Below are 57,671 nucleotides of genomic sequence, written 5' to 3'. Positions count from 1 at the left end.
AATCTGACTTCACATACTGCTTGATAAGTTCCAATTCATCTTTGGTCATATCTTTAACAGCATCAAGCATTCCTTTAGAGGTATCGACTGCTTTATCAGCTTCTGCTGGCGTTTTATTTACGTTATCGATCAAGTGGTCTAAAACCTGTTTGTAATCGTGTTTACGCTTTGGCATCGGAGACTCCTGTCTATTATTTTTCATTGCATCGCCATTTATTGCTCTGGCTATTGTTGAGCATCACCGCTTTAAGGTATTCTATGCTGATCAAGTATGACCTGATCTAACCGATCTCACAAATTTACGAAACCGGATACCCTCCCAGATGCAAAAACCAGTAGCTAAATTAAATGAGCAATACAACCCACAAGATATTGAGCAAAAAGTTCAACAATATTGGGATGATAATAAAATCTTCGAAGTCACCGAAGATGCCGATAAAGAGAAATTCTACTGCCTATCTATGTTCCCTTACCCAAGTGGACGTCTGCATATGGGCCACGTTCGTAATTACACCATCGGTGATGTAATTTCTCGTTTCCAACGTCTGCAAGGCAAGAATGTTATGCAACCAATTGGTTGGGATGCGTTTGGCCTTCCTGCGGAAAATGCGGCAGTAAAAAACAAAACAGCTCCAGCACCTTGGACTTACGAAAACATCGAATACATGAAAAACCAGCTTAAATTATTAGGTTTTGGTTATGACTGGACTCGTGAATTCGCCACTTGTACGCCGGAATACTATCGATGGGAACAAGAATTCTTCACTAAGCTGTATGAAAAAGGCCTAGTGTATAAAAAAACATCTTCTGTAAACTGGTGTCCGAATGACATGACAGTTTTAGCTAACGAACAAGTTGAAGATGGTTGTTGCTGGCGTTGTGATACTCCAGTTGAACAAAAAGAAATTCCACAGTGGTTCATTAAAATCACTGAGTACGCACAAGAATTACTGGATGATTTAGACAACCTTGATGGCTGGCCTGAAATGGTGAAAACCATGCAGCGCAACTGGATTGGCCGCTCTGAAGGCGTAGAGTTATCATTTAAAGTAATAAATCAAACCGATCTAGAAGTCTACACCACGCGTCCTGATACCCTCATGGGCGTAACCTACGTGGCTATCGCTGCGGGCCATCCTTTGGCAACTCAAGCATCTAAGAATAATCCCTCATTAGCGACATTCATTGACGAATGTAAAAACACTAAGGTCGCTGAAGCTGAACTGGCTACGATGGAAAAGAAAGGCATGGATACCGGCCTTAAAGCTACTCACCCATTAAATGGTCGTGAAGTACCAATCTTCGTTGCTAACTTTGTGTTAATGGATTACGGCACAGGCGCCGTGATGGCGGTTCCTGCTCACGATCAACGTGACTTTGAGTTTGCCACTAAATACGGTTTAGATATTGACGCGGTTATTTTAGATAGCGAAGGCAATCAGCCAGATGTTTCAGAAGTCGCTTATACTGAAAAAGGCGTACTATTTAACTCTGGCGAGTTTGATGGTCTTGAATTCCAAGCTGGATTTGATGCCGTTGCTGCAAAACTTGAAAGCGAAAATAAAGGCAAGAAAACCGTTAATTTCCGTCTGCGTGACTGGGGTGTTTCTCGTCAACGTTACTGGGGCGCACCAATTCCAATGGTGACAACCGATGATGGTGTTGTTCACCCTGTTCCTGCAGACCAACTTCCTGTTATTTTACCGGAGGATGTTGTAATGGATGGCGTAACAAGCCCAATTAAAGCTGACAAAGCATGGGCAGAAACGACCTTTAATGGTGAACATGCGCTACGTGAAACCGATACATTTGATACCTTTATGGAGTCATCTTGGTATTACGCGCGTTACTGCAGCCCACAAGCAGACGATGTTCTCGATCCTGAAAAAGCCAACTACTGGCTACCCGTTGATCAATATGTTGGTGGTATTGAGCATGCGTGTATGCACCTATTATACTCTCGCTTCTTCCACAAACTACTTCGTGATGCGGGCTATGTCACGTCAAATGAACCATTCAAACAATTACTTTGCCAAGGCATGGTACTAGCAGATGCTTTCTACCACACCAATGAAAAAGGTACCAAAGAATGGGTTGCACCAAACGATGTAATAGTTGAGCGTGATAGTAAAGGCCGCATAGAGAAAGCTGTAGATGATCAAGGTCGTAACGTTGAACACTCAGGCATGATCAAAATGTCTAAGTCGAAAAATAACGGTATTGATCCACAAGAAATGGTCGACAAATACGGCGCCGATACTGTTCGCTTATTTATGATGTTTGCCTCACCTGCTGATATGACATTGGAATGGCAAGAATCTGGCGTTGAAGGGGCTAATCGCTTCCTGAAACGTGTTTGGAAACTGGTCGGTGAACACACCTCTCAAGGTGAGACAGTTGTCGTTGATACCGCATCATTAAGTGGCGATCAAAAAGCCCTTCGTCGTGATGTACATAAAACGATTGTAAAAGTAACCGATGATATTGATCGTCGCCAAACATTTAATACCGCCATTGCCGCTATCATGGAATTAATGAACAAACTAGGTAAAGCGCCTCAAGCCAGTGAACAAGATCGCGCGATTTTAGATGAAGCATTAAAAGCCGTGGTTCGTATGCTGTACCCAATCACACCGCATATTTGTTTTGAAATGTGGGCTGCGTTAGGCGGCGAAAAAGTCGATACTTGTGATTGGCCAACGTTCGATGAAAAAGCCTTAGTGGAAGATGAAAAACTGATCATTGTTCAAGTCAATGGCAAATTACGAGCCAAGCTCACCGTATCAGCTGACGCAAGTAAAGAGGAAGTTGAAACATTAGGACTGGCCAACGAGCATGTCATTAAGTTCACTGATGGTTTAACGGTACGTAAAGTGATTTATGTTCCGGGTAAACTGCTGAATATTGTGGCTAATTAATTACTGAGGATGTATTTACAACCTATTAAATAGCCCAACTGAAGCGTAAGTAGTGGTATACCAACTTCTGCTTACGCTTATCTTATTCATTTTTCTTGCTTCTTAATTATATTTATACTCAAAATAATTGAAATTTCAGCTTCAAGTAGAGTGAATAAGATAAGTTTTTCAATCCTGCTCTATAGCCACAGAGGTATAACTTGGTGACTCGTTTGTTTTCTAATACACATTTCCGTATTTTCATGATTGCTGCTTTAGCCATGATGACCACTGCATGTGGTTTCCATTTCCGTGGCAACTATTTACTCCCAGATGAAGTGGATACTTTATCGGTTACCAGTTTTGATGACTATGCGATGATCACTCGTGAAGTCAAAAAACAATTAGCAAGAAATGGCGTCAACGTTGTTTCTCCGGGGGTTAATGTTCCAAATCTTCATATCATTAATGATAGTGATGGAGATCGAACCCTTTCGCTTTACCAGAATGCTCGCGCCGCAGAGTACGAGTTATTTTATAACACCAGCTATAAAGTCACTGTGCCAGGCTACAATACAAAAATGTATAGTATTCATATCACTCGTAGTTACCTTGATAACCCAATGGCGGCATTAGCAAAATCGGTCGAAAGAGATGTCATTTTAGAAGAAATGAAAGTTCAAGCGTCTCAGCAAATGCTACGCCAAATGGCAACTTTAAAAACCCAGCTCATTGCTGTAGGTAGCCCAGATCCTAGCCAACAGAAAGACTTTCCAACTGAAGTGAAAGATACCAATACCACCATAACTCAAGATCTTGATAATGGTGTTCAGCAAACCAGTACAACGAAAGAAGTAACCTCAGAAGGTACGCAGACAGGTTCAGCATCAGATGACTCAAATACTGGTCACTTGAAAACTGACAACGAAAAAACAAGTGATGCAAAAACCAATGATGAACTAACAAATAATCAAGACCAATAATCACGATGCGTATTTTTGCAGATAAACTGGCTGATCATTTAAAACATAAGCACCACAATGTTTATCTAGTTATGGGTAACGAACCGTTATTACTTCAAGAAAGTCGAGATTTAATCAATCGCGATGCAAAACAAAAAGGCTTTTTAGAAAAGCAGCGATTTAGCTTAGATAAACAAGTAGATTGGAATAATGTTTACGATTGCTGCCAAACTTTAAGCTTATTCTCAAACTTGAAAATCATCGAACTAGAAATCCCAGAAGCTGGGGTTAGTGCCTCGAACGCGAAAGAATTAGCCAACTTATCAACCATGCTAAACCCTGATATTTTGCTAATTATCATTGGTAACAAACTCACTCGAGCGCAAGAAAGTGCCAAGTGGTTTAAAGCGATGCACAATCAAGGCATTCTTATATCATGCAATGGCCCCGAATTACGCTATTTACCGCAATTTGTTCAACAACGATGCCAAAAATTAAAACTCACTCCCGATGCTGAAGCGACACAAATGCTCGCACAGTGGCATGAAGGTAATTTACTCGCTCTAGCTCAAAGTTTAGAAAAATTAGCATTACTCTATCCGGACGGTAAGCTTACGTTATTACGAGTAGAATCAGCGCTCGTCCGCCACAATCATTTCACCCCATTCCAGTGGACCGATGCACTACTTTCAGGCCAAGCAAAACGAGCTCAACGAATTTTACGACAACTTGAAGCTGAAGGTGAAGAAGCCATTATTTTATTAAGAACGATTCAGAAAGAACTGTTTTTATTATATGACATGCAGCAAAGCTTACTGGCACGGCAGTCCATTGCCCATATTTTTGACCAACATCGTATCTGGCAAAATAAACGCCCATTTTATTCTGCTGCATTACAACGTTTAAATATGCAGCATCTGCAAATGCTCATCCAGCAGTTAACCAAATTAGAGCTCGATGTAAAAACAACCTTTAGTCAAGATTATTGGCCTCAACTTGCGCAGCTCTCATTGATGTTTTGTCAGCCTACCAACACCTTTAAATTGTAGTCTTCGCAGGATGTATGCTTTTCACTACAATTATCCATGTTATTCTTAGCGACTTTTTATTATTATTGCCCCGCAGCTCACGTCAGCTTGCATTATTATTTTATAAATGAGGTTTCACTTTGCAAATAAACGAATTAAAAGACTTTTTAGCCGATAAAGCTGATGACATGAAAGCAGAAAACATTATCACTCTAGATGTCACTGAAAAATCAAGCGTGACCGATTTTATGGTTATCTGTACTGGTACCTCTAAGCGCCATGTTATTTCTATCGCTGAGAACGTTGCAAGTGAAGCCAAAAACGCGGGCCTTGATCTACTTGGTATGGATGGTGAAAGCGAAGGTGAATGGGTTGTGGTCGATATGGGTTCAGTTATGGTTCATGTCATGCAGCAACAACACCGTGAACTCTATCAGCTAGAGAAGTTGTGGAGCTAGCAACCCATCCAATGCTCATCCTTTAATCCTCTATCAATTTAAATCTTTATTTTTAAATTGATAGAGGGTAAGCAATAAGACCATGGAGTATTCCACATGAAGATCCAACTCATTGCAGTCGGAACCAAAATGCCCAAATGGGTTGAAGCTGGTTTTCATGAGTACCAACGCCGCTTCCCTAGTGATATGCCACTTTATCTCGTTGAAATACCGGCAGGGAAACGAGGTAAAAATGCAGATATTGTTAGGATTTTGCAAAAAGAAGGTGAAGCCATGCTGTCGGCTGTACCTAAAGGTAGTCGCATTATAACATTAGATATTCCGGGTAAACGTTGGGATACCATAGAACTTGCAACGCAATTAGATTCATGGAAACTCGATGGGCGTGATGTTTCGATATTGATTGGAGGTCCGGAAGGGTTATCTCCTGCATGTAAATCCGCAGCCGATCAAAGTTGGTCATTATCACCATTAACACTACCACACCCAATTGTGCGAGTGATTATGGCAGAAAGCTTATATCGCGCTTGGAGCGTCACAACTAATCACCCTTATCACCGAGAATAATCGATAATGAGACGCAGACGTAGCCAAATACGCGATTACACCGCAGAAGCTAAACTTTTTACTCGCCGCGCGATTGTGGCATTTATTAGTATTTTAGCTTTGGTCGGCGTTTTATTGGGTAATTTGTACTATATCCAAATCGAACAATATCAAGATTATAAAACTCGCTCTAACGATAACCGTATTAAAATTGTTCCGATCGCTCCTAACCGTGGCCTAATTTACGATCGTAATGGAAAATTACTCGCCTCTAACCGCCCTGTTTTTAACTTAGAAATCACGCCAGAGAAAGTCGTAGATATAGATCAAACTATCGCGGGTTTACGTAAAATAATTCCGATCAGCGATGAACAAGTTGAAACCTTTAAAAAAGAACGCCTACAAACACGGCGATTCAGATCTGTTCCTCTCTTAACTCAATTAAGTGAACAAGACGTCGCAAAAATTTCAGTACGCCAATATCAATTCCCTGGCGTCGAAGTCACGGCAGTATTGAAACGTTACTATCCTTATGGTTCAGCACTCACCCACGTTTTAGGTTATGTCTCCCGAATTAACGACCGAGATATCCGCCGTTTAACTGAAGAAGACAAAATATCTAATTATCAAGCCACTCATGATATTGGGAAAATAGGGATTGAACGTTTTTACGAAAATACTCTGCATGGCACTTCTGGTTATCAAGAAGTTGAAGTGAATAGTCGTGGGCGGGTCATTCGGACATTACAATATGTCCCCCCTATTCCGGGAAAAGATTTGGTTTTAAATCTTGATATTGATTTACAGCAATATGCCTTTAAGTTAATGGATAAACGTCGTGGCTCTATCATCATTCTCGACCCTAAAGACAATGGTGTATTGGCAATGATATCAAGTCCAAGCTATGACCCTAATGCCTTTGTCCATGGTATTAGCAGCAAAGCCTACAACAAGTTACTCAATAATCCCGATCGGCCACTAGTCAATCGGGCCACATTAGGCATTTATCCACCCGCGTCAACGGTTAAGCCTCTTATCGCTGTCGCCGCCTTGACTGAGGGTGTGATCACACCTGAAACGACACGTAATGATCCGGGCATTTGGTATATCCCTAATGCTCGTAGCCATAAAGGTTATCGAGATTGGAGCCGCTGGGGACACGGCGTCGTTGATGTCAAAAAGGCGCTTGAAGAGTCGGTTGATACTTTCTTTTACCAAGTGGCCTTTGATCTTGGGATTGATCGTCTATCGAAATGGATGAATAAATTTGGCTATGGTGAGCTAACTGGTATCGATTTGCATGAAGAAAGCAGTGCCAACATGCCGACTCGCGAATGGAAACGTGCTCGTCATCGTACGCAATGGTATCAAGGAGACACTATCCCCGTCGGTATTGGCCAAGGTTACTGGACAGCTACCCCTATGCAAATCGCAAAAGCTCTGTCTGTATTAGTGTCGCACGGTAAGGTTCGTGCGCCTCATTTATTACGTGCCACGATAGATAAAACAGCACCTTCGGCCAAGCCTGTACTCAGTCCAATTAAAACTTATCCATCAATTACAGGGGTAAAAGAATCTTACTGGAACCTTGCCGAAGAAGGTATGCATTTAGTAGCAACCGGTAGTCGAGGAACAGCAAGACGTTCTTTTTACGGGGCACAATATGAAGCGGCGGTTAAATCGGGTACCGCTCAGGTGTATGGGTTGAAAGAAGGCGAAAAATATAATGCCGATGAAATTGTCGAACGTCTTAGAGATCATGCATTATTAATGGGATTTGCCCCACTTGATGATCCTAAAGTAATCGTCTCAATGGTGCTTGAGAATGCAGGTGGCGGCTCTAGTGTCGGTGGTCCAATCGCTCGCCAAATATTCGATCATGTCATTTTAAATAACGATGAAACCGATTCCTCACAGGATAACAAATAATATGAGTATGGATTTATCCAACGGCAAAAACCGTGCATTCTTTGAAAGGCTACATATCGACCTACCATTATTACTTGGTATTTTATTGTTGATGGGGATCGGTCTTGTCATCATGTACAGTGCTAGCGGCCAGAATCTAGAAATGATGGATCGCCAAGCTATGCGTATGTTGATCTCACTGGGCGTGATGATATTTCTGGCTCAACTTACCCCTAGAACATTTGAATCATTAGCACCAGTATTATATGCACTAGGTGTTCTTCTTCTACTGGGTGTGCTCTTCTTTGGTGAGACTTCAAAAGGTGCTCAACGTTGGTTAGATTTAGGCTTTGTTCGCTTCCAACCGTCAGAGTTACTTAAGCTTGCAGTTCCGTTAATGGTGGCTCGCTATATTGGCAAACAATCTTTGCCGCCTACTTTTAAAGCTTTAGTTGTCTCTTTGGTTTTAGTCTGCCTACCCACTATTCTTATTGCAAGGCAACCAGACTTAGGCACATCAATTCTTATTGCAGCCTCTGGTATTTTCGTTATTTTCCTTGCAGGAATAAGCTGGCGAATTATTACTGCAGCCGCTTTAACCATTGGTGGATTTATCCCTATCCTCTGGTTCTTCTTGATGCATGAATATCAAAAAGTACGAGTTCGAACTTTATTTAATCCAGAATCAGATCCGCTGGGCGCAGGCTATCACATCATACAAAGTAAAATAGCTATTGGTTCTGGCGGTTTGACAGGTAAAGGTTGGTTACATGGCACTCAATCACAATTAGAGTTCGTCCCTGAACGTCATACCGATTTTATTTTCTCTGTTATTTCCGAAGAATGGGGAATGATTGGGGTTTGCTTCCTACTTAGCGTTTACCTATTTATTATCGTACGCGGATTATATCTTGCCACACAGGCTCAAACAGCCTTTGGTAAAATGATGAGTGGAAGTGTTGTATTAAGCTTTTTTGTTTATGTCTTTGTCAATATTGGTATGGTGAGTGGCATTCTTCCAGTGGTCGGTGTACCGTTACCGCTGATCAGTTATGGTGGTACCTCAATGGTTACCCTATTAGCGGGTTTTGGTATTCTGATGTCTATTCACACACACCGTAAAATGCTTTCTAAGGCGAACTAAATTGATTAAACGCATTTCAACCTATTTACTTTTCACCTTACTATTGGTTTTAGTCGGGTGTTCATCTTCTACCAATAGATACTCACTTAATGATGACGTAGCGCCTGAAAAGCCATTATCGGTTGCACATGTTGAAGATGCTCACCCAAGATATGAACCTTTCAGCCGCAGCGGAAATCGTGATTACACCTTACGTGGAAAAGATTATAAAATCGTTAAAGAGACTAAAGACTTTACTCAAACTGGTTATGCATCATGGTATGGGAAGAAATTTCATGGCCACTTAACTTCTAATGGTGAAGTATATGATATGTATTCTATGTCCGCGGCACATAAAACATTGCCAATACCTAGTTATGTCAAAGTTACTAATACCGCGAATGGTAAAACCGTTATTGTAAGAGTGAATGATCGTGGCCCTTTCCATGATGGGAGAATTATTGATTTAAGCTATGCAGCTGCCTATAAATTAGGAGTTTACCAAGCAGGTACAGCGCCCGTTAAAGTTGAATACATTACCACAGCAAAAACGAAAGTAGACCAAGCCTACTCCAAGGAAGAATACCTAATTCAAGTCGCCGCGATCTCGGATAAAAATAAAGCGGAAACTTTAGCGAAACAATTAGGTCAAAGCTATTCGATTAACTACAGCGTACAAACAACAAACAAAATAAACCGCATTATGCTTGGACCATGGAAAGACCAAAATTCAGCTAATGTCGTATTGATTAAATTACAAAGCTCAGGCTATAGAACGGCTTTTATGAAACACCAGACTCGGAAATAAACGGTAAAACATATACCTTTAATTTTCATTTTCGGAAAACACAATCCATATCTGATTTACAAAAGTGAATCTGGTAAGATGCGGATAGTTTACGTTCACCTACAACCTTGATGTATATATCTCATGAAAAATACTGTTAAATATTTAAAGTCTTTGCTAATTCCGTCATTAGCATTATCAGCATCGTTAGCTTCACTGAATGCCTCTGCTGATCCAATCGTTGTACCTAATGCACCAGATATCGCTGCAGAAAGCTACATCTTAATGGATTATCATTCAGGTAAAATCCTTGCTGAAAAAAACATGGATGACCGACGCCACCCGGCTAGTTTAACAAAAATGTTAACCAGTTATGTTATCGGCCAAGAAATCAAATCTGGCAGCATTTCGCGTGAAGATGAAGTTGTGATCAGCCAAGCAGCTTGGGCTAAAAACTTCCCTGACTCATCAAAAATGTTTATTGAGGTGGGTAAAACCGTCACAGTTGATTTATTAAACCAAGGAATCATCGTTGATTCTGGTAATGATGCTTGTGTTGCTATGGCTGAACATATCGCTGGATCACAAGATTCCTTCGTTGATTTAATGAATCAATGGGCTCAGAAACTTGGTATGAAAAACTCACATTTTGTGAATGTTCATGGTTTAGATAACGATGACCATTATTCGACCGCTCACGATTTGGCTATTTTAGGTGCCGCGTTAATTCGCGATGTTCCTGAAGAATATAAAATCTACGCTCAGCAATCCTTTACTTACAACGGTATAACCCAATACAACCGTAATGGTCTACTTTGGGATAAAAGCATGCATGTAGATGGTATTAAAACCGGACACACAAGCGGAGCTGGTTACAACTTAGTCACCTCAGCAACTGAAGGTGATATGCGTCTTGTTTCTGTTGTGATGGGAACAAAAAGTGAAAATGCCCGTAAAGCGGAAAGTAAAAAATTATTGAACTTTGGCTTCCGTTTCTTTGAAACTGTTTCTCCTCATAAATCAGGTGAAGAGTTTGTAAAAGAAAAAATCTGGATGGGTGATAAGAGTGAGATTTCTTTAGGTGTCAACGAAGATACTTACGTTACCCTGCCGCGTGGACAAGCTAAAAATCTAGCGGCAAGTTTTGTTTTGGATAAAGAATTAAAAGCTCCCATCAAAAAAGGCCAAGTTGTAGGTAAGCTTTTTTATCAATTGAATGACAGCGATGTCGCTCAATACCCATTAGTTGCTCAGGAAGATGTTAATGAAGGTGGTATTTTCAGCCGCTTAATTGATTACCTTGTCTTACTGTTCAAAAGCTGGTTTTAATTAATCCAGCCCTAATAAAGCAATAAAACAAAAAGTCACTTCGGTGGCTTTTTTTGCCCCCTAGATAAAAATATTTCCCCTCTTATTTTATCTATAAAATATCAAATAAGTTTTTATTCTATATAACAAAATTTTAATAATTATGTGTACTTTTTAATAGTTTAATCACCAAAACCAGCCTTACACCCCACTATCTAGGTTGAGATTTCAGCTTAATAGCTTTATTATTCGACCTTTCATGCTCAATGTTTCTTTGGAGCCACTATGCAAGAGCAAGCAAAACTAAAAGATTTACTCGAGTTTCCATGTAAGTTCTCCTATAAAGTGATGGGCTATGCGAAACCAGAATTACCTGATCTTATTCTTGCTGTTATTCAAAAGCATGCTCCAGGTGATTATGTTCCAAGTGTAAAGCCGAGCGCTAAAGGAACTTATAATGCCGTTTCTGTCACCATCACCGCAACATCAATTGAACAAGTCGAGATTCTTTACAAAGAACTAGGCGAAATCGATATTGTCCGAATGGTTCTTTAAGGTGTCACAAACCAGATTGAGTGATACCTGTATCAATTAAACTATACCCCTAACGCTTACCCGTAGTGAGTCTAGCTAAAGGGGTTTATACTGTGTTTCTAACATCATTAGTCAGTAAAATTATTAGATTCCGGCTCTATTCAATCAATTTAATTTGAAGAAAATCAGCTTAATACTATTAAGTCGGATTAAGGATAAACGATTTATGTGCAACGAATCGGATTCACCCCTCACTCTAAATCCGTGTAATTCTTTACTTGAAAAAAAATTGACCATCCGCCGATTAGGTAAGCAAGACTATGCTCCTGTTTGGCAAGATATGCATCAATTTACCGATCAGCGTAATGATTTAACCCCTGATGAAGTTTGGTTAGTCGAGCACAATCCAGTATTTACCCAGGGTCAAGCTGGTAAGCAAGAACACCTACTCAATACTGGTGATATCCCTGTGGTACAAAGTGACCGTGGTGGCCAAGTGACATACCATGGTCCAGGTCAGATAGTCGCTTATTTCTTAATAAATTTACGCCGTAAAAAACTTGGTGTCCGTGAACTTGTTACTCATATTGAAAATATCATCATTGAAACTCTCGCTACTTTTGATATTGATTCAACTGCCCGCGCTGATGCTCCTGGCGTATATGTAGGAGCAAAGAAAATATGCTCTCTAGGGTTACGTATTCGAAAAGGATGTTCATTTCACGGCCTTGCCCTCAATGTTAATATGGATCTTACCCCCTTCCTTCGCATTAACCCATGCGGATATGCTGGTATGGAAATGGTACAAGTAAAAGATGTGAATGGACCAAATAACATCAATGAAGTTGAAATTGTTTTAATGAAAAAAATCACAGAGCTACTTGGTTACGACCAAGTTGAATACACCACCGAAAGCAAAAGCTTTGATAAGTAGGTAGCATGAGCAAACCAATTCAAATGGAACAAGGCGTTAAATATCGTGACGCTGATAAAATGGCACTCATCCCAACCAAAACAGTAACGGTAGAAAAAACCGACGTTTTGCGTAAACCTGAATGGATGAAGATAAAACTGCCAGCCGATAGCACTCGTATTCAAGAAATTAAAGCTGCAATGCGTAAAAATGATCTTCATTCTGTTTGTGAAGAAGCATCGTGCCCTAACTTAGCGGAATGCTTTAACCATGGCACCGCTACCTTTATGATTTTAGGCGCAATTTGTACACGTCGCTGTCCTTTCTGTGATGTTGCCCATGGTCGTCCAAACGCACCAGAAGCCAATGAGCCTCAAAAGCTAGCGCAAACCATTAAAGATATGAAGCTAAAGTATGTAGTAATCACTTCTGTTGATCGTGATGATCTACGTGATGGTGGTGCAAAGCACTTTGCTGATTGTAATAAAGCCATTCGTGAACATAGTCCACATATCAAAATTGAAACCTTAGTGCCTGACTTTCGTGGGCGTATGGATGTGGCATTAGATTTAATGAAAGATAATCCGCCGGATGTATTCAATCACAACCTTGAAACTGCACCGCGTTTGTATCGCCGCGCACGACCTGGTGCAAATTACAAATGGTCATTACAATTACTTCAAAAATTCAAACAGCAACACCCAAACATTCCAACTAAGTCTGGCTTAATGATGGGGCTGGGTGAGACTAAAGAAGAGATTGTTGAAGTTTTAAAAGATCTACGAGCTCATGGCGTGACGATGCTGACTCTTGGGCAATATCTAGCCCCTAGTCGTCATCATTTACCAGTTGAACGCTATGTTCCACCATCTGAATTTGATGAATTGAAAGATATCGCTCTTGAACTTGGATTCACTCACGCAGCATGTGGACCGTTTGTACGTTCGAGTTATCATGCAGATATGCAAGCGCAAGGCATTGAAATTAAATAACTATCAATAACTTAAACGCTAAAAGGCGAATGATTCATAATGAAGCATTCGCCTTTTTTAATTTTTTGAATTTAATTTTGAACTTATCCGTAAAAGGTCAGTCATATAATATGTAGCAAGCAAGATTCTGATTTTTGGTTACGGCCGTCAAGTTAACCAAAATATATCCTACTTCTGCTTTTTCATATTAATTCCTAAAATTGTTTTATGCCCAAATCACTTTGATCTGGGCTTTTTTTTGCTTATGGCTAATTAACTAACATCCATCGTATATAAACAATCTACTTACGAACTAAGTAATCTGCCTTTCCAACCCACTTATAACTTGTTAGCTCTTCTAAGCCCATAGGACCACGCGCATGCAACTTTTGAGTAGAGACTGCAACCTCTGCACCCAAACCAAACTGTGCACCGTCGGTGAAGCGTGTAGAGGCATTAACGTATACAGCAGCAGAACCTGCAGAGTTTATGAATAGTTCAGCATTGCGTAGTGACTCAGTCATAATAGCATCTGAATGGCTGGCATTATGAACTTGCATATGATCAATGGCTTCATCGATAGTTTTCACCACTTTAATACCTAATGTATAACCTAACCACTCGGTATCAAAATCGCCTTCTGTCGCATCACGCTGATTATCTGCATTGATAAAAGATTTAGCACTTTTATCTAACACAAATGTGACTTGCTGATTAATTTTAGCGACTAACATTGGAAGAAATTCTTTCGCCACTTTTTCGTGTACTAATAGAGTATCCAGAGAATTACACGCCGATGGTCGTTGTACTTTAGCATTTTCAACTACCGCAACCGATTTGACTAAATCTGCACTTTCATCCACAAAAATATGACTTATACCAAAACCACCAATGATAACTGGAATAGTGCTGTTTTCTTTACACATTTTATGCAGACCAGCACCACCGCGTGGAATGATCATATCAACATAATCATCAAGCTTAAGCAGTTGAGAAACTAACTCACGGTCTGGTTTTTCAATATATTGTACAGAAGACGTCGGTAACCCCGCTTTTTCTAATGCGATTTGAATAACCTTGACCAATTCCATGTTAGAAAAAAATGTCTCTTTTCCGCCACGTAAAATACTCGCATTGCCCGTTTTAAGGCATAAAGCAGCAATATCAATGGTTACATTAGGACGAGCTTCATAAATAACGCCCACTACACCAAGTGGTACTCGGCGACGCGCTAAAGACATGCCATTTTCAAGTATTTTACTATCAATTTCTGAACCAACAGGATCATTCAAATGAATAACATTTCTCACATCGGCGGCAATATCAGACAATCGTTGTTGATTAAGCAATAAACGATCAAGCAATGCGTCTGTTAAGCCAGCAGCCCGCCCTAACTCGATATCTTTAATATTCGCAGCTAAAATTGCAGCGGCGTTCGCTTCTAGTTCATCAGCAATAATAGCCAATGCTTTATTTTTTTGAGCGGTCGGCGCAGTTGCCAATTGAAATGAAGCTTTTTTGGCCGCTTGGCCCATTTTAATTAAGTCCACAATCTGCCCTTAATAACATTAATATAAGTGAATGAGCGTTTACTCTTGGATCACAACAAGATCATCCCGATGGATGATCGTCGAGCCATATTCATAACCAAGAATGGCTTCTATATCTTTACTATGTTTTCCAATAACTTGTTCTAGTTCGCTGTTCGAATAACTCACAATCCCCTTTGCAAGTAATTGCCCGGACTGATCACGTAAGCGGACCACGTCACCACGAGAGAAGCTTCCCTGAACCATGACAATACCTTTGGCTAATAAACTACTTCCTCGCTCAACCACCGCTTTAGAAGCACCATCATCAATGATTAGATCCCCCACCGAAGCCGGCCCCGCTAAAATCCAACGCTTACGATTTTCTAATGACTCTGCTAATGGAAGAAAACGAGTTCCTTGAGGGTGCTCGCCTACTGCATCCAAAATCACATTAGGACTACTTCCTGCTGCAATAACCACTTCGATACCAGAACGGCGCGCAATGTCTGCCGCTTGCAATTTTGTGGCCATACCGCCGGTTCCTAGTGTAGTGCCGCTCCCACCTGCGATTCGTCTCAACGTTTCATCAATAGTTTTGACTTCACGGATCAACTCTGCCTTTGGGTCTTTGCGTGGGTCAGCCGTAAATAAACCAGATTGATCGGTGAGTAATAACAATTTATCAGCGCCACATAAAATACCGACCAATGCGGATAGATTATCATTGTCTCCGACTTTAATTTCTGAAGTGGCGACTGCATCATTTTCATTCACGATTGGAATAATATTGTAGTCAATTAGCGCATTGATAGTATCGCGTGCATTTAAAAATCGCTCCCTGTCTTTCAGATCAGCCCGAGTCAGTAGCATTTGACCTATTTTAATACCATACAAGGCGAATAATGATTCCCATACCTGAATCAATCGACTTTGCCCAACGGCGGCTAATAGCTGTTTACTTGCCATTGAATTCGGCAATGCAGGATACCCTAAATGCTCACGCCCAGCGGCAATCGCGCCAGAAGAAACCACCACAATTTTATGACCTTTCTCTTTTAAATCTGCGCATTGACGGACCAAATCCACCATTCGAGCTTTATTAATTTCTGATGTCCCACCAGTCAGCACACTTGTACCAAGTTTAATGACGACCGTATAAGATTCGTGATGTATTTGAGTTGACATGTGTTTCCTGTCAAAGAGACGTTTAAGTAATGGAATTATTACCTTTGTTTTATCAATACGGAGCGAATTAAACAAGCAGAAAAGGCGCAACAATGCGCCTTTAATTGAGAATATTTTTTAATTATGAATAAAAATCTATTTATCTGGATAAATTTACTATTCAACCTTTCATCATATTATTACGCCATATCGACCGAATCTTGATGCAAACTAAGTGTAAATGAATACTGACCGGATAAAGCATTGGTTAACTTTTGATGAAAAGCTTCCAATGTTCTTTCTACTTCTGATTGAGCTTTCAATGGGATAGCAACTTCTATCCATTGACCTTTTTCATCGTATTGACCATAAGAATAATTAGCAACAAAGTTCTGTTCGCTCTTTTCAAGTTTCAGCCACCATCCCCAAAATTCACGCAATTCTGGAGATTTCGTCTCATCCGTACAGACGGACAGACAATCAAACAAGTATATACCTGGTTGACACTCTGCCTCTCTCAAATAAGGTCCAATAGCCTTTAAGGCGGTCAATAAACGAAAATGTGTCGGTTCAGCAGCAATATTGGTCATAGAATTCCCCATGTTATTATATAAATGCAATCATTTGTTGCATAAATGTTATTTGACCATGGTTAACCATTTACCAGCTTTTGTCACTCTTTAAGAGCATCATTTAACCAATCAACTGCAATTTTGAGCGCTTGCTCATACCCTTGATGAATTGATTTACTCGTCAATTGCATCGCTTTCCCTCCCTGACTAAATCGAGCCACACTTTGATTATCTTCCTTACAGCCAACAGGATCGCCTTCTAAGCCTAATGCTAAGATAGGAACGGGGGTTTTCCGGCTGGCTAATAGACCTTGCGACTTTAACGACCAAGCACTCATTTGCTTAGCCAAGCTCGCAATATCCACTGACTTACGGCCTAAACGAGATGCAATGGCATCAATATGCATTTTTGGCATGTTTGTAAATTTATCAGGGGTCGACAACAAGCCATGAATGGGCGCTCCTAATGTGACACAAGCATGTACTTTTTCTGGCTCTAAAAATGCCATGCGAGTCATTAAATTGCCGCCAAATCGCAATCCGATCAAACCGACCTTAAAATGATCAACCCATGGGATATTACGTAAATCATTAAGTACAGCATGATGTAAACGGCAGGAGTCCTCAGTAAGTTTCCAATAGGTATTCGTTCCAATACCAGGCATATCGATAGTTAACATAGCGATTTCATGTTGAGCGAGATAGTCATTAAAAATACGCCACATATCGGTTTGTAATGTGTCAACTCCCGCACAAACTATCACCACAGGCAACGGTCTTTCCGTATGTGGAAGATGTAAATTTGCATCAATGGTTTTATTATCAAACGGGATTTTGAGTTTTTTAATAATATACGGGCTGTGCTCCATCACTTGAGAATACGCTTTATTGACTAGAATTTGAGCTTGGAGAGATAGCGTATCGGAATTCAAATGTGGGTAGCTTGCAATACTAAAACATAAGCTTGCGATATACCATTCATTAGAAGCCGCCTCACCTTTGAGAGAGGTCGCTTTATTTTGATGCAACATGCCTTGTTGCGTCCATTCATATGACCAGTTACCCGGGCGATAACCAGCAATAGTATCAAGCCATATTGGATGCTGACATTGATTAGAAGAGCTAGCAATTCTAGCTAATACTGATTCAGTTTCAATGGGATCTAACCCCTGCCAACTCCACTCCACACGTCGTAATGTTCGATACCACGCACTTTTTGTTCGCTCTTGGGTTAAGTCCAACTGGATTTGACTATCTTTTAAATACTGAACCAAGCTCGAGGTTTCGCTCGCATGCTGATGTTTTTTAAATAGCGATTCGGATATATTCTTGCTTTGCGCTTCCAAGTTGTATTCCTTAAAAGTCAACAGACTTCAATCTGACAGGGTTAAAGCATTTTAACTGATATTTAAAGATACATCTGCGTTAATCCGTTAATAGATGTTGCCATTGAGGGTATCGTTGCAAGTAGACTTTAACATAGCTGCATACTGGTAAAATTTTTTTACCTAACGAATCAATATCGTTCAATACCGTTTCCATTAAAATTTTACCACACCCTTTACCTCTTAATTCATCAGGCACAAAAGTGTGAGTAATAACCAAAACATCGTCATTTAAATAATAATCTAGATGTGCCCAATAATTAGGCTCGACTTCAACTTGATAACGCCCTAATAGTGGATCATGAGTAAATATGGCCATCTTTATTCCCCTATTTATTTTATCCATAAACACAAAAACCCCATACATCCTCTCAAATGAGAATCTTGTATGAGGTTTCAATATAGAGCAAAGAAGTTATTTTTGCTTGCGGTTTACTGGCTCTTCAAATTGCAGAGTCATATCCCAAGGCTGTTCAATCCAAGTATCTTGCGCAATATCGACAATATAGTCATCAACTAATTCTTGACCAGCAGGTTTTGCGCACACGCAAATTAGCTTCGCTTTTGGGTACATTTTACGAATATGACGAGCTGTATCACCGCTATCCACTAAGTCGTCTACGATTAAGAATCCCTCACCATCACCTTCAATGGTTTTAAGAACTTTCATATCACGTTGATGATCGTGGTCGTAGCTTGAAATACAAATCGTATCAACATAACGTATTCCTAACTCACGCGCTAGAATTGCAGCTGGGACTAAACCACCGCGGCTTACACCAACAATACCTTTCCATTGCTCTGCTGGCATTTGTTTAGCAGCAAGTTGACGACAATACATCTGCATATTGTCCCAAGTAACGATAAATTTATTACTCATAGTAGAAACCTGTTTTATGCCCTGTTAATTAAAAACTACCGCCTTTTCGATGATAGCTTTTAATGGTTGGTACATTTGTTTTATAGTTCTAATCCGTATCAAAAATGATTACGCACCAGTAAGAATGAATTTCAATAAGAAAATAGCCGCTAGAATCCACACGCCCATATTCACTTCTCGTGCTTTACCACTTAATAGCTTAATCGCTGCATAAGTCACAAAACCCATTGCAATGCCTTCTGCAATTGAAAATGTTAAAGGCATTAATAAGCAGACAACCGCAACTGGAGCTGCTTCACTTAAGTCATCCCATTGGATGTTAACTAAGCCTGACATCATTAATATAGCAACATAAAACAATGCGCCAGTCGTTGCATAGGCAGGGATCATACCAGCTAATGGCGAGAAGAATAATGCAAATAAGAATAAAACGCCAACGGTAACCGCAGTTAAACCTGTACGTCCACCAACGGCCACACCCGCAGTACTTTCAACGAACGAAGTGGTATTAGATGTCCCTAACAAAGCACCAATCGCGGTTGCGGTTGAATCAGAAAGTAAGGCTTTATTTAAACGAGGGATCTTACCATCTTTACCAATGAAGCCGGCCTTATTGGCTACACCAACAAGAGTGCCAGCCGTATCGAATAGATCAACAAATAAGAAAGCAAAAATAACTGAGATCATACCAACATCGGTAATCGTAGAAAAATCCAACTCTAAGAGAGTAGGTTCAATACTTGGCGGCATAGAAACAATGCCGTGATATTCAACATTACCGACAAGAATACCTAAGGCCGTAGTAGCCAAAATAGCAATCATAACCGCTGCACGATAACCACGCTGAACAAGCACAATAGTCAATACAAAACCTAGTGCACCAAGCATCGCTGGGATAGAGGTTAAATCACCCACCCCAACTAAAGTCGCTTGATTGCCCACGACAATGCCAGCATTCTTCAAAGCAATTAATGCTAGGAATAAACCAATACCTGCAGAAATACCTAAACGTAGAGAGACTGGAATCGAATTAATAATCAATTCACGGATTTTAAATAAGCTTAAGAGAATAAATAACACACCAGAACAAAATACTGCGGCTAATGCCATTTGCCATGTGTGCCCCATGCCTAATACAACGGTATAAGTAAAGAAAGCATTCAATCCCATACCCGGAGCTTGGGCAATGGGATAATTAGCATAAAGTCCCATGATGAAACAACCAATTGCAGCGGCAAGACAAGTCGCTACAAAGACAGAGCCATGGTCCATACCAGTACTTGATAAAATAGCAGGATTGACGAAAATGATATAAGCCATCGTCAAAAAGGTAGTCATCCCTGCCAAAATCTCGGTTTTAACGTTGGTACCATATTCAGATAGCTTAAAGTACTTTTCTAACATGTTTTTATTCCTAAAAAGTGAACGATCCGTCGACTCCAATCGATTGCGCAATCGATTGTAAAAATGATGCGTATTTTTCCAAAAAAAAGGGAACAAAGCAAACTGTATCTGAATTTATTGAGGGATTTATTAACAGATAAAAAAATACCACCTAAGGCAGGTGGCAGGAGAATTTAACAAAGCCAAACGGCTAAAGTAATTCCTAATCATAAGGGGTATTTAGTACACAGTTAAAGTGAGTATTACGTTTATTGAAATACTGTTCAGATCGAACAATATATTTCAAGATTGAAGCACCAACTCACTTTATACTCATCAATCATTAGCCGCACGAGCTACTAACATCAAAAAAGTTGTGTAAATATACCAGATGAGTTATTTAATTACAACTACAGCATAAATTTAAATTTAGATCATAGATATTTTAGACTTTAATCACATTATTTCGTAATTTAAATCCCTACCGGTTATAATTTTTCATTTGGGTAGCTCTTATCCCTCATAGAAAATAGTATTTAGCAAGACTAACACCTCTGTACATCCTCTCATTCAAAGTGCATTATTCTAGAATATTCGAATTCATCCCGTTCATTTCCACTGCTTTTACTGCATTAGGAGTTATTTGTGTCTAAACCTCATTCTGAAATAAGCCAATTATCCCCACAGCCTGTTTGGCAATTTTTTGACAAAATCTGTTCTTTTCCCCATCCATCTAAACATGAAGAAGCATTAGCTCAATACATCATATCGTGGGCACAAGAACAAAACTTAGAAGTACGTCGCGATCAAACTGGTAACGTATTCATAAAAAAACCAGCAACAATAGGTATGGAGAACAAAAAATCCGTTGCCCTACAAGCCCACATCGATATGGTCCCTCAAAAAAATGAAGAAACGGATCATGATTTTGCACTTGATCCTATTCAACCTTATATTGATGGAGAATGGGTAACGGCTAAAGGAACCACTCTAGGTGCTGATAATGGCATGGGCATGGCATCTTGCTTAGCCGTATTGGCATCAAATGATATAAAGCATGGACCACTAGAAGTATTACTCACTATCGATGAAGAAGCGGGAATGACTGGCGCTTTTGGTTTAGAAAAAAACTGGCTTAGCGCTGATATTTTGCTTAATACCGATTCAGAGCAAGAAGGCGAGATCTACATGGGCTGCGCTGGCGGCGTGAATGCTTCGTTAATCTTTGATGTTAAGCGCACGGCCATTAAAAGTGATGCTATACAACAGAAACTATCAATAAAAGGTCTTAAAGGAGGTCACTCTGGTTGTGATATCCATACTGGTCGTGGTAATGCTAATAAAATCCTTGGTCGCTTTCTTGCTGAATCGGCTGAAATACTGGGGCTTGAAGTCATTGAGTTCCAAGGTGGTAGCTTACGAAATGCCATTCCACGTGAAGCATCTGTGATTGTTGCATTACCTGCAAAAAACAAAGTTGAATTAGCGTCAGTTTTTGAGAAATATACACAAACTGTCAAACAAGAATTAGGCAAGGTTGAAACCACGCTTCAATCTCAACTAACCAATGACTCAAGTCCGTTAGCACCATTAAACCAGCAAGATCAAAATCGCTTTATTGCAAGTTTAAATGCTTGTCCAAATGGTGTGATCCGGATGGATGACAATATCGAAGGTGTTGTTGAAACCTCTCTAAATGTTGGCGTTATCACCACAGAAGAAAATAAGATCACTATTTTATGCTTGGTTCGCTCACTTATTGATTCGGGTCGTGAGATGGTTGAAAGCATGCTAGGCTCACTCGCACAACTGGCTGGCGCAACATTAAAACTCGATGGTACTTATCCGGGCTGGAAACCAGACGCAGACTCTGAAATCATGCATATATTCCGTGATGTTTATGAAGGGATCTACGGGCGAAAACCAAACATCATGGTTATTCATGCCGGCTTAGAGTGCGGTTTATTTAAAAAACCCTACCCAGAGATGGATATGATTTCATTTGGTCCTACGATTAAATTTCCACACTCACCTGATGAGAAAGTAGAGATCGCGAGTGTAGCGCTTTATTGGGAACAGATGATTGCCATTTTAGAAAACATCCCAGAAAAAGCATAAAATATAAACTGAGTCCCTAGTAGTTCGGAGGCATTGCATTGCTTAGCTTGTTCTATATTATCAAGCTCATTTGCATTGTTAGCCGCTAGGGACTATCGAATTTCCCTCTACAATAAACATAACTGCTGATTCAATTCATCAGGCTTTAGCATCACATTCAAACCGAGTAGACGGATTTCCCGGCCATCGCTACGTTTTAAAATATCCTCTAATAACGATTTAAAATCACCCAAGTTTAATAGCTTATAATTATGTTCAATTGTGGTTTGTTGAAAGTCTGCAAACTTCATCTTTATACCTTGCTTCAATATTTGCTTATCCGGACTCACTTTTAATAAGCGCTTTTCGAGTTCAGGGTATAACTTATCTTCAATCACCTGCCAACATTGTGTATATGACTGGATATTAACGCTAAAAGTTCGCTCAACACCGACCGACTTTCTTTGCCGCTCAATCACCACCTCTCTCTTATCAATAGCATGGCTGCGCTGCCACAAAGAGGCCCCCATTCGTCCAAATTGGCGTAACAAATCGCTATAATTAGCTTGCTTCACATCAAGGCAAGTATATAAATTGGCCCGATGTAATTTAGCGATACTCACCTTCCCAACACCTGGAATCTTTTCTAATGGCAACTCATCGATTGTTGATTGGACTTTATTTGGAGGGATGACGGCGACACCATTAGGCTTATTAAGATCAGAGGCTATTTTGGCTAAAAACTTTAATGGCGCAACCCCTGCTGAAGCCGTTAAATTGAGCTCTCGTTCAATATCCTGCCGTATAGCCTCTGCGATTAAGGTTGCTGAACCGTGATACATTGAGCAATGACTGACATCTAAGTAAGCTTCATCTAAAGATAAAGGCTCGATTAAATGTGTATAACGCTCAAAAATAGCACGAATTTGCTTTGAAACGGCTTGGTATACAGACATTCTGCCAGGAACTAAAACAAGATTAGGACAAAGTTGAAACGCTTTTACCGTCGGCATAGCAGAACGTACGCCATATTCTCTCGCTTTATAATTACAAGTGCTAATCACTCCACGCTGCTTTTCATTACCACCTACCGCTAAAGCAACCTCTTTATATTGCGGGAAATCTCGCATTTCGACCGCAGCATAAAAGCAATCCATATCGATATGAATAATTTTCCTAGCATCCATAAACAGCACCACACAAATACTGTACAAATAAACAGCATCAATAATAGCTGAGTTAAGCAATAAAACCTAATAAATCTATGAAATAGAATAAGGGACACACAAAAAAGCCCTTATTCTATTAAAAGTAAGGGCCATAGTGATGGCACAGAGTCAGAGCAACGATCAAGATTATTGAATACGATTACTTTCCCACTCTGCTAGTTTTTGCGCTCGAATGGCGGCTTTAGCTTCACGTTTTTTGCGAGCATCACAAGGCTCTGGGCAGTTACAAACCTTATCGACACCAACCGAACCTAAACCACCACAACTGCCTTTAACTACTTTCTTCTGAAAGATATAGCCGACAGACATCGCGGTAATTACTAATAAAAACATTAAAAAAGTGATCAAATACGTTGTCATAATAAAACCCTCATTTGTTACTGCTTATCGTTCAGATAAGGCTTAAATGCTTCTGATGCATATTCTTTAAAGCCGTCGTCGGTTTTAACAATATACAACACTGGAATATTTTCTTTATTCGCAATACGGATCCCTTCCGCTTCACCCAACACCATCAATCCTGTTGAGAGGCCATCTGCTGTCATACATGATGCATCTAATACCGTGACTGACACAACCTTATTATTAATTGGTTTGCCTGTTTTAGGGTTAATAATATGAGAATAACGGACACTATTTTCTTCAAAGTAATTACGATAATCACCTGAAGTTGCTATCGCCATATCACCAGGCTCAATAATATTTTCGACTGAACGCTCATTAGATACAGGTTTCTCAACGGCGATACGCCACGCAACACCCTCACGATTATGTCCTTTAACACGAATTTCTCCACCCACTTCAACCATATAATTCAGTATACCAATGGATTCTAAATAATTCGCTACTTCATCCGTGCCACGACCTTTAGCAATACTTGATAAATCAACATACAGCTCAGGAATATCTTTAATTAAAGCATTTCCCATTTCAGATAAATGTTGAATACCAGTAATCGCACGACGCTGCTCAAGTTTTTCTGCAGTTGGTGTGTGATCAGGTCGATCTTCAGGACCAAACCCCCACAAGTTAACAATTGGGCCAACTGTCACATCCATCGCCCCTTCCGTTATCTTATTGATGCGTAAAGCTTCGCGGACAACGGTCGCGGTATCTTCAGACACGATAAAAGGTTCACTACTACGATGCTGGTTAAAACGACTTAACTCTGAATCTGGTCGATAAGTCGACATTTCATCATTCACTTTTTCCAGTACTTTATCGACTTCTTTTTGAATATCTTCAGGAGCTGGAGAATTACTGTCAGTTAGGTACTTAACATTGTATCCAGTCCCCATTGTTGGACCTGAGATATGCATTTGCTGAGATGGCTTAGAACAGCCAACTAAGACAAATATCGACAAAACCAGTGCAAGCGAGTATTTCGCTCGATTAGCAAGGTGAATAACACTTAATTTCATTTGCTTACTCCTTAGTGTGATAAAAATCAGAAATAACCATTAAACCCATTCAGTAAAAACGTTATTTCTCATTATTTCAATTTCAAAAAATAATGGCTGACTTAATTAAGTCAGCCATTATTATCAATCAGTTAGCTAAAATTAGCCACCGAAGTCATCTAATAGAATGTTTTCGTCTTCTACGCCCAAATCTTTCAACATACCGATAACGGCAGCATTCATCATTGGCGGACCACACATGTAATACTCACAGTCTTCAGGCGCTTCATGATCTTTCAAGTAGTTTTCATAAAGTACATTGTGGATGAAACCAGTGTAGCCATCCCAATTATCTTCAGCCATCGGATCAGACAGAGCACAATGCCATACGAAGTTATCATTCTCAGCAGCTAGCTTATCAAAATCTTCAATGTAGAACATTTCACGCTTAGAACGTGCACCATACCAGTAAGACATCTTACGATTCGATTGCAAACGCAATAGCTGATCGAAGATATGAGAACGCATAGGTGCCATACCTGCACCGCCACCGATGAAGACCATTTCTGCATCAGTATCTTTAGCGAAGAACTCACCAAATGGACCTGAAATGGTACATTTATCGCCTGGTTTCAGTGACCAAATATAAGAAGACATAATACCAGGTGTTACGTCTGGATTATTTGGTGGTGGCGTCGCAATACGTACATTAAGCTTAATCAAGCCACGCTCTTCTGGGTATGACGCCATAGAGTATGCACGGATAGAATGCTCTTTAACCACTGACTCATAACGGAACAAGTTAAACTTATCCCAATCGCCACGATACTCTTCCGGAATATCGAAGTCAGAGTATTTAATATGATGCGGTTCAGCTTCAATCTGAATATAACCACCAGCTCGGAACGGTACTTCCTCTCCATCAGGAATATGAAGTACTAATTCTTTGATAAAGGTTGCTTCGTTATTATTAGAAAGAACTTCACATTCCCACTTTTTAACACCGAAAATTTCTTCAGGAAGTTCGATTTCCATGTCGTTTTTCACTGCCACTTGACAGGCTAAACGTTCACCATCACGAGCTTCACCTTTGCTGATGTGATCTAGCTCTGTTGGTAGAATATCACCACCACCAGATTTAATTTTCACGCGGCATTGCCCACATGAACCACCACCACCACACGCAGACGATACAAAGATGCCTTTACTCGACATTGCGCTTAGTAACTTATCACCAGGAGAAGTAATTATACTTTTCGTTGGATCGCCATTAATGGAAATCGTAATGTCACCTGTTGGTACTAATTTCGATTTAGCAAACAAAATCACTAAAACTAAAACTAGAACAATCAGAGTAAACAATCCGACACCAAGAAGAATAATGTCCATTGACTATTTTCCTTATTTATTGGGTGCTTACCCTACAGTTGAATACCAGAGAAAGACATAAAGCCTAGCGCCATTAAACCAGCCGTGATAAAGGTGATACCTAAACCACGAAGTCCTGGTGGTACATCTGAATATTTCATTTTTTCACGAATACCAGCCAAAGCAACAATTGCCAGCATCCAACCTAAACCAGAACCGAAACCATATACGATAGATTCAGTAAAGTTGTAATCACGCTGAACCATGAAAGATACACCACCAAAAATAGCGCAGTTCACAGTAATTAACGGTAAGAAGATACCTAATGCGTTGTACAAAGGTGGGAAAAAGCGATCAAGCACCATTTCCAAAATTTGTACTAACGCCGCGATCACACCGATAAAAGTAATGAAATTAAGGAAGCTAAGATCAACGCCTTCAATTAATGCGCCATCTTTAAGTACATAAGTATAAACAAGGTTATTCAACGGTACCGATAACGTTAGAACCACAACAACCGCTACACCAAGACCAATAGACGTCTTAACTTTTTTTGATACAGCTAAGAACGTACACATGCCTAAGAAGAAAGACAGTGCCATGTTCTCAATAAAAATAGAGCGAACTAGTAAGCTAATATAATGTTCCACGACAACTACTCCTTCGCTTCAATTTGTTCAGGTTTCACAGTTCGGATAACCCAAATCAAGAAACCAATCAAGAAGAATGCCGAAGGTGCAAGTAACATCAAACCATTAGGTTGATACCAGCCACCATCTTTAATTAATGGCAATACTTCCATACCAAATATTCTTCCTGAACCAAGTAATTCGCGGAAAAAGCCAACCACGATCAAGACAAAACCGTAACCCAAGCCATTAACAATACCATCAACAAAAGAAGGAATTGGAGGTGACTTCATTGCAAACGCTTCAGCACGTCCCATTACGATACAGTTGGTAATAATCAACCCAACAAAAACAGATAGCTGTTTTGAAATATCGTAAAAGTAAGCCCGTAGAACCTGATCAACCACGATTACCAAAGATGCAATAATGGCCATTTGGACAATAATACGCACACTGTTTGGAATATGATTACGCATCAGGGACACAAAGAAGTTAGAGAATGCTGTTACTAGCATTACTGCAATCGTCATAACGAATGCGGTTTCTAATTTCGTTGTTACTGCTAACGCTGAACACACACCCAGCACTTGAAGTGCAATCGGGTTATTATCAATAATCGGAGCAATAACGACTTTTCTAAATTCTTTAATACTCGCCATTAGTTAAGTTCTCCCGCTTGTACTTTTGCAAGGAATGGACCATAACCCATATCGCCTAACCAGAAATCAAAAGTATGTTGAACGCCATTACTGGTTAATGTTGCACCAGAAAGCGCATCAACACCATGTTCTGAACCTTGTGGCGCGCCACCTTTAATAACTTTAATGGCAGGCTTATTATTGTCATCAAACAATTTCTTGCCAATAAATTGATCTCGCCATTTAGGGTTCTCAACCTCACCACCAAGCCCAGGAGTTTCACCTTGTTGGTAGTAAGTAATACCTTTCACAGTATTACCATCAGTATCAACCGCGACAAAAGCGTACATCATCGACCACAAACCAGTGCCGTTCATCGGTAAAATAACTTCCGTCACTTTATCGTCGTTTTTCACAAGATAAACAATGCCATGATTCGCACGACGAATAATGTTTGCCTTATCTTGTGCTGGCGTTAATTTGATAGATTCATCTACATTTTTAGCTGCAGCGCGCTCATCAAATTTAGTTGCATCACCTTCAACAAACTCACCAGTATTAAAATCGATTAAACGTGGTTCAATGTGTTGACTGTAAATAGCTTGTATATCATTCGCGTCTTTAGCTTTAAAGCCAGCAACAGCAACGATATTACTTTGCACATCCAGTTTAGCATTTGCGACTTGTTTTGGTTTTAACACGACCGCTGCTGTTGATACTACGATTGAACACACTAAGCTCAATGCAATAACAATAATCAGAGTTCTTTTAATGCTATCGTTACTATTTGCCATAGCGAGCTAATCTCCTTTTGACGTTTTTCTCAACGACAAAGTAATCAAACAATGGTGCGAATAAGTTTGCAAATAGAATTGCCAACATCATCCCTTCAGGGTAAGCAGGGTTGACCACTCGAATTAACACACACATTACGCCAATCAAAATACCGTACCACCACTTACCTTTATTGGTAAATGAGGCCGAGACAGGATCGGTTGCCATGAAAATCATACCGAAAGCAAAACCACCTAAGACAAGGTGCCAATACCAAGGCATTGCAAACATTGGATTAGTCGATGAGCCAATAACATTAAATATTGTGGCTACTGCTGCCATTCCGATCAATACACCAGCAATGATACGCCATGATGCGATACGCATATAAACGATCATCAAGCCGCCAAGGATCAACGCCAAAGTAGATACTTCACCAATAGAGCCTGGAAGATTTCCAATAAAGGCATCCATCCAAGTAATAGACTGACCACTTACCGTATTAACTAACGCACCATGACCGCCTTGAGCCCATTGACTTAAAGCAGTTGCGCCTGAAAAACCATCAGCCGCAGTCCAGACTACATCACCTGAAATTTGTGCAGGATAAGCAAAGAATAGGAATGCACGACCAGCAAGAGCAGGGTTTAAGAAGTTGCGACCTGTACCACCAAAAATTTCTTTAGCAACAACAACACCAAAGGTAATACCTAAAGCGGCCTGCCAAAGAGGAAGCGTTGGTGGAACAATTAACGCAAACAAAATAGAAGTAACAAAGAAACCTTCATTCACTTCATGCTTACGTACCATACAGAACAAGACTTCCCAGAAGCCGCCTACAAGGAATACTGTCGCGTAAATAGGTAAGAAGTAAGTCGCGCCTAGCATCATCATGCTACCCCAACCCGCTTCTGCACCTAATGTGCCACCCAGCATTTCAGTAAACCAATAATGCCAATCACCCGCAACAATAGAAGCAAATTGCTCACCTGAATACATGTGATTCAAAGCATCAATAGCTTGATGACCTGTGTTGTACATCCCCCAGAACATGGCAGGAAAAACAGCAAGCCATACCATGATCATGATGCGCTTCAAATCAACACTATCACGAACATGAGAACTGCGTTTTGTTACTGTACCTGGCGTATAAGCTAAAGTTGCAGCTGCTTCATACAAAGCAAACCAACGCTCATGTTTACCGCCTGGTTCAAAATGCGGTTCAATATCTTCAATAAATTTCTTAAGGCCCATGAATTACCCTTCCTTCTCGATCTTATCTAGGCAATCGCGAAGTAATTCGCCATATTCATATTTGCCTGGACATACAAAGGTACACAATGCCAAATCTTCTTCTGCAAGCTCCAACACACCTAGGCGTTGTGCACTATCAGAATCACCTGCACATAAGTCACGAAGCAACAATGTTGGTTCGATATCCAAAGGCATAACACGCTCATAGTTACCGATTGGTACCATTGAACGGTCACTACCGTTAGTCGTTGTCGTCATATTGAAGACTCGACTTGGAAATAAGTGACTTAAGAATGAACGAGTAATTGAAAACTTATCTTTGCCTGGCATTGCCCAGCCCAAGAACTCTTTTTCACGGCCTTCATGCAAAACCGAAACTTGCATGTGATAACGACCTAAATACGCGTGCGGACCTGAAGCCTGAGTACCAGACAATACAGAACCTGAAATAACACGAACTTCACCCGGCAATACTTCGCCTTCAATAACATCATCTAGACTTGCACCAATTTGAGTACGGATAAGGCGAGGATTTTTAGTTGCAGGTCCCGCAAGAGAAATAACACGATCAGTATTAATCTCCCCCGTTAGGAATAACTTACCGAATGCAATAACATCCTGATAATTTAGACTCCATGCAACGTTAGTTAGGCTGACTGGGTATAAATAATGCATATGCGTTCCCACTAAGCCAGCAGGGTGCACACCAGAGAACTCATGCTCTTCAACATTTGATTGAGAAGAGTTTGACAAGGTTTGATTGCCTTTACAGACATAAACTTTACCTTCAGTTAAAACAGAAAGTATATCTAGGCCTGCTTTAAATGCTTCTGGTTGTTCATTAATTATCACCGCAGCATCCGCAGCCAATGGACTCGTATCCATTGCCGTGACGAAAATTGCCTGAGTGTTGGATTCAATGAGAGGAACCTTGCTGAACGGACGAGTTCGCAGAGCAGTCCACATACCAGACTCAACTAATTGCGACACAATAACCTTACGGTCAAGTTTTGCTAGTTGATCGATAGGGAAGCTTTCGAAAGTCACTTGGTCATCACCTGACACTTCAATCACAACAGATTGAAGCACACGCTTTGCACCACGATTGACTTCGATAACTTTACCGCTTGCAGGTGAAGTGTACTGAACACCAGGATTCTTTTTATCAACAAAAAGAACTTGGCCTTTTTTCACTTCATCATCTACGCGAGCATGCATTGTTGGACGCATGCCTACGTACTCTTCGCCGAGCAAGGCGACAGTTTTGATGGTAGGACCATCACTAATCACTTGGGCTGGAGTTCCAGAAATTGGAAGGTCCATACCCTTTTTTATTGTAATCATACGCAGTTGCACTACTTTATTTTAGGAAATAGGATTCTTTGTATTGTGCGACTTGAGACACGACATTTTATTTTATTGTGTCCAGTTCTGACTCTATGTGATCAGAATCGCAACATCCGCATAGAAAGGTCTACTTGAGGCCTTTTGGATAAGTTTTTGAGATAAACAAACCCACAGGGGTCATATTCTAACACTTTTTTAGAATGGCATGCCATGATGATTCACATTATTCCTACACTTTTTTGACTCAAACCAGACATAAACAATGCGCTAAAATTCATATTTTTGAGGCGCTGCACAAATATAATAAATGATTTAAGTTGGGACAAAAAAACGAAAACAAACCGGACATCAAGGCTAAACGGACTGTTTAACTATATAACGGTGTACATAAATCAAACATTACGCTTATCTTACCAACAATGAACAACATAATAGCCAGATAAACTTTTCAGCATATTGATATCGTTTCATTTATTCTAAAAATACCTCTTTATTTCCCACCACCAGCACATTTAGGAGATGCTGGAATCCCACTAGTTAGCACTTCCCATTCGGTTTTGGTATAGGTATGGATCGATAAAGCATGTATATGGTTGCTTAATTCTTCCGCAAGTACGGTATTGACAGCCCGATGACGCATAATCAATCGTTTGCCGTCAAACTCATCACTTACGATAACGACTTTAAAATGACTTTCGGATCCTGGTGGGACATTATGCATATTGCTTTCATTCAGTACTTCAAGGTACTGAGGGCTAAAAGAAGCTTGCAGTTTTTTCTCTATCATATCTTGGATCATATCTGTTCCTTCTTCTCGTTAATGCGCAGATTCATCGATGCTTTATTATGATTAAATAGCACCAATGACCTAAATAGCAGCATTGTCATTTTTCATTATGATTCAATAATCGAGATAAGCATTCGTTATCTCTAACGTGTTATCATACTGTTTATACCCACATAACGCAGCCCATTACGGCTAACTATTATAGATTGAAGATGAAAACATTATTAACTTTACACGATCGTAAACTTGACCTTTATCGCTTCCCTAAACGAGCAAATGAAACACTACAAGCTTGGGATGCAGGCGATGAATACCTCATCAATCATATGACTGAAGCCTCCCTTCCTATTGGACAAAATATTCTCATTTTGAATGATAGTTTTGGCGCGTTATCATGCTGGTTTTCAGAACAACATAACGTCACAATGATGAGTGATTCGTTTATATCTCACAAAGCAACACTGAAAAATCTACAACGAAATCAATGCAGTAAAATACAGTTCCTCAATTGCCTTGATGATATACCAAGTAATATTAATTTGGTATTAATGCAGCTGCCAAAAAACAATCGCTTACTCACATGGCAGCTATCAAAACTTCGATCATCAATTCCTGCTGACTGCCGCATTATCGGCGTTAATAAAGCGAAAGAAATTCATACCTCCACTTTGGATTTATTTGAAAAGCACCTCGGTATCACCACCACTTCTCTTGCTTGGAAAAAGCATCGGCTTGTATTCTCAAATGCAAACTGCGAATCCATTTTACCTGTGGCGGCAGAATGTGAATGGCCAGTGGATGGTGAAGAGATAGTCTTGTCTAATTATGCCAATGTATATTCAGGTGAAAATCTAGATCTTGGTGCGCGCTTCATGCTAAATCATTTACCACAAATAGAAGATCTACGTCATATTATCGATTTAGGCTGTGGTAACGGTATCTTGGCAATTAAGGCTGGACAACTCAATCCGCAAGCTCGAATCACCTGTATAGATGAGAGTTTTATGGCGGTGGCGTCGGCTAAGAAAAACCTCGAACGGAATTTAGGTGCTGAGCGTAATATCCAAGTATTAGCCAATAATTGCTTAGACGGTATGAAACAAAACAGTAGTTTTCTGGTTATTTGTAACCCTCCTTTTCATCAACAAAATGCGATTACCGATCATATTGCTTGGCAAATGTTTTGTGATGCCAAAGATACATTGAACCATGATGGCAAATTATTGGTCGTAGGTAACCGTCATCTTGATTACCATATAAAACTGGAAAGATTATTTGGCGACTCTCAAGTTTCTATTGTGGCTGAAAATTCGAAATTCATGATCATTGAAGCCATTAAAAATAATGATCTAAATAAAGGATAGTAATAATGAAAATGTACTCTGCTAAAAAATTGAAAACCATACTCATCGCTACAGCAAGCATATTATTATCGGCTTGTGCCAGCGTATCTCAAAATGATTTAGTCAATCTCACGCCATCATCAACCTTGAGTGCTAAACAAATCGTTAGCGGTAAAACCTTTACATTAACCAGCCAAGATATCCGTACCGCGCAATACATTGCTGAAATAAAAATGGATGGACAAGAACAAGTTCAGCCACTACATGCTAAACAAAATGTCCGTCAAGCTTACACTAGCGCGATTTATCAACAGTTTTACTCTCAAGGCTTTGCAAAAACCAAAAACAGCAATAATACATTGAATGTCAAAATTGTAGATGCCGTTGCAAAAGTCGATCAAAAATCAATGAAATTCGCTATTAGCGGAAAAGTCGTGATTCAAATTACCGCAGAGACACCTAATGGTAAATTTGTAAAAAGCTACCAAGGAACAGGCAACAAAACAGGATCATTTACCGCTAGCATTGCTGATGTTGAAGAAGTCATTAACCGTGTGTCAGGTAACGTGTTAGCCAATATTGCCAAAGATTCTGAACTGACTAATTATATGAAAGGTAACTTTTAATGAAAAAGATCGTATTTTCTCTTTTAATGCTATTTAGCGTATCAAGCATTGCCGCGCCTCTGGTAAAAGTTGAAACCACTGTCGGTAGCTTTACTATTGATCTTAATCAGCAAATGGCGCCTATTTCGGTTAAAAACTTTTTACGTTATGTCGATGATGGTAGCTATGTGGGCACTCAGTTTCACCGTGTGATCCCAGGCTTTATGGCGCAAGGTGGCGGTTTTGATGAAGACCTTAACCAGAAATCATCATACTCACCAATTCGTAACGAAGCTTCCAATGGCCTAGAAAATAATACGGCAACCGTTGCAATGGCTCGTACTAATAATCCAAATTCAGCGACGCGTCAGTTTTTTGTTAACTTGACCGATAATGATTTTTTAAATTACGCTCGTAGTAACCCAGGTTATGCCGTCTTTGGTAAAGTTACTCAAGGCTTTGATGTCGTTCAAAAAATGGCACAGAAACCAACTAGCTCACAACGCGGCATGCAAGATGTTCCTGTCACTCCAATTCTAATCACTAATATGACAGTAGTGAAATAACCCTCCCGTATCCACTATAGATTTCAATCGAGCCATCATAAATCATTTTGATGGCTCGATTGTTTTATCTGATATCCCACCAAGGAATATTAAATGGCTTCAATGACATGGAAAGAAACCTTTAAATCCTATTTAGACAAGCGCCTATTATGGATTTTCATGTTAGGTTGCTCGAGTGGTTTCCCATGGGTTTTAATTGGCTCAAGCATGTCCGGATGGTTAACCGATGCAGGGCTAACCCGTACTGCTATTGGTTATTTTGGTTCAGTATTTGCCGTTTATGCGATTAATTTTTTATGGGCACCTTTAGTTGATCGAGTTAAGTTACCTTTTCTATATCCATTTCTAGGCCAACGTCGTAGCTGGATCTTTTTATGCCAAGCGATCATTTTAATTTGCACTTTTTATATCGCAGGACTAAACCCTGTCCATAATCTCATTTTAATGTCTGCTGTTGCGCTGGCAATTTCAACGGCATCGGCCACTCAAGATATTGCCATTGATGCCTTTCGAATCGATAGCTTTTCAAAAAGCCATAGTAAGCTTCCTCAAGCTTCTGCCATGTCGGTTATTGGCTGGTGGACTGGCTACTCTCTGCCTGGTTACTTTGCTTTTGCCTATGCGGACACTTTAGGTTGGAATCATATTTACTATGGTATGACAGTGGTTATTGTTTTACTCATGCTGTTTACCCTTTTCACTGGTGAACCCGTTACCCAACGCGATGAGCTTCAACATCAAGCAGAGCAACGCCATACTAAAGTGGTGAAATCGAAAATTACCGCTTGGTTATCGGTAACCCTAATTGAACCTTTTCTTGATTTCTTTCGTCGTAATGGTGCCCAAGTCGCGCTGACTCTTTTACTGTTTGTTTTTCTATTCAAAATTGGTGAAGCATTTCTTGGCCGCATGTCGATTGTCTTTTATAAAGAAGTCGGCTTCAGTAATGAACAAATAGGAGACTATTCAAAGCTAATTGGTTGGGGCGCCACCATGTTGTTCACTTTTATTGGCAGCATGTTCAACGTTAGATTTGGCATCGTAAAAGGATTAATGATTGGCGGTGTTGCGATGGCAAGCAGTAATTTAATGTTTGCGTGGATGGCATCTGTGGGACCAAACGAGCATTTATTTCTCGCCACAGTATTGGTTGATAACTTCACCACTGCATTTTCAACCGTCGCATTTGTCTCTTTCTTAACCGTGCTGACCGGCCAAGCGTTTTCAGCGACTCAATATGCATTACTCGCCTCTTTAGGTAACTTTGGACGTACAACTCTAGCCTCCTTCAGTGGTGAGTTAGTGGACTACTTAAATAACTGGCCTCTGTTCTTCATCATTACCGCTTTAATGGTGATACCAAGTTTGATCATGCTGTATTCGTTACGGCACTATTTTCATAATTTGTTAGAAAAAGCCAAAGACCAACGCTGATATTCAAAAAGTGATGATCTCCAACAAAACATTAAGATTCAACAAATTGATATGAAAAATCAAGATACACACTGAACAATATCAATAGGCAAACTCAGCCCCCTAAATACAAAACGTCCAATGCAATCGCTTGCTTTGGACGTTTTTTGTTACTTGTTCAGTTTTACAGTCACTTTTCTAGGCTAAGTTCCAATGAGATCGCCCAATCGTGATCACGGTCACAATGAAAATATGAATTTGCATGATCTATCACTTACAAATGGGATTTAAAGCTATATTATCAGCGCCATTAAAGGAACACCTGCATCATGGATGAATGCAAACCACCATTTACTAATAAGAGAGCCTACTCATGCGCAAAACACTTTTAGCTCTTAGTTTAGTTGCCGCTTCTGCCCCTGCGTTAGCCGCTGACTACTCTGATGACATTCATAAAAATGATTATAAATTCGTTCAGTTTAATTTGATGTACGCTTTAAATGAGAAACCTCAGGCTAAATCAGATAGTAATTCTGGCCATGATTATCTAGAAATGGAATTTGGTGGTCGCTCGGGGATTTTTGATCTTTATGGCTACGTTGATGTTTTTAACCTAACGAGTAATGATAATAGCAATAACGATAAAGGTAGTGATGACTCGCAAAAAATCTTCATGAAATTTGCACCACGTCTATCTATTGATGCCATGACAGGTAAAGATTTATCGTTTGGGCCAGTTCAAGAGCTATATGTCGCAACTTTAATGGAATGGGATGGTGGCACAAAAAATAATGGCGCTGTTAATACCCAAAAAATTGGTCTTGGTTCAGATGTAAATGTACCTTGGTTTGGTAAAATGGGCCTAAATCTATACGCCACTTACGATTCTAATCAAAAAGATTGGAATGGTTACCAAATTTCCACTAACTGGTTCAAGCCTTTCTACACCTTCAGCAATGATACTTTCATTTCTTACCAAGGTTATATCGATTACCAATTTGGTATGAAAGATGAGTATGCAACCTCGAGTAATGGTGGTGCGATGTTTAACGGCATTTATTGGCATAGCCAACATTACGCCGTTGGTTATGGCTTAAAAGCTTACCACAATGTTCACGGTATTAAAGATGGTGCATATGGTCTAGATACTAATGGCTTTGCTCACTACTTCGATGTTACTTACAAGTTCTAATCAACTCTTTATTGGTTAATACTTAAAATAGCGCAGGCTTTCTAGCCTGCGCTTTTTTATTGCTGTATTTGATTAAAATAACGCGATCACGATGTTAAGCTGACAAATAAATATTCAAGGAAGGCTTTATGAACATAGGCATCGTAGGATTAGGCGCGATTGGATCCTTGTGGGCAGTAAAATTACATCAAGCGGGTCATCAAGTTTGTGTGTTCACCAGAAATACACATCAACAAACCGCCCAAGTCACTCTCGATATGGATTCTAACAATGACTCTGTTTACACCTTTCCAACCAATCAACATGACAGTCTAGCGCAATGCGAGTGCCTACTGGTCACAGTGAAATCGACTCAAGTTACCCAAGCTATATCGCCTTTCCTGCCTTTTCTGCCAACCACTACCTCAATTATTTTTATTCACAATGGCATGGGGGCGGTTGACAATCTACAAAGCCAACTGGCTAATTTTCCTGTCTACTTAGCCACCACCACGCAAGCTGCTTTTCGCCCAAAACCTAACCATGTTCAACACACAGGTTTAGGGGGAACGTTAATTGGTCCTTATAGCTCAAACATAAGAAAATCCAATATTATCAAAGTATTAAATAACGCATTAGCACCGGTTCATTGGCAAGAAAACATTCAAACTGCGCTGTGGAATAAGCTTGCGATTAACTGTGTCATTAATCCTCTTACGGCGATTCATCAATGTAAAAATGGCGAATTAGCACAGCCAACATTCACGCCCACCTTAAATCTCTTAATCCAAGAAATAGTACAAGTAATGAATGCAGTAAGTATTACCACTTCCACCTCGCAACTGACCAAAGTCATTAATAATGTCATCATAACCACCGCGAATAATTACTCCTCCATGCAACAAGATGTGGTCCATCATCGAGCAACTGAAATTGATTACATCACCGGTTACTTAATCCGCACAGCAAAGTTACACGATATTGACATCCCAATGAACCACCAGCTTTTTTCTCAAATCAAACATCTTGAAACGAAATATCCCATCCAATAATTTGACAATAAATCCATACAATAACCCCCTTTATATTGGGCTGTTCCATGATTTGATTTATACTCGCCGTCTTAACTTTTTTATGTACATGGCTAGAATTTTATGGATTGTAAGAGTGTGTTTGATAATGGCGATATCGGCTTTGATATAGAAGCCATCCGCCACCAGTTTCCCGTACTGGATCCGATACAGAATACTTCCTCTCCATTGGTGTATTTAGACAGCGCGGCTACGACTCAAAAACCACTTTGTGTGATCAATGCCATGAATGACTATTACCGCCAACAAAATGCCAATGTACATCGCGGCAGTCACAGCCTGACAGCGAATGCAACCGCTCAATTCGAACAAGCGCGCAACCAAGTGCAACATTTTATTCAAGCTCAGCATAATAAAGAAGTCATTTGGACCCGTGGAGCCACTGAAGCCATTAACCTTATCGCGCAAACTTATGCCCGCAATACACTAAAAGTAGGTGATGAAATCTTGGTTGGTGAGATGGAGCACCACGCTAATATCGTACCTTGGCAAATTGTGGCGAAGCAGACCGGCGCCAAAGTCATAAAAGTGCCGATGACGAAGGATTGCCAATGGGATATGTCTGCATTTGAATCACTATTAAGCGCGCGAACTAAAATCGTCGCCGCCGCTCATACCACCAACGTAACGGGTACCCGTCAACCCATTGAGCAAATCACACAAGCAGCACATCGATATGGCGCGATCGCTGTTATTGATGGCGCTCAAGGTATCGTCCATGAAACCGTCAATGTGCAAAATCTTGATTGTGATTTCTATGTATTTTCTGGCCACAAGCTTTATGCGCCAACGGGTATTGGTGTGCTTTACGGTAAGTTAGATTTATTAGAAGCCATGCCGCCTTGGCACGGTGGTGGGAAGATGGTGCAACACGTCAGCTTTGAGCGCACTACTTTCGCAGAGCTTCCAGCAAAATTTGAAGCAGGCACACCGAATGTGGCAGGTGCGATTGCTTTAGCCACCGCGATTGACTGGTTACAACATTTTAATTATGCAGAACTCACCGCCTATCAGCATGATTTACACCAGCAATTAGTCGATGGATTAAATGAGGTCGAGGAAGTTACAATCATAGGGCTACAAACCAACAGTAGTGTGATCAGCTTTAAAGTCACGATAGATAATGAAGAGGTTCATCATCAAGACATCGCGACATTATTAGATCAACAAAATATTGCGGTGCGTTCTGGTCACCATTGCGCTCATCCACTGATGGAAGCACTAGGGATTAATGGTACGGTTCGTGTATCACTAGGCATCTATACTAATAAACAAGATATTAGCGCCTTTCTCAACGCATTAACCAAAAGTATTGATTTACTTTAAACCGATTGAACCTTTGCCTGAATTTTATCGACAATGGCACGCAAGCCATTACCTCGGGTTTGCGTCAAATGTTCAACTAAGCCTAATTGTTCGAAATATGCTTGAGTATCAAAACTTGAGATCTGTTGAGACGTTTGATTATTAAAAGCCGCTAAAACCAAAGTAATCAGACCTCGGACGATACGAGCATCTGAATCTGCGATGAAATACCAAACCTTGCCATCAAATTCAGACATTAACCATACTTGGCTTTCACAACCCGAGACTAAATCTTGATCAACTTTCATTTCTTCGGGCATTTTAGGCAATAACTTTCCCCACATAATGACTTGTCGGTAGCGATCTTCCCAGCTAGTTAAAAATTGCATCGTGTCGATAACGTCTTGAGCACAGATTTCAATGCCAAATGGATGAGTAGGACAAGTCATTTTTCACCTTTAGTGTCTATTTTTTGCTGCGTTTTAAAACCAATACGCCTTAACATTAATCATGCCTATTTATCATCAAACGTCGATTTATCTGCAACATTGTTATTAAAGCTAACACTTGCAGGTGCCAAACTCCGCTTTGATTTCCAATGAGGTTTTATTGGGCGAAGTGGACAAGTACGCTTCCTAGCGACAATAAAATAAGCACTGCCAAATGAAGAAGCACAACGGCCTAAGCTATGCTCTAACCATGTATTCAATGGACTACTTGCTTTTCGTGATGGGAATAAACCATAGCAATCGGAGTCAATAATTTCATAGTTAAGAACGCCCAACCAATCTTTAATGCGATAAGGCGTAAACATTCTACCGCTCCATGGCAGATTATTTTTCCTCCAGGGAAGTATTCTTGCAAAACCTAAAATACTCAGGGCATTAAAGCCGGTTAGGATTATGTAACCGTCATCAATAATTATTCGATCAACTTCTCGCAACAACCGATGAGGATCGCTACAATAGTCAAGCTGATGACAAACCAAGGCTGTATCGATACTTTTTTCAATAAAAGGTAAATCAAAGGCATCTGCAATGACGGTATGACGAGAATTAGTAATATCAAGATGGATTTGATGCTTAATATTACAGTTACTTGTTTCAAGCTCACAGCTTAAACCGCCAAGCTTTAACATATGGTAACCAAACAGTTTTGGGCACCATTCATCGAGACGAGTTTGGATCGAGTCAAAAGCCCATTCAGCACTTTTCAATTGCTGCCATGAATACGGCTGAGAAAAAGTTTTTTGACTTCGTGCTGGCTTCATACAATACGTCTCTTCGCGGCAAGATTGGAGTTTTACCCATGTTAACAGAAACAAATACGGCTGGACTAACGATTAAAAACATCCCAGCGTTTAATGATAATTACATCTGGTTAATTCAAGGTAATGATCAACGTTGCGCACTAATTGACCCGGGCGAAGCCGCGCCTGCGCTTGCCGAGTTACAGAGTCAAAATTTACAACTTGATACGATTATTATAACTCATCATCATGCTGACCATGTTGGCGGCGTCGCAGAACTTCTACGTCATTATCCAAAAGCAAAAGTCATTGGGCCTGCAAATGATCCGGTGATGATGCTGACTCAATCAGTACAAGGTGGTGATTGTATTAATGTTTTTGGTGAAACGTTTTTAGTTATTGATGTTCCAGGGCATACCAATGGCCATATTGCCTATGTTGGGGATGGCAAGCTTTTTTGTGGCGATGTATTATTTTCAGCCGGTTGTGGTCGCGTTTTCGAAGGCACTTACCAACAAATGTACGATTCCTTGCAAAAACTGGCCTCATTACCACAAGAAACCGAAGTATATTGCGCTCATGAATATACCTCTTCTAACCTCTCTTTTGCGCTTGCTGTTGAACCCGAAAATGATTTATTACATCAATATCGTGATGAAGTAAATCGTTTACGAGCGCAAAAAAAACCGACAATTCCAACCACGTTACGTCAAGAAAAGTGGGTCAATCCATTTTTGCGTTGCCAAGAGCCTGATGTCATGAAGGCTGTTTCAGAAAGAACCAACGATCTTTCTGCCTTATCTGTTTTTTGTGCATTACGTGACTGGAAAAATGAATTTTGAGCCTTTATATTTGAAGGGATACACCCATAAATCCTCTAATGTTACCTATAAACCAAACGGTAACATTAGATGTTTATAGCAATAAAAACCCATACCTATCAAACAATTATCTTACACGCCCTCTTACAAACGAATATTTTCTAGATACATGAAAATAATCCGTAACGATTGAATATGCTGAATAAATAAAAATTTATGCTATTTTTATCCCCTTCTTACTTGCAAGCAAATCACTAACACAAGTATTATTTGCAACCATTTCTGAAAAGGCGACATAAATGAAACCGTTTATCTGGATACTGGTACTGCTATTAGCGGGCTGCCAAACCGCTCCTCCTCACAATGATAGCGCTACAATTTCGGATAAAGACGCAACCACAGCAAAAACCACTGCGACTAAAACTGTTCCATTTGTGCCGCAAGAACAAGCTGATCTTTGGAAGCGCATATCAATGCAGTTTACGCTGCCGATCCCAGATGATGATCCAACAGTTAACTATTATCGTACTTGGTATTTAACGCACCCGGATCACCTAAAAACAGTCTCAGAACGTGCTGCGCCTTTCCTATATATGATCACAACGCGCATTGAAGATCGTGGACTACCGTTAGAACTAACCTTACTTCCTGTCGTCGAAAGTGCATTTGACCCATTTGCTTACTCTTTCGGCAGCGCCGCAGGTTTATGGCAGTTCATTCCAATGACGGCCGACCGGTTTGGTTTAGAACGAAATTATTGGTATGACGGTCGACGTGATGTTAGTGCGGCAACCGATGCAGCTCTCGATTATATGACCTACTTAGGTAATCGATTTGATGGAGACTGGGAGAATGCCATTGCCGCTTACAATAGCGGTGGTGGTCGAGTATCGAGTGCTATACGAAAAAATAAAAACGCAGGAAAACCAACCGATTTTTTCTCATTGGATTTACCAAAAGAAACTCGTAGCTATGTACCCAAGTTACTTGCTTTAGCCGATATTTTAGCCAATGAAGAAGAATATGGGGTACAAATTCCGGTAATTGATAACAAGCCAGTCTTAGCCAGTGTCGATCCAAAAGAGCAGCTCGATCTCGCGATTGCAGCGCAGTATGCAGGTATCTCAGTCAAAGAGTTACAAAGTTATAACCCCGGGTTTAACCAGTGGGCTACAGCGCCTGATGGACCACATGATTTTTTAATCCCGATTGATAACGTCGATCAATTTAACCAAAAAGCCGCCGAAAACCGTGGTAAAGGCATCAAGTTAATACGTTACCAAGTAAAATCAGGTGATACATTAAGTGTCATTGCACAAAAAAATCAAACCACCACCAAAGTCATTCAACAAGCAAATGACTTAAAAGGTGTGAACATTCGTATTGGCCAATATTTACTTGTGCCGCGTTCGACTCAAAATAATCAAGCCTACGCGTTAAGTGCTCAAAATCGTTTAGCCAAAACTCAATCTGTTGCTCGTGGAAAATATAAAACGAACTATATCGTCACTAAAGGAGATAGTTTTTGGTCTATCGCACGTAAAAATAATATCACTGTAGATGCATTAGCTCGCTGGAATGGCATGGCTCCAAAAGATTCATTACGCAGTGGGCAAAAATTAGTCATCTGGAAAGGCAATAAAAGTGGCTCAGTAATACGAACCGTTTATTACAATGTTCGCTCTGGCGATACCATTGGTGATATTGCAGAGAAATTTAAAGTTAAATCAACAGACATTGTTGAATGGAATGGAATCGCAGAACAAAAATATTTAAAGCCAGGTCAAAAATTGAAGCTTTATGTAGATGTGACCAAAGTAGGTAGCGTTTAGCCAATAGACAAAGAGCTCATATAACATAAATTAAAAATCCCCAATCCTTGGTACATAATCCAATATTGGGGATTTTTTGTATTTTATTGAGCGCTGATTAATCGAAAATGCGCCAACATAGGGTTGTGATCTGAGGCAGTAGTCTGAGGCGATGTCGCTTTTATCAATTTTAGTCCTCGATAAAAAACATGATCAAACGCTAATCCATTAATGAATCGGCGACGATTGTCAGGAGCAAAGCGAGCCTCATGCATTCCGAGGTTGATCATTAATCTCCTCACCTCTTTAGTTCGAGTCTCACTCCAAGTATTAAAATCACCCGCAATAATCAACGGTCCTACATGCTGCTTCACTTTTTCACTCAAATGGGTAATCTGTGATCGGAAGTCTTTCGTCCCCAATGTGAAATTAATGGAATGCAAATTAACCACACCTAGCTGCTGACCATTCGATAAAGAATACTGCGCATACAAAGCAGATTTAGGAAGAAGGATCCACGGTTCAAGCGCTGTATAAGCACAAGCATTATCGGGTAATGATGCCGATAAATTTAATACTCCGGCACTAACATCAAAAACCTTAAAAGCATTAACATAACTGGCTCCCCAAACTTGATCATCAACCCAACGGTTCAACTCAGGTGTTAAGCTCGCTTCTTGTAATAACATCAGCTGACTTTGTAGGCTATAAGCCGTCAATGCTTGCTGCCAACCATCATCAAGTTGCTTATGAATATTCCAGACTAAAACATGAAGATCACCATTTTGATCAATCGATGGCTGGGATTGTTGAGACTTTTCAGTTTTCTTGGCTTGATGGCAATACCAATCACTGCGCTCAGTATCATGGCTCATAGAAATAAGTTGCGGCTTATCTGGTACGGAAAACACCCAAGAAAACGCCGTAAACCCGACGAAAGCCAAGACGGTAATCACAATTAACGACCATTTAATGTGTTTTATTCTCATACGTAATAACCTTCAATGATCGAGAAAAATAATTTTCAAATAGCAGATAAACAAAAAGGAAGCGTAATGCTCCCTTCGTAAAAACACATAAAGGTGAACTGTATATTTAAACTGCTTCGTCGTCTTCTTCACCAGTACGAATACGAATTACACGTGAAACTTCTGAAACAAAAATTTTGCCGTCACCAATTTTACCCGTTTGTGCCGTTTTCATAATGCAATCAATGCAATCGTCCAATACATCATCTGAAACAACGATTTCTAGTTTTACTTTTGGTAGAAAATCGACCATATACTCTGCGCCACGATAAAGCTCTGTATGCCCTTTCTGGCGGCCAAATCCTTTCACTTCTGACACTGTCATACCGGTAATGCCAACTTCAGCTAACGCTTCACGTACATCATCTAACTTAAATGGTTTGATAATGGCTTCAATTTTTTTCATTATGTTTATCCCTAAATTCCTGAAATATTGGTTCAGTATACTCATACTATAGATTACTGAAAAGAGAGCGTTATCTGAAAAAGAAGAATAATTGCGTTTAGTTTTTATTCCATTGAAGATAATTGAATCAAATACTTGTCTACTTGGTTTGTTACTTTTTGTGCAGCGTTGATCTATGCCACACTAACTGATGTGTACAGCCGCTATAAGGTTTACAGACAAATAAACCTAGCGCTGAAATTAACTGTTCAGCATCCATAAGTAATGGAATTCGGTTTCTTTGCCACGTTGGAACTTTATATTCTTGCAGCAATTTTTTTAGTTTACGGCTATGTTGACGAGTTTCTGGTTTCGCCATAATGCCTGATGGTGAAAATCTAACTTGCAGATGTCGCACCTCAGATTCTAGTGACAAATCAAATACCAGATCCCCCTCTTCTAATTCAGGTGCATTTCCAGCAGAAACTAAGCTCAATAGGCCTAATCCATCCGGCAACATTAATGACGTAGTAATATTCCAATCTAATGCGATGGATGACAGATCATCAGCTACCGGAAAAACATAAAGCTTATTCTCAAATCGACCCACTTGAGTTCGGCCATAACGAAACTGAGGAGCCGCATCCGCTTTTGCTAAAGCCACATCTTGCCATAATTGCTGCAATTGTTTCTCACTCGGCATTAAGAACCTAAGCCTGGCTAACCACATACGAATTAAGGCATCTCTTGCCGGCTTAGATTGTTGTTTCAAGCTATCGATAGGCAAAGCGTCATCTGGCTGTACCATGTCTTGTAATCGTTCATAAAGAAGCGATTGTAGCAATGCTTCTTGTTCTGCACATAATGCAGCGCTGCGAGTAATCGTTTTTTCGATATGAGGCCATCGTTCTTTCAACAATGGCGTAATTTGATGTCGAATGAAATTACGATCAAAGCGAACATCTTGATTACTTTCATCCTCTATCCAATCTAAAGAATACTGCTCAGCATAATCTTGAATTTGCGTTTGAGAAATGGATAAAAATGGACGTAATAAATGACCTTGATAAAAATCTGACAACTCTGCCATGGCCGACAAACCTTTAGGCCCACTGCCGCGCTTTAGAGCCAATAAAAAAGTTTCGACTTGATCGCTAGCATGTTGGCCTGTCAAAAGAACGCTACTTTCATCAATGTAACTGGATAACGCTTTATAACGAGCGTCACGCGCCGCTTGCTCAATACTCACTTGCGCGCCGAGATCTAATCTCACTTTTTCTGCATAAAAATTAATATCGGCCTGTTGGCTGTAAATTGTACATTGCTGCTGCCAATAATCCGCGTGACGACTCAACCCATGATGAATATACACAGCGCTATAACGATAGTTAGGGTATTGCTTTTTAAATCGCCCAAGTAGAGACAGCATAACTCGCGAGTCTACGCCACCACTAAGAGCTAAAACAAAATGCGTATTAGCGTGTAAGTCATGTAAAAGATACCCATTGAGTTGATCGCAAAAGTGACGATATAACATAGAAGGAGCTACTCTAAAACTAGATTAAATTGGAATGATAATAAATAGGCAAAAATAAAGCGAGCCTCAGCTCGCTTCAATATTCACTTCTATGCTTAAAGCCTAAGCACTTAAAATGCTAAATACTTAAAAAACCTAAGTACTCAAAAGCTAAGTTTAACAATAACCGTAGCTCATCAAACGCTGGTAACGACGTTCAAGCAAGTTGTCATGATCTAATTGATCTAGCTCTTCAAGCTGCTTAAGTAAAACGGCTTTAATATTTTCAGCAGAGGCTATTTTATCACGATGCGCACCGCCTAATGGCTCTTCAATGATTTGATCAATCAAACCTAGCTCTTTTAGACGTGGTGCAACAAGACCCATCGCTTCAGCAGCTTGTGGCGCTTTGTCAGAATCACGCCATAAGATTGATGCGCAACCTTCTGGAGAAATAACCGAATACGTCGAATATTGCATCATATTCACATAATCACCGACGCCAATCGCCAGTGCGCCACCTGAACCACCTTCACCGACAACATTGCAAATCACTGGCACTTTAAGACTAGACATCACTTTAAGATTACGAGCAATCGCTTCAGATTGACCACGTTCTTCCGCGCCAACACCAGGATATGCACCTGCTGTATCAATAAAAGTAATAATTGGAATATTAAAACGTTCCGCCATTTCCATTAAACGCAATGCTTTACGGTAACCTTCAGGTCGAGGCATGCCGAAATTACGACGAATCTTTTCTTTCGTCTCACGACCTTTTTGATGACCAATAATCATCACTGAACGGCCATCTAAGCGAGCCAAACCACCAACAATGGCTTTATCATCAGCATAAGCGCGATCGCCCGCTAATTCATCAAATTCAGTAAAGGCATGCTCAATATAATCTAATGTATATGGACGCTTTGGATGACGTGCAAGTTGTGCAACCTGCCACGCGCCAAGATCACCAAAGATTTTTTTCTTTAGCTCTAGGCTTTTAGCTTCTAGTTGGCTGATCTCTTTACCTAAATCAACAGAGGATTGACCACCGTGACGTGAGATTTCACGTAAGGCTTCAATTTTAGCTTCTAGCTCTGCAATAGGTTTTTCAAATTCAAGAAAATCTAGGCTCATCAATGGATCCTTTAATATCATTTAGTTGTTTTGCTATTCACTTGCGGCGACAGCAAATACATTTAGTCAGGGCATATTTTAGCGAATGTGCTAATAATGCCCTTTTATTTAGTTAAATTCGAGTTCTACTTGCTTAGAACCGATAAGAAGTTTCAATTCGTCGAGTAATTCATCTTCCGGTGTCACTCGCCACTCAACACCCAGCGCCAATTTTGCTCTCGCATCTTGACGTTGATAATAAATATTCACAGGCACGGTTCCAGCACGATAAGGCTCTAAAACTCGAGTAAAACGCTCAAAGAACACCCCATCAATTTGCTTTTCATCTAATGATATTGATAAGCCTCTGGCGTATTTTTCTCTGGCGTCAGCCAAACTCATGATCTCTCTTGCCGACATTTTAAGGCCACCATTGAAGTCATCAAAGCTGACCTGTCCAGAAACGATCACTATTTTGTCCGTTTCTAGCAATTCCGCATACCTTTCAAGTGCATCAGAAAACAGCATCACTTCCACACGACCAGAGCGATCATCGAGCGTCATGAGACCAATTCGAGTACCACGTTTGGTGGTCATCACTCGTGAGGCAATGACTAAACCTGCTACGGTTAACGATTGATCGCGACGCGTTGGTTGTAAATCGCTCAATCTACACTGAGTATATTTACTCAACTCTTTTAAATAAGCATTAACAGGATGCCCCGTTAAATATAGTCCTAATGTGCTCTTTTCACCTTCTAACCAAATTTTTTCTGGCCATTCCGGTACCTGAGCATACGCTTGCTCAATTTCTTCTGGTGCTTCTGTCAACACACCAAACATGTCCGACTGACCAAAAGATTCAGCCTGATGAAATTGACCCGCCGCTTTTACTGCCTCTTCCACCGAAGCCATTAATGCAGCTCGATGCGGACCTAATCGGTCTAATGCACCGGCTTGAATTAGTTTTTCAATCACGCGCTTATTGCACTTTTTCAAATCTACTCGAGCACAAAAATCAAAGAGATCTTTAAAGTGGCCACCTTGTTCGCGGCAGGCGATAATATTTTCAATCGGCGCTTCACCAACCCCTTTTATCGCGCCAATACCATAAACAATCGCACCGTCTTCATTCACATTAAAACGATATAAGCCAGAATTCACATCCGGTGGCAATAACTTGATTTTCATGCGAATACATTCATCCACCAAGCCTACGACTTTCTCGGTGTTGTCCATATCCGCAGTCATTACTGCCGCCATGAACTCAGCGGGATAATGAGTTTTTAGCCACAAAGTTTGATAGGAAACTAAAGCATAAGCGGCCGAGTGCGACTTGTTAAATCCATAACCGGCAAATTTTTCAACCAGATCAAAGATCTTCATCGACAACTCACCGTCGACACCAATACTTTCAGCACCCGCCTTAAATACAGAGCGCTGCTTTGCCATCTCTTCTGGCTTTTTCTTACCCATCGCACGGCGTAACATATCTGCGCCGCCAAGCGTATAGCCAGCCAAAATCTGCGCGATCTGCATGACTTGTTCTTGATACAAGATAATGCCGTAGGTTGGCTCTAATGTTTCTTTTAAAGACTCATGTTGCCACTTTTCATCAGGGTACGACACCGCTTCACGGCCATGTTTACGGTCAATGAAGTTATCTACCATGCCTGATTGCAATGGCCCAGGACGGAAAAGCGCAACGAGTGCGATAATATCTTCAAAACAGTCCGGCTGAAGGCGTTTAATCAAATCTTTCATACCACGCGATTCCAACTGGAAAACGGCGGTAGTTTCAGAGTTTCGTAGTACTTTAAACGATTCTTGGTCTTTTAAATCGATGGATTCAATTCGAATCGGCGCTTTGCCTTCCTTCTCAAGCCTTGGGTTAATTAAGCCTAAAGCCCAATCAATAATGGTTAATGTTCTTAAGCCTAAAAAGTCAAACTTAACTAAACCGGCCGTCTCTACATCATTTTTATCAAACTGAGTTACTGGGAAGTTTCCTTCCGAGTCACAATAGATTGGGGCAAAATCTGTGATCGTGGTTGGCGATATAACCACACCACCGGCGTGCTTCCCGGCATTACGAGTACAGCCTTCAAGAATTCGGCACATGTCGATGAGTTCTTTTACATCTTCATCGGCAGCATAAATTTCAGGTAATTGCGGCTCAGCATCAAAAGCTTTCGCCAATGTCATTCCCGGATCTGGTGGCACCATTTTTGAAATGCGATCCACAAAGCCATAAGGGTGACCGAGGACACGGCCTACATCGCGGATAACCGCTTTGGCCGCCATAGTGCCGAAAGTGATAATTTGAGATACCGCATCACGACCATAGATTTCAGCAACATGATCAATAACCTGATCGCGTTTATCCATACAAAAATCGATATCAAAATCGGGCATGGAAACACGTTCTGGGTTTAAGAATCTCTCGAAAAGTAAATCGTATTCCAACGGATCAAGATCGGTGATCATTAAAGCATAAGCGACCAATGAACCAGCGCCCGAACCACGTCCAGGCCCTACCGGAATATCATTGTCTTTTGACCACTGGATGAATTCCATTACGATCAAGAAGTAACCTGGAAAGCCCATTTGGTTGATAACATCGAGCTCAATTTGAAGTCGCTCATCGTATTCCGCGCGTTTCTCTAAGCGAATATTTTCATCTGGGAATAAGAACTCAAGACGAATTTCCAAACCTTCTTGCGATTTTTTGACTAGATAATCTTCAATAGCCAAACCTTCTGTTGGAAAATTTGGCAAAAAGTACTCACCTAAACGCACGGTAACGTTACAGCGCTTGGCGATTTCAACTGAATTTTGTAGAGCTTCGGGAATGTCACGAAACAGGTGGCACATTTCGTCTTCAGTGCGAAGATATTGCTGTGGGCTGTAATTTTTAGGTCGACGAGGATCCACTAAAGTATAACCGTCATGGATAGCCACTCGGATTTCATGAGCATCAAATTGGTCTGGCGATAAGAAAACCACCTCATTGGTCGCCACAACAGGAAGTTGATATTGCTCGGCTAGATCGAGTGCAAAATGCAAATAACTTTCTTCATCAGCGCGGCCGGTACGAGTTAATTCTAAATAGAAATGATCTTCGAAATGCGTTTGATAAAACTCAATACAAGCGTCCACTAAAGGTTTATTACCTTTGAGTAAAGCTCGTCCAACCTCACCAACACGTCCACCAGAAAGAATGATTAAACCTTCTTTATGGTTCACTAGCCATTCTTTATCAATCACGGGTTGGTGCTGTACATGACCACGTTGATAGGCTTCAGAAATCAATAAAGTGAGGTTGTTATAGCCTTTATTGTCTTTTGCTAAGATAGTGATTTTAGTCAGTTCGTCGCCAAACTCCGGTGACTGGAGGGTAAAATCTGCACCTATGATAGGTTTTACCCCACAACTATGCGCATTACCGTAGAATTTCACTAAACCACATAAGTTAGTAAAATCGGTAATCGCCATTGCTGGCATGCCATATTCTGCCACTTTCTTGACCAAAGGCGGCACTTTTGACAGGCCATCCACCATGGAATAGTCGCTATGAATTCGAAGATGTACAAACTTAGGATCAGACATAAATTTCTATTTTTGCTCAGATTGTATGTTCAAATGGTGTGTTTAAATCACTTATTTAAAGCAGGTGAAAGTTTACGGCCTCATGATGCTCATCACAAGGAAATATCCACTGAATCAAATTAGACCTAGCACCTTTTTCACTGGCTTATAGCTTTTTCTATATTGCGCTAATAAACTAGCATCTTGCGTAATACTAAACTGCTCGATTGCCGCAAGATGCGCCTTGGTCGGATAGCCATTATGCTTTGCGAAACCAAACTGTGGAAATTGCGTATCTAGCTGTTTCATCTCCTCATCACGAATGACTTTAGCAAGGATAGACGCCGCACTAATTTCTGCCACACGCAAATCCCCTTTAACGACCGCTTCACTTACCATTGGTAAATGAGGAACTCGATTTCCATCAATCACAACAAAATCCGGCTGAATGGCCAATCCTGCTACCGCACGCTGCATAGCAACCATAGTCGCTTGTAAAATATTTAACTCATCGATTTCCCAAGCTTCGCAACGACCAATCGACCATGCTAGTGCTTTTTGCTGGATCTCAGGAAACAGTGCCATGCGCTTCTTTTCAGACAGTTTTTTAGAATCGGTTAATCCTTCAATCGGATTATTAGGATCTAAAATTACGGCAGCGGTAACAACAGCGCCGACTAACGGGCCACGGCCCACTTCATCCACCCCAGCAATGCATTGGAAGCCTGCTGGATACTCATACATAAGAAGTTCTTGTTTCATCTGTCTGCTTATCACTTTGTGATTAAATTAGGTTCAGGATTCAAGTTGACAAGGTTTGGATCAATCAAAGCGATAACAGCATGGGCTGCTTGTTTATCAGCACCTTTACGTATCCATTGATGCATTTCGGTAAACTTCGCTTGCATCGCTTCACCTTCTTCCGTCATCAAGCGCTCAATTTCAGCGGTAAGATTTTCAACCGTACAATTTTCTTGTAAGAACTCTTTAACTAGCTCTTGGTTAGCAAGAATATTAGGCAAAGATACATAAGGCGTTTTTACCATACGACGAGCAATAGCAGCCGATAATGCATTCACACGGTAACCGACGACCATTGGGCGATTTACCAGCATACATTCTAACGCCACCGTGCCCGATGCCAGCATGACAACATCCGAGGCTTCTAATACCGTTCTTGCTGTACCATTGATTAATTCAAAATGTAATTCCGGGGCATATTGTTTCCACGCCGCTTCAAACTGATCGCGACGCTTCTGATTAACCAATGCAACAACAAAACCTAAATCTGGGTTGTTTTTAGCTAATTGCTGGCAAGTTTGGATAAAAGGTTCGCATAATTTTTTTAATTCAGCATTGCGGCTACCAGGTAACACCGCAAGCCAGGTTTTATTAGGATCTAAATTTAGCTTTTCTCGCGCGGCTAATTTATCACTATAAAGCGGAATGGTATCGGCTAAGGTATGGCCAATAAATTCACACGGGACATTAAACTTATCATAAAACGCTTTTTCAAAAGGTAAGAAAGCCAAAACTAAATTAGTCGCGGCGGCTATACCATGAATACGATTTTGTCGCCATGCCCATACCGATGGACTGACATAATGAACCGTTTTAATACCCGATTTTTTCAGTGCTAGTTCAACTCGCAAATTGAAATCTGGCGCATCGATGCCGATAAAAACATCGGGTGGACTTTGAATGAAATAATCGGTTATCGTTTTTTTAACTTTAAGCAAACGAGGCAAACGTCCAAGCACTTCGACCAACCCCATAACAGAAAGCTCTTCCATATCAAAAAGAGAATCACAGCCTTGCTCAATCATCTGTGGGCCACCAATGCCAACAAACTCAGCATTTGGATGCATGACTTTAATCGCTTTAATTAAGCCGGCTCCTAAAGTATCTCCAGATAGCTCACCAGCAACCACACCAATTCGTAATGGACGATCCATATTATTATCCTTTTCAAACAAAAAAGGCCTAAACGAGGTTAGGCCTTTCCAATCTCAACATTGAAATTTTCGATGATTATCGAATAATGCCACGTGAGGAATTATTAATAAAATCAATCAAAACTTGGACTGAAGGGAATACTTTCGCATCTTCTGCCATTTCTGCTTTCGCTTCTTCTAACGTATTTTTATTACGATAAAGTGACTTATAAGCTCGGCGGATAGCATGTATTTCATCTTTTTCAAAACCACGACGCTTCAAACCTTCATAGTTAACACCAAATGGTGTCGCATGATTACCTTGTGCAATAACATAAGGCGGGACATCTTGAGCAACACCTGATGCGCCACCAACCATACAATGCTGGCCAATATGACAGAATTGATGTACCGCTGAAATCCCACCGATAATAGCAAAGTCTTCAACCGTAACATGACCCGCTAAGGTAACATTATTAGCCAAAATACAGCGATTACCAATCACACAATCATGCGCGACATGCACATTTACCATAAATAGGTTATCACTACCAACTTTGGTTAAATGCTTATCTTGAGTGGTGCCGCGATGCATGGTGACACTTTCACGGATGACATTACGATCACCGATTTCTAATCGAGTCGGTTCACCTTTATATTTGAGATCCTGACAAGCCTCACCGATAGAGGCAAATTGATAGATTTTATTTTCTTTACCAATAACGGTCGGACCTTTAATAACAACATGAGAATAGATCTCTGTGCCATCACCAATTTCCACATCAGAGCCAATGTAAGTAAATGGACCAACTTTAACGTTAGCACCAATCTTCACCCCATCTTCAATCACTGCCGAAGGATGTATTTGAGCCGTTGCATGGATTAATTTTGCATTATTCATATTAGCGCTCACCCTTTAGAATTCACGACGCGCACATTTTAATTCAGCAGAGCAAACAACGTCGCCATCTACTTTTGCTACGCCATTGAATAAAGCAATACCTCGACGATCCTTAATAAATTCAACTTCAATCATTAATTGATCACCAGGCACTACAGGTCTACGGAATTTAGCTCTATCAATACTCGCAAAGTAGTAGAGCTCATTTTCTTTCGGTGCGCCAAAGGTTTTAAATGCAAGTAAGCCGGTTGCTTGCGCCATCGCTTCTAAAATCAAAACACCCGGAAAAATTGGAAGCTGTGGAAAGTGCCCTGTGAATTGGGGTTCATTGACAGAAACATTTTTAAGCCCAATAAGATATTTACCTTCTTCATAATCGGTCACTCGATCGATCAATAAAAATGGGTAACGGTGCGGCAATAGCGCTCTAATTTCTGTAATATTTAATGTTTTCTTTTCAGTAGTCACAATCAACTTCCTATAAATGTTCTTAAAATAACATTGATTAATAGTGAAAAAGATCTGTCATAACAGATCTTTTTCAAACTTAGAGATGGTTAAACGAAATGGGTGTTCAATAAAAACTCTAAGCGTAAAATTTGTCTTATTGTTTTTTTTCTAAAGCTTTAAGACGTCTATACATATTATCTATTTTCAACGTTCGAGCAGCTGTTTTACGCCACTCTTTATTTGTTTGTAATGGAATACCTGATGAATACACACCTTTTTCAGGAATACTACGCATCACCATTCCCATGCCGGTAATGGTGACACCATCAGTAATTTCAATGTGCCCATTAATTACCGTTGCTCCGCCAATGATGCAATATTTACCAATAGTCACACTACCAGCAATGGTACTGCTACCCGCCATGGCTGTCCCATATCCAATGTGAACGTTATGTGCGATTTGAATATGGTTATCAAGAATAACATTATCTTCAATAACTGTGTCATCCAACGCGCCGCGGTCAATCGTAGTACAAGAACCAATCTCAACCCGATTACCAATGATAACGCCTCCGACTTGAGGAATTTTAACCCACTCACCACGATTATTTGCATAACCAAAACCATCCGCACCAATAACGGTATTCGCTTGAATTAAGCATGATTTACCAATATTAACATCATGATAAATCGTAGTATTAGCCCAAATTTTTGTATCAGCGCCAATCTTAGTATTCTTACCGATAAAGCAACCTGCACCGATTACCACATTGTCCCCAAGCTCAACACCAGTTTCAATCACAGCATGATGACCAATACAAACATCCATACCCAATATTACATCATCTGCAACGGCTGCTGTTGCTTCAATACAACTTGCAGGTTTTGGTGTAATATCAAGAGCCTGCGCTACTAATGCATAAGCAAGATAAGGGTCATCGACCACAAGTGCATTGGTTTGGCATACGTCGAGCTCAGATGCCTTAATAAGCACAGCACTGGCTTTACATTCCGATAAATGTTTACGGTATTTTGCGTTAGTCAAAAAAGTTATTTGACCAGCACCGGCTTTATCCATCGCGGCAACAGAAGAAACGGTACAATCACCGTCCCCATGTAGCTCTCCACCTATTATTGTTGCTAGCTCAGCAAGTGTTTTATTTGGCATAAATCAAATCTTTCTATTTTTATTATTTTAATTCTTTAATAACAGAATCTGTAATATCTGCACTCGGTGTTGCATAAACTAACGCTTGACCATTTAATACGATATCGTAGCCATCTTTCTTCGCAACTTTATCAATCGCTGCTTGAATTTTCACGTTAATTTTTTGCATTTCTTCTTGCTTCATTTTATTGATATCGGCTTGGAAAGATTTACCTTTCACTTCCAACTTCGCTTGCATAGATTGAATATCAATACGCAAGTTATCAACATCATTGCTCGACATTAGTTGAGCATCACGTTTTAGTTTTTCAACTTTAGTATCAATTTGTTTTTTTAGTTTATCTAGCTCAGCTCTTTTGTCTTTGCTCGATTTTTCTAATTTTTGCTCTACCGCTTGAACTTGAGGAACGGTTTGAAATACTTTTGCCGTATTCACGTAGCCAATTTTTTGAGCTGCTTGTGCCGCTTGTGCCGTTAAAGATGCAGTTAATACAACTAAGCTGATACCGGTAATTTTCATCAATTTTTTCACAATAATTTCCTTACAAAAAGAATCTAAAATTAGAATGTTTGTCCAATAGTAAAGGTGAAGAACTCATCATCATCACCTTCATAAATTTTCAACGGTTTGGCTAGCGAGAACACCAAAGGCCCCATCGGTGACATCCATTGCATCGCCATCCCTACCGAATAGCGGAAATTTAATGGATCAGAGTAATCATAATAATATTTCTTACCTGCCATGTTTGCATCAGGATCCCTATACTTAAACTCAGTATCCCAAACACTTGCTGCATCAAGAAAGATGCTCGTCCGAAGTGAATTCGCCACTTCTTCTGAAGCAAACGGGGTCGGAACAATAAGCTCAACACTCGCGACAGCGGTTGCATTACCACCAACAGAATCATCAGTTGCGCTGTAATTAGGATTATTAGCCGGCTCTTGATCATAGACCGCTTTTGGCCCTGCAGAGTTAGAACCAAAACCGCGCAATGTAGAGAAACCACCTGAGTAATAGTTCTCATAGAATGGGTATAAGTTATCATTACCATTCACAGAACCGTAACCATTACCGTATCCCAAACGCCCTCTTAATAAAACAGTAAAGTCTTGCTTCTTAGTCAAGGGAATGTATTGTTTTGCATCATATTGAATTTTGTAATAGGGAACATCCGAACCTGGTGTTGTTATTTTAAAGAATGCTCTTTGGTGGTTACCCGCTGTTGGAAAATATCCTTTATTCAGGTTGTTACGTGTCCAGGAGATATTCACATCAAAGTCATCCACTTTTAATGTGCCATCCTCATAATTACCCGCAGCAGTTTGAGTCGCTACAAAGCCATCATTTTGAACATAATCTTTGATATTAGAGATCTTGTTATGGGTATAACCAATACCTAATTCAATATAATTAAGCTCATTGATAGGGAAACCCCAAGTTAAACTGGTACCATAACTTTCGTTAGTATAATCAACTATCCCTGCTTCAGATGCTTCAAATTCATTATAGAATACCTTGCCACCTAAACTAACACCATCTAACGTCCAGTACGGATCCCGATAATCTAAACTAATATTTTTTTGGTAATCGTTTGTCATGGCATTGATACCAATTCGATTACCTGTCCCTAAAAAGTTGTCTTGTTGTAAACCAACTTGAAAACTAACACCCGATTCCGTGCCATAACCAACCCCAAAGTTAATACTGCCTGAGTTGGCTTCTTTTACGTTGTAAACTACATCAACTTGGTCGTCAGTTCCGGGAACGCGTTGTGTTTGGACATCGACAGTTTCAAAGAAACCCAAGCGATTCAAGCGAGCCTTACCCGCATCAACGGATTTAGAATTTAACCACGAGCTTTCCATTTGGCGCATTTCACGACGTAATACTTCATCTCGTGTAATGGTATTGCCCGTAAAACGAATATCACGCACGTACATACGGCTGCCAGGATCTATTTGAATGGTCAAAGAGACTTCTTTCGTTTCATCGTTGAATTCAGGTATCGTTTGAACTTTAGGGTAAGCGTATCCAGATTCCCCTAATGACTTTTTAATGCCATCTTCAAGCATGGTCGCTAATGAGCCATTGTAAGTATCACCACTTTTAAATGGGATCATCGCTTTAAAATCGTCTTCCTTCCCAATAAGATCACCGCGAAACTTCACCTCTTTAATGATATAAGGTTCGCCTTCGATCACATTAAGCGTGATATAAACACCTTTTTTATCTGGTGAAATTGATACCTGAGTAGACGTCACTTGAAATTTTAAATAGCCACGATCAAAATAGTATGTTTTCAGTTTTTCAATATCACCAGCAAGCACTTGCTTTT

At 40.3% G+C, this 57,671-nt stretch carries 54 protein-coding genes (2 of these 54 cut by a window edge); 22 read left to right on the top strand and 32 right to left on the bottom strand.

What is annotated here, in order from left to right; translation table 11 throughout:
- Positions 1–175 carry the beginning of a zinc ribbon-containing protein gene (locus FH976_RS04695; protein WP_194089770.1) on the bottom strand. The gene continues 308 nt to the left of window position 1, outside the view, so only the first 175 of its 483 coding nucleotides appear in the window; the start codon lies at positions 173–175; the stop codon falls past the left edge of the window.
- A 148-nt stretch (positions 176–323) separates the two neighbouring features.
- On the opposite strand from FH976_RS04695, the gene leuS reads away from it, so the two are divergent.
- From leuS to lipA, 12 genes are all read left to right on the top strand, one after another.
- Positions 324–2,918, top strand: a complete 2,595-nt coding sequence (gene leuS / locus FH976_RS04690) for a leucine--tRNA ligase (protein ID WP_194089757.1) — start codon at positions 324–326, stop codon at positions 2,916–2,918.
- 203 nt (positions 2,919–3,121) lie between these two features.
- Complete coding sequence (locus FH976_RS04685; RefSeq protein WP_194089756.1) at positions 3,122–3,880, top strand: LPS-assembly lipoprotein LptE; 759 nt, start codon at positions 3,122–3,124, stop codon at positions 3,878–3,880.
- A 5-nt stretch (positions 3,881–3,885) separates the two neighbouring features.
- A complete protein-coding gene (gene holA / locus FH976_RS04680; protein WP_194089755.1) occupies positions 3,886–4,908 on the top strand; it encodes a DNA polymerase III subunit delta in 1,023 nt (340 codons plus the stop codon).
- A 119-nt stretch (positions 4,909–5,027) separates the two neighbouring features.
- Complete coding sequence (gene rsfS / locus FH976_RS04675; protein ID WP_194089754.1) at positions 5,028–5,345, top strand: ribosome silencing factor; 318 nt, start codon at positions 5,028–5,030, stop codon at positions 5,343–5,345.
- 96 nt (positions 5,346–5,441) lie between these two features.
- Entirely contained in the window at positions 5,442–5,912 is a 471-nt protein-coding gene (gene rlmH / locus FH976_RS04670) for a 23S rRNA (pseudouridine(1915)-N(3))-methyltransferase RlmH (RefSeq protein ID WP_194089753.1), read from the top strand.
- 6 nt (positions 5,913–5,918) lie between these two features.
- Positions 5,919–7,820 carry a penicillin-binding protein 2 gene (gene mrdA, locus FH976_RS04665; protein WP_194089752.1) on the top strand — a complete coding sequence of 634 codons (1,902 nt, stop codon included), beginning with the start codon at positions 5,919–5,921 and terminating at the stop codon, positions 7,818–7,820.
- A gap of 1 nt (position 7,821) precedes the next feature.
- Positions 7,822–8,943 carry a rod shape-determining protein RodA gene (gene rodA / locus FH976_RS04660; RefSeq protein ID WP_194089751.1) on the top strand — a complete coding sequence of 374 codons (1,122 nt, stop codon included), beginning with the start codon at positions 7,822–7,824 and terminating at the stop codon, positions 8,941–8,943.
- Between the two features lie 4 nt (positions 8,944–8,947).
- Positions 8,948–9,730 (top strand): septal ring lytic transglycosylase RlpA family protein, encoded by a 783-nt coding sequence (locus FH976_RS04655; RefSeq protein ID WP_194089769.1) that lies wholly within the window; start codon positions 8,948–8,950, stop codon positions 9,728–9,730.
- A 123-nt stretch (positions 9,731–9,853) separates the two neighbouring features.
- Positions 9,854–11,038 carry a serine hydrolase gene (locus FH976_RS04650; protein WP_194089750.1) on the top strand — a complete coding sequence of 395 codons (1,185 nt, stop codon included), beginning with the start codon at positions 9,854–9,856 and terminating at the stop codon, positions 11,036–11,038.
- A 264-nt stretch (positions 11,039–11,302) separates the two neighbouring features.
- Positions 11,303–11,572, top strand: coding sequence for a DUF493 family protein YbeD (gene ybeD, locus FH976_RS04645; protein WP_190330321.1), 270 nt, complete (start codon positions 11,303–11,305; stop codon positions 11,570–11,572).
- Between the two features lie 205 nt (positions 11,573–11,777).
- Complete coding sequence (lipB, locus tag FH976_RS04640; RefSeq protein WP_194089749.1) at positions 11,778–12,485, top strand: lipoyl(octanoyl) transferase LipB; 708 nt, start codon at positions 11,778–11,780, stop codon at positions 12,483–12,485.
- A gap of 5 nt (positions 12,486–12,490) precedes the next feature.
- Complete coding sequence (gene lipA, locus FH976_RS04635; protein WP_194089748.1) at positions 12,491–13,456, top strand: lipoyl synthase; 966 nt, start codon at positions 12,491–12,493, stop codon at positions 13,454–13,456.
- 281 nt (positions 13,457–13,737) lie between these two features.
- On the opposite strand, the gene FH976_RS04630 is transcribed toward lipA, so the two are convergent.
- From FH976_RS04630 to FH976_RS04600, 7 genes are all read right to left on the bottom strand, one after another.
- On the bottom strand, positions 13,738–14,985 hold the full coding sequence (locus FH976_RS04630) for a glutamate-5-semialdehyde dehydrogenase (protein WP_194089747.1): 1,248 nt from the start codon (positions 14,983–14,985) through the stop codon (positions 13,738–13,740).
- A 39-nt stretch (positions 14,986–15,024) separates the two neighbouring features.
- The gene (gene proB / locus FH976_RS04625) at positions 15,025–16,152 is read right to left on the bottom strand and encodes a glutamate 5-kinase (RefSeq protein WP_194089746.1); all 1,128 of its coding nucleotides are present in this window, start codon (positions 16,150–16,152) and stop codon (positions 15,025–15,027) included.
- Between the two features lie 179 nt (positions 16,153–16,331).
- Positions 16,332–16,721: a sigma factor-binding protein Crl gene (crl, locus tag FH976_RS04620; protein ID WP_194089745.1), complete on the bottom strand. Its 390-nt coding sequence runs from the start codon at positions 16,719–16,721 to the stop codon at positions 16,332–16,334.
- Between the two features lie 83 nt (positions 16,722–16,804).
- Positions 16,805–18,049 carry an esterase FrsA gene (gene frsA, locus FH976_RS04615; RefSeq protein WP_194089744.1) on the bottom strand — a complete coding sequence of 415 codons (1,245 nt, stop codon included), beginning with the start codon at positions 18,047–18,049 and terminating at the stop codon, positions 16,805–16,807.
- Positions 18,050–18,128: 79 nt separating this feature from the next.
- Positions 18,129–18,407 carry a GNAT family N-acetyltransferase gene (locus tag FH976_RS04610; protein WP_194089743.1) on the bottom strand — a complete coding sequence of 93 codons (279 nt, stop codon included), beginning with the start codon at positions 18,405–18,407 and terminating at the stop codon, positions 18,129–18,131.
- A gap of 96 nt (positions 18,408–18,503) precedes the next feature.
- Positions 18,504–18,968, bottom strand: coding sequence for a xanthine phosphoribosyltransferase (gene gpt / locus FH976_RS04605; protein ID WP_194089742.1), 465 nt, complete (start codon positions 18,966–18,968; stop codon positions 18,504–18,506).
- A gap of 108 nt (positions 18,969–19,076) precedes the next feature.
- Positions 19,077–20,372: an NCS2 family permease gene (locus tag FH976_RS04600; protein WP_194089741.1), complete on the bottom strand. Its 1,296-nt coding sequence runs from the start codon at positions 20,370–20,372 to the stop codon at positions 19,077–19,079.
- 624 nt (positions 20,373–20,996) lie between these two features.
- Between FH976_RS04600 and FH976_RS04595 the strand changes: the two genes are divergently transcribed.
- Positions 20,997–22,469, top strand: a complete 1,473-nt coding sequence (locus FH976_RS04595; RefSeq protein ID WP_194089740.1) for an aminoacyl-histidine dipeptidase — start codon at positions 20,997–20,999, stop codon at positions 22,467–22,469.
- A gap of 107 nt (positions 22,470–22,576) precedes the next feature.
- Here the strand turns inward: FH976_RS04595 and dinB are convergent, their stop codons facing one another.
- The 10 genes from dinB to bolA all read right to left on the bottom strand — a co-directional run bounded on the left by dinB (position 22,577) and on the right by bolA (position 31,886).
- Positions 22,577–23,635, bottom strand: a complete 1,059-nt coding sequence (dinB, locus tag FH976_RS04590) for a DNA polymerase IV (RefSeq protein WP_194089768.1) — start codon at positions 23,633–23,635, stop codon at positions 22,577–22,579.
- A 168-nt stretch (positions 23,636–23,803) separates the two neighbouring features.
- Positions 23,804–24,037, bottom strand: a complete 234-nt coding sequence (gene nqrM, locus FH976_RS04585; RefSeq protein WP_194089739.1) for a (Na+)-NQR maturation NqrM — start codon at positions 24,035–24,037, stop codon at positions 23,804–23,806.
- A gap of 17 nt (positions 24,038–24,054) precedes the next feature.
- The gene (locus FH976_RS04580; protein ID WP_194089738.1) at positions 24,055–25,098 is read right to left on the bottom strand and encodes an FAD:protein FMN transferase; all 1,044 of its coding nucleotides are present in this window, start codon (positions 25,096–25,098) and stop codon (positions 24,055–24,057) included.
- Positions 25,099–25,239: 141 nt separating this feature from the next.
- Complete coding sequence (gene nqrF, locus FH976_RS04575) at positions 25,240–26,466, bottom strand: NADH:ubiquinone reductase (Na(+)-transporting) subunit F (RefSeq protein WP_194089737.1); 1,227 nt, start codon at positions 26,464–26,466, stop codon at positions 25,240–25,242.
- Positions 26,467–26,498: 32 nt separating this feature from the next.
- Entirely contained in the window at positions 26,499–27,095 is a 597-nt protein-coding gene (nqrE, locus tag FH976_RS04570) for an NADH:ubiquinone reductase (Na(+)-transporting) subunit E (RefSeq protein WP_194089736.1), read from the bottom strand.
- A 5-nt stretch (positions 27,096–27,100) separates the two neighbouring features.
- Complete coding sequence (locus FH976_RS04565; protein ID WP_194089735.1) at positions 27,101–27,733, bottom strand: NADH:ubiquinone reductase (Na(+)-transporting) subunit D; 633 nt, start codon at positions 27,731–27,733, stop codon at positions 27,101–27,103.
- Positions 27,733–28,506: a Na(+)-translocating NADH-quinone reductase subunit C gene (locus FH976_RS04560; protein ID WP_194089734.1), complete on the bottom strand. Its 774-nt coding sequence runs from the start codon at positions 28,504–28,506 to the stop codon at positions 27,733–27,735. The genes FH976_RS04565 and FH976_RS04560 overlap by 1 nt, the downstream gene beginning before the upstream one ends.
- Positions 28,496–29,740 (bottom strand): NADH:ubiquinone reductase (Na(+)-transporting) subunit B, encoded by a 1,245-nt coding sequence (locus FH976_RS04555; protein ID WP_194089733.1) that lies wholly within the window; start codon positions 29,738–29,740, stop codon positions 28,496–28,498. Before FH976_RS04555 ends, FH976_RS04560 begins: the two co-directional genes overlap by 11 nt.
- A 3-nt stretch (positions 29,741–29,743) precedes the next feature.
- Entirely contained in the window at positions 29,744–31,084 is a 1,341-nt protein-coding gene (locus tag FH976_RS04550; protein WP_194089732.1) for a Na(+)-translocating NADH-quinone reductase subunit A, read from the bottom strand.
- 493 nt (positions 31,085–31,577) lie between these two features.
- Positions 31,578–31,886, bottom strand: a complete 309-nt coding sequence (gene bolA, locus FH976_RS04545; RefSeq protein ID WP_194089731.1) for a transcriptional regulator BolA — start codon at positions 31,884–31,886, stop codon at positions 31,578–31,580.
- A 200-nt stretch (positions 31,887–32,086) separates the two neighbouring features.
- Between bolA and FH976_RS04540 the strand changes: the two genes are divergently transcribed.
- The 7 genes from FH976_RS04540 (at position 32,087) to FH976_RS04510 (ending at position 39,389) form a co-directional block, all read left to right on the top strand.
- Entirely contained in the window at positions 32,087–33,238 is a 1,152-nt protein-coding gene (locus FH976_RS04540; protein WP_194089730.1) for a methyltransferase, read from the top strand.
- Between the two features lie 5 nt (positions 33,239–33,243).
- Positions 33,244–33,843: a YajG family lipoprotein gene (locus tag FH976_RS04535; RefSeq protein WP_228767340.1), complete on the top strand. Its 600-nt coding sequence runs from the start codon at positions 33,244–33,246 to the stop codon at positions 33,841–33,843.
- Positions 33,843–34,388, top strand: coding sequence for a peptidylprolyl isomerase (locus FH976_RS04530; protein WP_194089729.1), 546 nt, complete (start codon positions 33,843–33,845; stop codon positions 34,386–34,388). Before FH976_RS04535 ends, FH976_RS04530 begins: the two co-directional genes overlap by 1 nt.
- A 93-nt stretch (positions 34,389–34,481) precedes the next feature.
- The gene (locus FH976_RS04525) at positions 34,482–35,822 is read left to right on the top strand and encodes an AmpG family muropeptide MFS transporter (protein ID WP_194089728.1); all 1,341 of its coding nucleotides are present in this window, start codon (positions 34,482–34,484) and stop codon (positions 35,820–35,822) included.
- Positions 35,823–36,174: 352 nt separating this feature from the next.
- The gene (locus FH976_RS04520) at positions 36,175–36,993 is read left to right on the top strand and encodes a nucleoside-specific channel-forming Tsx family protein (RefSeq protein WP_194089727.1); all 819 of its coding nucleotides are present in this window, start codon (positions 36,175–36,177) and stop codon (positions 36,991–36,993) included.
- Positions 36,994–37,121: 128 nt separating this feature from the next.
- Complete coding sequence (panE, locus tag FH976_RS04515) at positions 37,122–38,024, top strand: 2-dehydropantoate 2-reductase (RefSeq protein WP_194089726.1); 903 nt, start codon at positions 37,122–37,124, stop codon at positions 38,022–38,024.
- Positions 38,025–38,126: 102 nt separating this feature from the next.
- Positions 38,127–39,389 carry an aminotransferase class V-fold PLP-dependent enzyme gene (locus FH976_RS04510; RefSeq protein ID WP_194089725.1) on the top strand — a complete coding sequence of 421 codons (1,263 nt, stop codon included), beginning with the start codon at positions 38,127–38,129 and terminating at the stop codon, positions 39,387–39,389.
- Here the strand turns inward: FH976_RS04510 and csdE are convergent.
- Positions 39,386–39,817: a cysteine desulfurase sulfur acceptor subunit CsdE gene (gene csdE / locus FH976_RS04505; RefSeq protein WP_194089724.1), complete on the bottom strand. Its 432-nt coding sequence runs from the start codon at positions 39,815–39,817 to the stop codon at positions 39,386–39,388. The genes FH976_RS04510 and csdE overlap by 4 nt on opposite strands.
- Positions 39,818–39,882: 65 nt before the next feature.
- Positions 39,883–40,638, bottom strand: coding sequence for a methyltransferase domain-containing protein (locus FH976_RS04500; protein WP_194089723.1), 756 nt, complete (start codon positions 40,636–40,638; stop codon positions 39,883–39,885).
- 38 nt (positions 40,639–40,676) lie between these two features.
- Between FH976_RS04500 and gloB the strand changes: the two genes are divergently transcribed.
- Positions 40,677–41,459 carry a hydroxyacylglutathione hydrolase gene (gene gloB / locus FH976_RS04495; protein ID WP_194089722.1) on the top strand — a complete coding sequence of 261 codons (783 nt, stop codon included), beginning with the start codon at positions 40,677–40,679 and terminating at the stop codon, positions 41,457–41,459.
- 278 nt (positions 41,460–41,737) lie between these two features.
- Positions 41,738–43,270, top strand: coding sequence for a lytic transglycosylase (locus FH976_RS04490; protein ID WP_194089721.1), 1,533 nt, complete (start codon positions 41,738–41,740; stop codon positions 43,268–43,270).
- A gap of 83 nt (positions 43,271–43,353) precedes the next feature.
- Here the strand turns inward: FH976_RS04490 and FH976_RS04485 are convergent, their stop codons facing one another.
- The 12 genes from FH976_RS04485 to bamA form a co-directional block, all read right to left on the bottom strand.
- Positions 43,354–44,238: an endonuclease/exonuclease/phosphatase family protein gene (locus tag FH976_RS04485; protein WP_194089720.1), complete on the bottom strand. Its 885-nt coding sequence runs from the start codon at positions 44,236–44,238 to the stop codon at positions 43,354–43,356.
- Between the two features lie 106 nt (positions 44,239–44,344).
- Entirely contained in the window at positions 44,345–44,683 is a 339-nt protein-coding gene (gene glnB, locus FH976_RS04480; protein ID WP_190330353.1) for a nitrogen regulatory protein P-II, read from the bottom strand.
- Between the two features lie 151 nt (positions 44,684–44,834).
- Positions 44,835–46,199 carry a tRNA lysidine(34) synthetase TilS gene (tilS, locus tag FH976_RS04475; protein ID WP_194089719.1) on the bottom strand — a complete coding sequence of 455 codons (1,365 nt, stop codon included), beginning with the start codon at positions 46,197–46,199 and terminating at the stop codon, positions 44,835–44,837.
- Positions 46,200–46,355: 156 nt separating this feature from the next.
- On the bottom strand, positions 46,356–47,315 hold the full coding sequence (gene accA / locus FH976_RS04470; protein ID WP_194089718.1) for an acetyl-CoA carboxylase carboxyl transferase subunit alpha: 960 nt from the start codon (positions 47,313–47,315) through the stop codon (positions 46,356–46,358).
- Positions 47,316–47,423: 108 nt separating this feature from the next.
- Positions 47,424–50,903, bottom strand: a complete 3,480-nt coding sequence (gene dnaE / locus FH976_RS04465; RefSeq protein WP_194089717.1) for a DNA polymerase III subunit alpha — start codon at positions 50,901–50,903, stop codon at positions 47,424–47,426.
- Between the two features lie 114 nt (positions 50,904–51,017).
- Complete coding sequence (rnhB, locus tag FH976_RS04460) at positions 51,018–51,644, bottom strand: ribonuclease HII (RefSeq protein WP_194089716.1); 627 nt, start codon at positions 51,642–51,644, stop codon at positions 51,018–51,020.
- A gap of 11 nt (positions 51,645–51,655) precedes the next feature.
- A complete protein-coding gene (gene lpxB / locus FH976_RS04455; RefSeq protein ID WP_194089715.1) occupies positions 51,656–52,837 on the bottom strand; it encodes a lipid-A-disaccharide synthase in 1,182 nt (393 codons plus the stop codon).
- A 76-nt stretch (positions 52,838–52,913) separates the two neighbouring features.
- Positions 52,914–53,717 (bottom strand): acyl-ACP--UDP-N-acetylglucosamine O-acyltransferase, encoded by an 804-nt coding sequence (gene lpxA, locus FH976_RS04450; RefSeq protein ID WP_194089714.1) that lies wholly within the window; start codon positions 53,715–53,717, stop codon positions 52,914–52,916.
- A 15-nt stretch (positions 53,718–53,732) separates the two neighbouring features.
- A complete protein-coding gene (gene fabZ, locus FH976_RS04445; protein ID WP_194089713.1) occupies positions 53,733–54,185 on the bottom strand; it encodes a 3-hydroxyacyl-ACP dehydratase FabZ in 453 nt (150 codons plus the stop codon).
- Between the two features lie 136 nt (positions 54,186–54,321).
- The gene (lpxD, locus tag FH976_RS04440; RefSeq protein WP_194089712.1) at positions 54,322–55,335 is read right to left on the bottom strand and encodes a UDP-3-O-(3-hydroxymyristoyl)glucosamine N-acyltransferase; all 1,014 of its coding nucleotides are present in this window, start codon (positions 55,333–55,335) and stop codon (positions 54,322–54,324) included.
- Between the two features lie 22 nt (positions 55,336–55,357).
- Positions 55,358–55,867, bottom strand: a complete 510-nt coding sequence (locus FH976_RS04435; protein ID WP_194089711.1) for an OmpH family outer membrane protein — start codon at positions 55,865–55,867, stop codon at positions 55,358–55,360.
- 29 nt (positions 55,868–55,896) lie between these two features.
- Positions 55,897–57,671: the 3' portion of an outer membrane protein assembly factor BamA gene (gene bamA / locus FH976_RS04430; protein WP_194089766.1), read on the bottom strand. 640 nt of this gene lie beyond the right edge of the window; 1,775 of the gene's 2,415 nt are visible here — the last part of the coding sequence; the start codon falls outside the window, past its right edge; its stop codon occupies positions 55,897–55,899.

The organism is Vibrio hibernica (assembly GCF_015223435.1).
Classification (GTDB): Bacteria; Pseudomonadota; Gammaproteobacteria; order Enterobacterales; family Vibrionaceae; genus Vibrio; species Vibrio hibernica.
Note: the sequence above shows the minus strand (reverse complement) of the source record. Positions and strands in the feature narration are given on the sequence as shown.

Coding starts and splice junctions, on each gene's coding strand:
- FH976_RS04510 (WP_194089725.1), top strand. CDS start 38,127: ATGGATTGTAAGAGTGTGTTTGATAATGGCGATATCGGCTTTGATATA.
- nqrM (WP_194089739.1), bottom strand. CDS start 24,037: ATGACAACGTATTTGATCACTTTTTTAATGTTTTTATTAGTAATTACC.
- leuS (WP_194089757.1), top strand. CDS start 324: ATGCAAAAACCAGTAGCTAAATTAAATGAGCAATACAACCCACAAGAT.
- FH976_RS04550 (WP_194089732.1), bottom strand. CDS start 31,084: ATGATTACAATAAAAAAGGGTATGGACCTTCCAATTTCTGGAACTCCA.
- lipB (WP_194089749.1), top strand. CDS start 11,778: ATGTGCAACGAATCGGATTCACCCCTCACTCTAAATCCGTGTAATTCT.
- rodA (WP_194089751.1), top strand. CDS start 7,822: ATGAGTATGGATTTATCCAACGGCAAAAACCGTGCATTCTTTGAAAGG.
- dinB (WP_194089768.1), bottom strand. CDS start 23,635: ATGGATGCTAGGAAAATTATTCATATCGATATGGATTGCTTTTATGCT.
- panE (WP_194089726.1), top strand. CDS start 37,122: ATGAACATAGGCATCGTAGGATTAGGCGCGATTGGATCCTTGTGGGCA.
- FH976_RS04650 (WP_194089750.1), top strand. CDS start 9,854: ATGAAAAATACTGTTAAATATTTAAAGTCTTTGCTAATTCCGTCATTA.
- bolA (WP_194089731.1), bottom strand. CDS start 31,886: ATGATCCAAGATATGATAGAGAAAAAACTGCAAGCTTCTTTTAGCCCT.
- FH976_RS04555 (WP_194089733.1), bottom strand. CDS start 29,740: ATGGGCCTTAAGAAATTTATTGAAGATATTGAACCGCATTTTGAACCA.
- rlmH (WP_194089753.1), top strand. CDS start 5,442: ATGAAGATCCAACTCATTGCAGTCGGAACCAAAATGCCCAAATGGGTT.
- FH976_RS04580 (WP_194089738.1), bottom strand. CDS start 25,098: ATGAAATTAAGTGTTATTCACCTTGCTAATCGAGCGAAATACTCGCTT.
- proB (WP_194089746.1), bottom strand. CDS start 16,152: ATGTCAACTCAAATACATCACGAATCTTATACGGTCGTCATTAAACTT.
- lpxD (WP_194089712.1), bottom strand. CDS start 55,335: ATGCCAAATAAAACACTTGCTGAGCTAGCAACAATAATAGGTGGAGAG.
- lipA (WP_194089748.1), top strand. CDS start 12,491: ATGAGCAAACCAATTCAAATGGAACAAGGCGTTAAATATCGTGACGCT.
- holA (WP_194089755.1), top strand. CDS start 3,886: ATGCGTATTTTTGCAGATAAACTGGCTGATCATTTAAAACATAAGCAC.
- ybeD (WP_190330321.1), top strand. CDS start 11,303: ATGCAAGAGCAAGCAAAACTAAAAGATTTACTCGAGTTTCCATGTAAG.
- dnaE (WP_194089717.1), bottom strand. CDS start 50,903: ATGTCTGATCCTAAGTTTGTACATCTTCGAATTCATAGCGACTATTCC.
- FH976_RS04540 (WP_194089730.1), top strand. CDS start 32,087: ATGAAAACATTATTAACTTTACACGATCGTAAACTTGACCTTTATCGC.
- FH976_RS04565 (WP_194089735.1), bottom strand. CDS start 27,733: ATGGCGAGTATTAAAGAATTTAGAAAAGTCGTTATTGCTCCGATTATT.
- rnhB (WP_194089716.1), bottom strand. CDS start 51,644: ATGAAACAAGAACTTCTTATGTATGAGTATCCAGCAGGCTTCCAATGC.
- gloB (WP_194089722.1), top strand. CDS start 40,677: ATGTTAACAGAAACAAATACGGCTGGACTAACGATTAAAAACATCCCA.
- glnB (WP_190330353.1), bottom strand. CDS start 44,683: ATGAAAAAAATTGAAGCCATTATCAAACCATTTAAGTTAGATGATGTA.
- nqrF (WP_194089737.1), bottom strand. CDS start 26,466: ATGGACATTATTCTTCTTGGTGTCGGATTGTTTACTCTGATTGTTCTA.
- FH976_RS04490 (WP_194089721.1), top strand. CDS start 41,738: ATGAAACCGTTTATCTGGATACTGGTACTGCTATTAGCGGGCTGCCAA.
- FH976_RS04525 (WP_194089728.1), top strand. CDS start 34,482: ATGGCTTCAATGACATGGAAAGAAACCTTTAAATCCTATTTAGACAAG.
- lpxA (WP_194089714.1), bottom strand. CDS start 53,717: ATGAATAATGCAAAATTAATCCATGCAACGGCTCAAATACATCCTTCG.
- FH976_RS04610 (WP_194089743.1), bottom strand. CDS start 18,407: ATGGCCATATTTACTCATGATCCACTATTAGGGCGTTATCAAGTTGAA.
- FH976_RS04560 (WP_194089734.1), bottom strand. CDS start 28,506: ATGGCAAATAGTAACGATAGCATTAAAAGAACTCTGATTATTGTTATT.
- lpxB (WP_194089715.1), bottom strand. CDS start 52,837: ATGGATCGTCCATTACGAATTGGTGTGGTTGCTGGTGAGCTATCTGGA.
- FH976_RS04530 (WP_194089729.1), top strand. CDS start 33,843: ATGAAAAAGATCGTATTTTCTCTTTTAATGCTATTTAGCGTATCAAGC.
- tilS (WP_194089719.1), bottom strand. CDS start 46,199: ATGTTATATCGTCACTTTTGCGATCAACTCAATGGGTATCTTTTACAT.
- FH976_RS04485 (WP_194089720.1), bottom strand. CDS start 44,238: ATGAGAATAAAACACATTAAATGGTCGTTAATTGTGATTACCGTCTTG.
- FH976_RS04500 (WP_194089723.1), bottom strand. CDS start 40,638: ATGAAGCCAGCACGAAGTCAAAAAACTTTTTCTCAGCCGTATTCATGG.
- accA (WP_194089718.1), bottom strand. CDS start 47,315: ATGAGCCTAGATTTTCTTGAATTTGAAAAACCTATTGCAGAGCTAGAA.
- FH976_RS04520 (WP_194089727.1), top strand. CDS start 36,175: ATGCGCAAAACACTTTTAGCTCTTAGTTTAGTTGCCGCTTCTGCCCCT.
- crl (WP_194089745.1), bottom strand. CDS start 16,721: ATGACCAATATTGCTGCTGAACCGACACATTTTCGTTTATTGACCGCC.
- mrdA (WP_194089752.1), top strand. CDS start 5,919: ATGAGACGCAGACGTAGCCAAATACGCGATTACACCGCAGAAGCTAAA.
- csdE (WP_194089724.1), bottom strand. CDS start 39,817: ATGACTTGTCCTACTCATCCATTTGGCATTGAAATCTGTGCTCAAGAC.
- FH976_RS04600 (WP_194089741.1), bottom strand. CDS start 20,372: ATGTTAGAAAAGTACTTTAAGCTATCTGAATATGGTACCAACGTTAAA.
- gpt (WP_194089742.1), bottom strand. CDS start 18,968: ATGAGTAATAAATTTATCGTTACTTGGGACAATATGCAGATGTATTGT.
- FH976_RS04535 (WP_228767340.1), top strand. CDS start 33,244: ATGAAAATGTACTCTGCTAAAAAATTGAAAACCATACTCATCGCTACA.